We start from the raw sequence: 54,209 nt of genomic DNA on the forward strand, positions 1-54,209 counted from the left end.
CGCAGGTCGGTGAACTCCCATGACGCGCGATCCATCATCGCCAGCGCCAAGCGCGAGCTGAGGATCTCGACCTCGATGGTGTCGTCGTCGACCAGCGCCATGCCGGGATTGGTCCGACCCGGCGGCGGCAAGTCGCCAGGACGCGATGCGGACACGACGCCGCTCACCAACGAGCCACGCAACGCGGAGATGATGCCGCTGATCCAGTTGGGCGCAGCCTTGCGCAGATCTGCCGCGACGTCGCGGCGCTTGTACTGGAGGCTGTGCTCTGCGGTCTGCCCAGCGAGCAGGCGGGCTCCCTCTTCCACCGCATGAACGACAGTCGGCACGCCGCTCAACAGGCGCTCTACGTAAGAGCGCCGAGCCTGGGCGGCCAGGGCCAACGAATCGGCGGCGGTCGCCATGTGACGGTTGGTCGGGGTTTCTCGGTAAGGGATGGCCTTACTCTACACCACCGCCCCTGCATTCGGGTCGTTCGGATCGACGTCCTTCGAGGGTCCGGACTTCATCAGATCCTCGCGCTTCACGCCCAGCCACATCGCGATGGCAGCCGCCACGAACACCGACGAATAGATGCCGAAACAGATGCCGATCGTCAGCGCGATCGCGAAGTAGTGCAGCGTCGGGCCGCCAAAGATCAGCATCGACAGCACCATCATCTGCGTGCTGCCGTGGGTGATGATGGTGCGGCTCATCGTGCTGGTGATCGCATGGTCGATCACCTCATGCGTGTTCATCTTGCGGTATTTTCGGAACGCTTCACGGATCCGGTCGAAGATCACCACCGATTCGTTCACCGAGTAGCCGAGCACCGCCAGCACCGCCGCCAGCACCGAGAGCGAAAACTCCCACTGGAAGAAGGCGAAGAAGCCCAGGATGATCACCACGTCGTGCAGGTTGGCGACGATGGCGGCCACCGAGAACTTCCACTCGAAGCGAAACGCCAGGTAAATCATGATGCCGATCACCACGAAGGCCAGCGCCTTCGCGCCGTCTTCGGCCAGCTCACGCCCCACCTGCGGGCCGACGAACTCGCTGCGCGCGAGCGTCACAGGCTCGACGCCATTGGCTTGGCAGACCGGCTTGTCGATCACCTCGCCTTTGTCAGTCTTCACCGCCTGGTGCGACACCGTGCCCGACTCAGCCTTGCACAGCTCGCCGAACACCTTCTCGACGACATCGCCCGCCTTGCCATCGCCGCGCACCGGCAAGCGGATCAGCACGTTGCGTGTGTTGCCGAAGTTCTGCACCTGCACTTCGCCGGCCTTCAGCCCCTCGACGGTTTGGCGCACCTTGGCAATGTCGGCCGCCTGCGCATAGTGCGCCTCGATCAGCGTGCCGCCGGTGAACTCGATCGACAGGTGCAGGCCACGGGTGATCAGGAAGAACACGGCCAGCAGGAAGGTCACGGCCGAGATGATGTTGAACACCAGCGCATGCCGCATGAACGGGATGTCGCGGTGGATGCGGAAGAACTCCATTGTTCAGGTCCGGTTGCGTTCTTGTTGAGCTCTTGTCGAAGAGCGGTCAGGGGTTCGTCGCCGGTGTCTCGGCCGGCTGGGCCTTGGGCTTCCACACCTGCCCGATCGACACGCTCTTGAGCTTCTTCTGGCGGCCGTACCAGAGGTTCACCAAGCCGCGCGAGAACACGACGGCCGAGAACATCGAGGTCAGGATGCCCAGGCAATGCACCACCGCAAAACCCTTGATCGGGCCAGAGCCGAACGCAAAGAGCGCGATGCCGGCGATCAGCGTGGTGACATTGGAGTCGAGGATCGTCGCGAACGCCCGCTCGTAACCCGTGTTGATCGCCGCCTGCGGCGATGCACCGGCGCGCAGTTCCTCGCGCACCCGCTCGTTGATCAGCACGTTGGCGTCGATGGCCATGCCGAGCGTGAGCGCGATGGCGGCGATGCCCGGCAGCGTCAGCGTGGCTTGCAGCATCGACAGCACCGCCACCAGCAGCAGCAGGTTGAAGCCCAGCGCCAGCGTCGAGAACACGCCGAACAGCAGGTAGTACAGGCACATGAAGACCGCGATCGCCGCGAAGCCCCAGATCACGCTGTGGAAGCCTTTGGCGATGTTGTCGGCACCGAGCGTCGGGCCGATGGTGCTTTCTTCGATGATCTCCATCGGCGCGGCCAGGGAGCCGGCACGCAGCAGCAGGCTCAGGTCGTTGGCGGCCTCGGTGGTGCCCATGCCAGTGATCTGGAAGTCGTTGCCGAACTCGCCCTGGATGCGGGCAACCGTCAGCACTTCGCCCTTGCCCTTTTCAAACAGGATGGCGGCCATGAAGTTGCCGACGTTGTTGCGCGTCATCTCGCGCATCAGCCGGCCGCCCTTGGCGTCGAGGCTGACCGACACGGCCGGCTGGTTGTTCTGGTCGGGGCGCGGCTGGGCGTTGGTCAGCATCTCGCCGGTGGCGACCGCTTCTTTGTAGGTCACGACCGGCGCGCCGCGGCCCACCGTGAAGCGCTCGCGCCCGAACGGCACCGGCCCCACGCCTTCGGTGGCGGCCCGCGCCTCCGCCGACATGTCGACCAGGCGGAATTCGAGGTTGGCGGTGCGGCCGATGATGTCCTTCGCCTTGGCGGTGTCCTGCACGCCCGGCAGCTGGATCACGACGCGGTCGGCGCCTTGTTGCTGGATCACCGGCTCGGCCACGCCGAGCTCGTTGACGCGGTTGTGCAGCGTGGTGATGTTCTGCTTGAGCGCAGCGTCTTGCACCGCACGCGCGGCTTCGGGCTTGAGGGTGCCGATGAGCTTGGTGTCGGTGCCGTCAGGGGCCTGCGTCCACTGCAGATCGGTCATCTGCGACAGCAGATCGGCCGCCGCCTTGAGCGTCTCGGCATCGCGGAAGCGGATGTCGACCGCGTTGCCATCACGGCCGATGCCGGCATGGCGCAGGTTCTTGTCGCGCAGCTGTGAGCGGATGTCGCCGACGATCGACTCCATCTTCTTGCTGAGCGCGGTCTTCATGTCGACCTGCATCAGGAAGTGCACGCCGCCGCGCAGGTCCAGACCCAGGTACATGGGCAACGCGCGCACCGAGGTCAACCACTTGGGCGAGCGCGACACCAGGTTCAGCGCAACGATGTAGCTGGGGTTGGCCGGGTCGGGGTTGAGCGCCTTCGAGAGCGCGTCTTTCGCCTGGAGCTGGGCATCGCCATCGGCAAAGCGGGCCTTCACGCTGTTGCCTTCGAAGACCACGAAATCGGGTTGCAGCTTGGCCGCCGCCAGCACTTCCTTGACCCGCTCGGCGCTGGAGCTGTCGAGCTTGAGCGTGGCCTTGCCACTGCTGACCTGAACCGCCGGCGCCTCGCCGAAGAAGTTGGGCAGCGTGTAGATCAGGCCGACCAGCAAGGCGATCGCCAGGATCGCGTATTTCCACCACGGGTAGCGGTTCATGTCGTGTCTTTCACGGCGCCGGCTCGCGCCAGCTTGTCTCTCAGGTTCTTATTTGAAGGTGCCCTTGGGCAGCACCTGGACCACGGCGCCGCGCTGCACCTGGATCTCGACGTTGTTGGCGATTTCCACGTGCAGGAAGCTGTCGCCGAGCTTGGTGACGCGGCCCAGCACGCCGCCGGCCACCACCACCTCGTCGCCCTTGGCGATGGCGTCGATCATGGCCTTGTGCTCCTTCTGCCGCTTCATCTGCGGGCGGATCATCACGAAGTACAGCACCACGAACATCAGGACGATGGGCAGCATGCCCGTCAGGCCGCCCAGCGGATCGGAGGCGCCGGCCGCGGGGGCAGCTTGTGCGAATGCTTCGGAAATGAACACGTGTGGATCCTCGTTGGGGCAGAAAGCGCGCGAAATGGCGCCCGCCAGAGTGAAAGCTTGGAATTGTATGCCCCTCATCCTGGGCCAGCGATGGGGGCCTGGGCGCTGACCCGGGCGCGGGCAAGAGGTTCCAACGACCCGCGGCTTAATCGTTTTGTGGATAAGGAAAGCAGCTTTAAGTCGTTCCTCAACTACGGGCCGCTGCCGATACTGCGTTCCCGTCACGATTTCCGCATGTCGCCATGAACTTTCAGCAGCTTCGCTCCGTGCGAGAGGCCGTGCGCTGCGGCTTCAACCTGACCGAGGTCTCCAAGGTGCTGCACACCTCGCAACCGGGTGTGAGCCGGCAGATCCGGGAGCTGGAGGAAGAGCTCGGGGTCGACCTCTTCGTGCGCGCCGGCAAGCGCCTCACCTCGCTGACGGCCGTCGGCGAGGTGGTCGCCCCCATCGTCGAGCGCATGCTCAACGACGCCGAGAACCTGAGGCGCGTCGGCGAGGAGTTCACCCAGGCCGTGCATGGCCGTCTGTCCATCGCGGCCACCCACTCGCAGGCGCGCTACGCCCTGCCCGGTGCGGTGCGTGACTTCCGCCAGCGCTACCCGCAGGTCACGCTCAACCTGCACCAGGGTTCGCCCAAGCAGGTGGCCGAGATGCTGATCTCGGGCGAGGCCGACATCGGCATCGCCACCGAAGCCCTGACCCAGTACGACGCGCTCGTCACCCTGCCTTGCTACCGCTGGACGCACAGCGTCATCGTGCCGCCCGGCCACCCGTTGCTGGATAGCGGGCCGCTCACGCTCGAGCGCCTGTCGGAGTTCCCCGTCATCACCTACGGCCCCGGCTACACCGGCCGTCTGCACATCGACGAAGCCTTCCAGGCCTCGGGCCTGGACTTCAACCTCGTGCTGACCGCGATGGACGCCGACGTCATCAAGACCTATGTCGAACTCGGCCTGGGCGTGGGCATCGTCGCCTCGATCGCCTTCGACGAGGACCGCGACCGCAACCTGCGGGCGATCGACGCCCGCCACCTCTTCGCCGTCAACCTGACCAAGCTCGCGGTGCGCCGCGGCAGTTTCCTGCGTGCCTTCGTCTACGACTTCATCGAAACCTTCGCCTCGCCGCTCAAACCCGAGGTGGTCGAAGCAGCAATGCGGGGCGAGCACATCGGCGACCAGTGACGCGCCCGACGGGGTTCACGGCGCGGCAAACCGGTTGATGCCTCCCTGCGTCAACACGTAGAGCGCGCCGTCCAAGCCCACCAGCATGCCCACCGGCGCGCCTGACACGCGCCCGAAGGCGTAGGCCGCATTGCCGTTCGCCAGGTCGACACGGCCGACCACCGACGAGCAGAAGTCGGTAAAGAAGTAGCTCTCGCGGTACGCCGCCAGGAAGTTGCCCGTGCTGGGGTAGAACGCCCCGCCGGTGATCGCGCAGCCATTGAAGAAACCGCCCATGCCGCTCGCACTGCCACCGTCGTGGTCGTAGGCGAAGAGCGGGCTGGTGACGCCAGCCGCATTCGTCGGCCCTTCGGTCGCCGGCCAGCCGTAGTCGGCGCCGGGCGCGCCAAGGTTGATCTCTTCCCAGAGGCCTGCGCCCACGTCGTTGATGTGCATGCGCCCGTCGCTCGCCCGCACCGCAAAGGTGAAGGGGTTGCGCAAGCCCCGCGCCCAGATCGCGCAGCGCAACGTACCGGCGGTCGTGCAGAACGGGTTGTCGCTCGGGATGCTGCCGTCTTCGTTGAAGCGCAGCATCTTGCCGAAGACGAGGTTCAGGTTCGGCGACTGCGAGCTGTCGGCGTTGTCGCCCACCGCGACATAGAGCTTGCCGTCGCGCCCGAAGTGCATCGCGCCCCCGTTGTGGTTGGTCGCGCTCGACAGGTTGGGCAGATCGACCAGCACCGTCTCGCCGCCGACGGCCACGTCACCGTTGGCCGTGAAGCGGCTGATGCGGTTGTTGCGCGCCGAGCCGTTGACGCGCGTGTAGTACACGTAGACGAACCCGTTCGACGCAAAGTTCGGATGCAGGGCCACGCCAATCAACCCCCGCTCGCCGGACGAATCGACGCTCAGGCGCACAAAGGGTGTTGGCAGCAAAGCGCCGTTCCTCACGATGCGCAGGTCGCCTCCTTGCAGCGCCACGAAGAGCCGCCCATCGGGTGCCTGCGTGAACGCGGTCGCGCTCGCGAGCCCGGTGACCCAGTTGTCGGCGCGTGTGAAGCCCGAGGGCTGCGTGCGGCTGCCACCGAACTGCACCGTGACGGTCGACCACGCCGAGAGATTCCCCGCTGCATCGCGGGCCCGCGCGCGCAGCTGGTGCTGGCCCGAGGCATACAGGTTGGTGTCGACACTTGCGCTGTAGGGCGGGCTGGTGTCGGGCGCGCCGGCGGGCTGGCCGTCGACCTGGAACTCGACGCTTGCCACGCCGGTGTTGTCGGTCGCGTTGGCGCTGAGGGTCAGCGTCCCCGTGAGCCCGCTGGCCAGGTTGGCGGGTGAGGTCAACGTGGCCACCGGCGGCTGCGTGTCGTTGCCCGGCGGGCTGATCGTCACGGTGACGGACGCACTGGTGGTGACGGCGCCGTTGTTGTCGGTCGCCCGCGCGGTGAGCGTGCGGGCCCCGGTGGTCGCCGGCGTCCACGACACGCCATAGGGCGCCGACACATCGGTTGCGCCGATCTTCACGCCGTTCTCGAAGAACTCGACGCCGGTCACGCTGCCATCGCTGTCGCTGGCCGTCGCTGCCAACGCGATCGCGACGCCTGTGGTGCCACTGCTGTTCGGCACGGGCGCGGTCAGCGCCACGCTTGGCGGGGTGTTCGCCACCGGTCCGAGGTCGGTGTAGGTTGCGGTGTAGGTGGTGTCGCTGGCGGGTGTCGAGATCGTGTGGGTCGCCGCACCGCCATCGCTCCAGCTCGTGAACTGGTAGCGGCGGCCGTTGGCGTCTTGCGTCGCAGGCGCACCCAGATCGCGCTCGATGCCGACCACGCCGGTGAGGGTGACCGGCGCGCTGATCGGCTGGCCATCGAGTGTGAGCGAGAGGCCGGCTGGCACCGTGGTGATCGTGAGCCGCGCCTTCTGCGGCACGATGTCGCGCGTCACCTCGTGCGTGGCCCCGGCGCTGTCGGTGGCGCGCAGGTGGAAGCGGTAGAAGATGTTGTCGGAGGTCTCGCCTCGTGTCGGGATCGTCACCGTGCCACCGCTGCCAGTCGTCGGCTGCAGGAAGGGGTGGCTGTGGGTGTCGTGGTGCAGGTCGGCCCACCACGTGAGGCGGGCGCCGGCAAGCGCACCGTCTTCGGCATCGGTCGCACTGCCGCTGAAGCTCACCGTCGTGCCGGCGCGGAAGGTGGCGCCCGCCACGGGCGCAGCGATCGTGGCGACCGGCGCCTGATTGCTCGACGTCTGCTGCACTTCGCAGACCTTGCCCACGTACGGCGCAGGGTCCGTGCCGAAGAACGCGTTCGTGCATTGCCCACTCCCGGTGACGCTTCGCTGCACCCAGCGTGTGCCGGCGCCATAACGCACCCAGCGCGTACCGCTCACCGTGAAGCTCTGGCCTTCGCTGGCGATGCGCGTCCAGGCCGAGGCCGGCGGCGGCTCGCCAGTGCCCGTCTGCACCTGGCAGGACTTCTGCACGCCGAAGGCGGGGTCGCTGCCGAAGGTCGCGTTGGAGCAGGTCACCGTGCCGGAGAGCGTGCGCTGCACCCAGCTCGACCCTGCGCCATAGCGCACCACCGAAGCACTGGCCAAGGTGAAGCTGCGGCCTTCGACCGCCACGGTCTGCCACGTATCGCCCGTGGCAGCGACCGTGGTCGTTCGCTCAGGGCCGTCGGGGGCCTGCTCCTCGTGGCCACCACCGCAAGCCGCGATCACGGCGCCGACGAACAAAGCGATCACGGCGCGCAGAGCGCGTGCTGGAACAGTGGTCATGGTGGCTTGTCTCCATCGAAGTGCCCGCGCAGATTTGTTGTTACGCGCTCAGTTCAATGTAGAAGCCCGCGGCGACCTCCCGGTCGGACCGCAACGGAAAGCGGCGTAGGACGCCGCCCCGTTTCAGACCCTGCCACTTGCAGTGTTTCGTCGCCGCAGCCGCTTCTCAGATCATTGCGGCGGGGTCGAATTCCTCGGTCTGCGGGCCCTGGCCCCCGGCGAGGAAACGTGTCACGCGGCGCGGCTTCAGGTAGACCTGGCTGCCGGTCACGAGGCCGAGTGTGTCGCGCAGCGCGGTGTAGTCGGCGCGGGCCATCTCCACGTCGACATAGCTGCCGTCGTCCTGGCGCTTGAACTCGATGCGCGTCTGGGGGCCGACGGTCAGCGCCTGCGAGAGCGTGACGGCGAGCGTGCCTTCGGACGGCGTGGCCACGATCTCGAGTTCGTGCGGGCGCACGTAGCTCACGTCGTTGGGGTCCACATTGCCGCCGGGCGAATGGCCGAAGCGGCCGTGAAAGAGGTTCACGTCGCCGAGGAACTGCAGCACGAAAGGCGTGGCCGGGCGGTCGTAGACCTCGTCCGGCGTGCCGTCCTGTTCGATCTTGCCGAGGTTCATGACGACCACGCGGTCGGCCACTTCCATCGCTTCGTCCTGGTCGTGGGTGACGAAGACGCTGGTCACGTGCATCTCATCGTGCAGGCGGCGCAGCCAGCGGCGCAACTCCTTGCGCACCTTGGCATCGAGCGCGCCGAAAGGCTCGTCGAGCAGCAGCACCTTGGGCTCGACCGCGAGCGCGCGGGCGAGCGCGATGCGCTGGCGTTGGCCGCCCGAGAGCTGGTGCGGGTAACGGTCCGCCAGCCAGTCGAGCTGCACGAGCTTCAGGAGCTCCATCACCTTCTCGCGGATCTTCGATTCGCTCGGCCGCGTGGCCTTGGGCCGCACGCGCAGGCCGAAGGCCACGTTCTCGAAGATGCTCATGTGGCCGAAGAGCGCGTAATGCTGGAACACGAAGCCGACGTTGCGGTCGCGCACGTCGTCATAGGTGGCGTCGGCGCCGTGGAACGACACCGTGCCCGAATCGGGCCGCTCCAGCCCCGCGATGATGCGAAGCAGCGAGGTCTTGCCCGAGCCCGACGGGCCCAGCAGCGCGACGAGCTCGCCCGACGGGATGTCGAGGTTGATGTTGTCGCAGACGACGGTGTTGCCGAAGGCCTTGTTGAGATTTCGGATTTCAATGCTCATTCGCTTCTCCCTTCGGCTTCGCGTTTCTGCGCCTTCACGCGCTGCTCGACCAGGTACTTCAACACCAGCGTCACCAGCGCCAGCCCCGCCAGCAGCGACGCCACCGCGAATGCGGCCGCGAACTGGTATTCGTTGTAGAGGATCTCGATGTGCAGCGGCATGGTGTTGGTCTGCCCGCGGATGTGGCCCGACACCACGCTCACCGCGCCGAACTCGCCCATCGCCCGCGCATTGCACAGGATCACGCCGTAGAGCAGCGCCCACTTCACGTTGGGCAGCGTCACGCGCCAGAAGATCTGCCAGCCCGAGGCGCCGAGCACCCGCGCGGCCTCTTCCTGCTCGACGCCTTGCGCCTGCATCAGCGGGATCAGCTCGCGCGCGATGAACGGGAAGGTGATGAAGACCGTCGCCAGCACGATGCCCGGCAACGCGAAGATGATCTTGAGGTCGTGGTCGCGCAGCCACTCGCCGAACCAGCCCTGCAGGCCGAAGATCAGCACGAAGATCAGGCCCGAGATCACTGGTGAGACCGAGAACGGCAGGTCGATCAGCGTGAGCAGCAGGTCCTTGCCGCGGAAATCGAACTTGGCGATGCACCACGCCGCCGCCACGCCGAACACGAGGTTGAGCGGCACCGAGATGGCCGCGGCCAGCAGGGTGAGCTTGACGGCCGACACCGCATCGGGCTCGGTGATCGCGGCGAGATAGACGTCGACGCCCTTCTTGAAAGCCTCGAAGAACACCGAGACCAGCGGTACGAAGAGGAACAGCGTGAGAAAGAGCAGCGCCACCGCGATCAGGGTGCGCCGCACCCACGCCGGCTCGGCGGTGGCGTCGACGAGCTTGCGGTGGGACACGTGGGTGCCGTCGGAAAGGGGCATTGCACTCATGGTGTCTTCAGCGGCCCTGGCGGCGGCGCGTCCACGCCTGCAGCAGGTTGATGGCCAGGAGCATCACGAAGGCGGCGACCAGCATCACCACCGCGATCGCGGTGGCGCCGGTGTAGTCGTACTGCTCGAGCTTGGTGATGATGAGCAGCGGCGTGATCTCCGAGACCATCGGCATGTTGCCGGCGATGAAGATCACCGAACCGTACTCGCCGAGGGCGCGCGCGAAGGCGAGCGCAAAGCCGGTCAGCAGGGCCGGCGAGACGATGGGGAAGATCACGTGGCGGAAGGTCTGCCAGCGCGAAGCCCCGAGCGTGGCGGCGGCCTCCTCGAGTTCCTTGTGCATGTCTTCCAGCACCGGCTGTAAGGTGCGCACGACGAACGGCAGGCCGATGAAGGTGAGCGCGACGAACACCCCGAGCGGCGTGAAGCTCACCTTGAAGGGCAGGTACTGGCCGATCCAGCCGTTGCCTGAATAGAGCGCGGTGAGGGCGATGCCGGCCACCGCCGTGGGCAAGGCGAACGGCAGGTCGACCAGCGCATCGATCACCCGCTTGAATGGGAAGCTGTAGCGCACCAGCACCCACGCCACGACCAGGCCGAAGATGGCGTTGAGCACCGCCGCCGCAAACGACGCGCCGAAGGTGAGCCGGTACGACGCGACCACGCGAGGCGTGGCCACGGCCTCCCAGAAGGCCGGCCACGTCATGGTGAACGTCTTCAGGAACGCCGCCGACAACGGGATCAGCACGATGAAGCTCAGGTAGAGCACCGTGAAGCCGAGGGCGATGTCGAAGCCGGGCAGCACGGAGTGCCGCCGCAGCAAGGTGCGCGAAAGGAACATGACGCGTGCGGTCTGTGCCGCTCGTTATTTCTTGATGGCCGCGAGGATCTGGTCGTAGATGGCGCCGTCGTCGAAGTGTTCCTTCTGCGCCTTGGTCCAGCCGCCGAAGGCTTCGTCGATGGTGAAGGTGTTGACCTTCGGGAAGTCCTTCGCGTACTTGGCGAGGATCTTGGCCGAGCGCGGGCGGATCTGGTGCTTGGCCGCGATCTCCTGCGCCTCGTCGCTCCACAGGAACTTGAGGTAGGCCTCGGCCTGCTTGCGCGTGCCCTTCTTGTCGACCACCTTGTCGATCAACGCGACCGGGTTCTCGGCCAGGATGCTCCACTTCGGGTAGACCACGTCGAAGTTGTCGCCGAACTCGGCCTTGATGAGGTTGATCTCGCTCTCGAAGGTGCACAGCGCATCGCCGATGTTGCGCTGCGCGAAGGTGGTGGTGGCCGCACGGCCGCCGCCGTCGAACACCGGCACGTTGCCGAAGATCTTCTGCACCGTCTCGCGGGCCTGGGCCGGCGTGGCGCCGCCCTTCATGAGCGCGCCCCAGGCGGCCACATAGGTGTAGCGGCCGTTGCCGGTGATCTTGGGGTTGGGGATGACGACGCTCACGCCCTGCTTGGCGAGGTCGGTCCAGTCCTTGATGCCCTTGGGGTTGCCCTTGCGCACCAGGATCACGGTGGTGGACGTGGTGGGCGCGCTGTTGTCGGGCAGGCGCTTGGCCCAGTCGGCGGGGATCAGCTTGCCGCGGCTGGCGATGGCGTCGATGTCGCTCGACTGGTTCATGGTGACCACGTCGGCCTCGAGCCCGTCGATCACGGCACGCGCCTGCTTGCTCGAGCCGCCGTGCGACTGGTTGACCGACACGTCTTCACCGGTCTGCCCCTTCCACTGCTTGATGAAGGCGGGGTTGATTTCCTTGTAGAGCTCGCGCGCCACGTCGTAGCTGACGTTCAGCAGCGTGGGCCCCGCGGCGAGTGCCCCGGGGGCGACATGGAGCGCAGCGGCCGCCACCGCGAGAGACAGGACCGAGCGGCGGGAGGGAACATGAGGAAAGCGCATGACGAAGGGCTCGCTAAGAAACGGACCGTCGATGCTACGGCCTCGCGAAAACTCGGGAAACGACAAGATTTGAGTTTGCTTATTCGTTGCCCGAGTGAGAGCCCCTGTTGGCGAGTCTTACTTGCTCTTGGTGTAGATCTGGTCAAACACGCCACCGTCGGCGAAATGCGTCTTCTGCGCCTTGGTCCAGCCGCCGAAGAGCTGGTCGACCGTGAAGAGCTTCACAGCCGGGAACTGCTTCGCATACTTGGCGGCCACCTTCTCGTCGATCGGGCGATAGAAGTTCTTGGCCGCGATCTCCTGGCCTTCCGGGGTGTAGAGGTAGTCGAGGTAGGCGGTGGCGACGGCACGGGTGCCCTTCTTGTCGACCACCTTGTCGACCACCGCCACGGGCGGCTCGGCCAGGATGCTCGTCGGCGGGTAGACGATGTCGAACTTGCCGGCCCCGAACTCCTTCAGCGACAGGTGGGCTTCGTTTTCCCAGGCGAGCAGCACGTCGCCCTGGCCGCGCTCGGCGAAGGTCACGGTCGATCCGCGGGCACCGGAGTCGAGCACCGGCACGTTCTGGAACAGCTTGGCGATGTACTCCTTCGCCTTCGCTTCGTTGCCGCCGGGCTGCTGCAGCGCCCAGCCGTAGGCAGCCAGGTAGCCCCAGCGCGCGCCGCCCGAGGTCTTGGGGTTGGCGGTGATGACCGACACGCCCGGTTTCACCAGGTCGCCCCAGTCCTTGATGCCCTTCGGGTTGCCCTTGCGGACGAGGAAGAGGTAGGTCGAGGTGTAAGGGGAGCTGTTGTGCTTCAGGCGCTTCTGCCAGTCAGCGCCGAGCAGCTTGCCGCGCTCGGCGATTTCGTCGATGTCATATGCCAGCGCCAGGGTGACAACATCCGCGTCGATGCCGTCGATCACCGAGCGGGCCTGCTTGCCCGAGCCGCCGTGCGACTGCTTGATGGTCACGTTGTCGCCGGTCTTGGCCTTCCAGTGCTTGGCAAAGGCGGCGTTGTACTCGTGGTACAGCTCGCGGGTCGGGTCGTAGGAGACGTTGAGCAGGGTCACGTCCTTGGCGGTTGCGATGCCGGCCAGGAGGGCCAGCGCCGAGGCGGCGAGCAGGGTGCGGATCGAAGTTTTCATCGTGGGTGCCGGGAGCCGGAATCTGCGGGAATGCGGTGGATGCTAGGGAGCGGCCCCCGATCGGAGAACGAAGAAAACAGCGCTTGCTTGCTCGCGAACCAACTAAGCAGAAATGGCACCAAGCTCATGACGGCCCGCTGCATTGCTGCTGTGTAAAGACGTCAACGACGCCCCGCGCGAGACCGTTCTTCAGGATCGACAACGATGAACCGGGTGCCCCCATGAACCCTGCGCTCCAACCCCCTCTCTCTCGCCCCTCGCGTGTGTCCGCCTGGCCGCTGGCCGTGCTGGCCGCCGCCTCGCTGATGGGCTGCGCCCAGATGCCCACCGGGCCCACGGCCCACGTGATGCCGGGGCCCAACAAGCCTTTCGAGGTGTTCATCGCCGACGACAAGCTCTGCCGCGACTGGGCGCACAGCCGCATCGGCGGCCCCGGCAGCGATGCCGCCGCCCAGCGCTTCGCCGCCGCCACCGCCACCGGCGTGGTGCTCGGCGCCGCCGCCGGTGCGCTGATCGGCGGCTCGCACAGCAGCGCGGGGGTCGGTGCCGCCGTGGGCGGCATGACGGGGGCCGCGGTCGGCTCCGACCAGAGCAACTACGCCGCCGGCAGCGCCCAGCGCCGCTACGACATCGCCTACCAGCAGTGCATGTACGCCAAGGGCAACCAGGTGCCCGGCGTCGGCTACTCTGGCTACCGCACGGCACCGGCGCCGGTGCCCCCCGCACCGCCCCGGCCCCCCGAGGGCATCCAGCCCCCGCCACCCGTGCGCTGAACCGAGGAGCCTGACATGAACGCCCGCCTCGCCCTTCCCCTCCAGGCTTTCACCCTCGCCGCCGCGCTCGCGGCGGGGCTCGCCCCGGCCCTCGCCGAGGCGCACCCTCGCGCCCGTGTCGGCGTGTGGATCGGGGGCCCGTTCTGGTGGCCCGGCTACTGGGGCCCGATGGTGGTGGAGCGCCCGGTGATCGTGCAGCCCCCTGTCGAGCCGCTGGTGGTGCAGCCCGCGCAGCAGGCGCACCTCTGGTACTACTGCCGCGAGGCGCAGATGTACTACCCCTACGTCACCTCCTGCCCATCACCCTGGCAGGAAGTGCCGGCCACCCCCGCGCCCGCGGCTCCGGCGGCGCCGGCGGCGCCGGCACAAGCCGCCGTGCCGGTCCAGCCCGCAGCGCCCGCTCCCGCCGCGGCGGCCTCGCGCACCGCCCCGGCCCCGGTGCCCCCAGCTCCGAACCGCTGACGCCCGGCCCCAGGCGCTGAACCTGGGCGACAACCTGGGCATGCGAGACGCGGAACAATCTGCGTTCCGCGTGGCGCCACGCCACCTCACGCACCTCAGCCCAGGACTCCCCCATGTACACAGACGTCTCCCTGTTCATCGACGGCGAATGGACCGCCGGCACCAGCGGCAAGAGTGAGCCCATCCTCAACCCCGCCACCGGCAAGGCGCTGGCCCGCCTGCACCACGCCGGCATTGCCGAACTCGACCGCGCACTCGCCGCGGCCGACAAGGGCTTCAAGACCTGGCGCGCCGTGTCGCCCTTCGAGCGCTACAAGGTGCTGCGCAAGGCGGCCAACCTGATGCGCGAGCGCGCCGACGAGATCGCCCAGCTGATGACGCTGGAGCAGGGCAAGCCGCTGATGGAAGCCAAGATGGAAGCGATGTCGGCCGGCGACCTGATCGACTGGTTTGCCGAAGAAGCGCGCCGCACCTACGGCCAGATCGTGCCGCCGCGCGCCGAAGGCGTGACCCAGCTCGTCATCAAGGAGCCGGTGGGCCCGGTCGCGGCCTTCACGCCGTGGAACTTCCCGATCAACCAGGCGGTGCGCAAGGTCTCGGCTGCGCTCGCCGCGGGCTGCTCGGTGATCTTGAAGGGGCCGGAAGAAACGCCCGCGAGCTGCGCCGCGCTGATCCGCGCCTATGCCGATGCGGGTGTGCCGGCCGGCGTGATCAACCTCGTGTTCGGTGTGCCGAGCGAGATCTCGGAGTACCTGATCCCGCACCCCGTCATCCGCAAGATCACCTTCACCGGCTCGACGCCGGTGGGCAAGAAGCTCGCCTCGCTCGCCGGCCAGCACATGAAGCGCATCACGATGGAACTGGGCGGCCACGCACCGGCCATCGTGTTCGAGGATGCCGACGTGGCCTCGGCCGCCAAGCAGCTGGCGGGTGCCAAGTTCCGCAACGCGGGCCAGGTGTGCGTGTCGCCCACGCGCTTCCTGGTGCACGAGTCGGTGTACGCGCAGTTCGTCGACGGCTTCGTCGCCACGGCCTCGCAGATCAAGGTCGGCGACGGCCTGCAGAAAGACACCCGCATGGGCCCGCTGGCCAACAGCCGGCGTGTGGAGGCAATGCAGATGTTCGTGGACGACGCGGTGGCCAAGGGCGCCAAGGTGGCAATCGGCGGCAAGCGCGTGCCCGGTGACGGCTACTTCTTCGAGCCGACCGTGCTGACCGACGTGCCGGCCGATGCGCGCATCCTGCACGAAGAGCCCTTCGGCCCCATCGCGCCGATCATGCGCTTCAAGACCTACGACGAGGTGGTGGCCGAGGCCAACCGCCTGCCGTTCGGCCTGGCGGCGTATGCGTTCACCAAGTCGCTCAAAACCGCCACCGCCATCGGGACCGCCATCGAGAGCGGCATGGTGTCGATCAACCACTTCGGCCTCGCCCTGCCCGAGGTGCCCTTCGGCGGCATCAAGGATTCGGGCTACGGCACCGAAGGCGGCAGCGAGGCGATCGACGCCTACCTCAACGCCAAGTTCGTGACGCAGACGGGGCTCTGATCCCGGACGCCGGTGGCGGCCCTATCGCCGCCATCGGTCGCGCGAGGCACAGCCGGCGCTCGTGCCGGTTCAGGTCAACCGCTGACCCGTGACGGCCTGCGCGAGGGCGCCGCGGGCCAGCAGCCGCGTGCTGTCGAGCGTCGGCAGCACACAGTTGTGATCGCCCAGCACCAGCGGCAGTTCGGTGCAACCGAGCACCACCGCATCACACCCCTGCGCCGCCAAGCGCTCGACGATGCGTTGCAGCGCTGCGACCGACACCGGCTTCACGATGCCGGGCACCAGCTCGTCCATGATGATGCGGCCGAGCGCATCGCGGTCGTCATCGGGCGGGCGCACGGCCTCGATGCCGTGGGCTTGCAGCGCCTGCGGGTAGACCTCGCTCTTCACCAGCCAGTGTGTGCCCAGCACACCGACGCGGCGAAAGCCACGCCCGGCCGCGACGCGCGCCACTTCATCGGCGATGTGCAGCCAGGGCCGTGGCGCATTTGGCGCCACGAGCGTGAAGGCCTGGTGGATGGTGTTGTCGGGGCAGATCAGCAGCTCTGCGCCGATGCTGGCCAGCTTGTGCGCCGAAGCGAGCATCAGGTCGGCCACGCCTTGCATGTCGCCGCGGTCGAGGCAGTCGACATAGGCCGCGAGCGAGGGCGTGTGCATCGACACCTCGGGGTGTGCATGCGCCCGGCCCATCAAGGCCGGCGCTTCGGCGCACAAGGTGCGGTAGCAGAGCGAGGCCCCCTCGGCCGAGCAGCCGACGATGCCGATGTGCAAGGGGGTCGTCACAGCGTGAGCTCCAGGAAGCGCAGGCCCGGTTCCAGCGACAGCGCACGTGTCGCAGCCTGCAGTTGTTCGGGGGTCAGGTGCGTCAAGGTGTCGACCTGCCCCGCCACGCTGGTGGCGATGGGCACGCCACCACGGTAGAGCACCTTCGAGCCTGCCACACGCGGCAGGCGCGGGCCGGCGAGCACCGTGCCGAGCAGATTGGCCGGGTCGGAGGCCGAAAGACAGACCAGATGTTCGTCGGGCGGCTGGCGGCGCACCTGCCGCATCGCGGCAATCGCTTCGGGCAAGGCGAACTGCTCGCCGGTGCTGCCGTCGATGAAACGGCCACCACGGATCTCGCCACGCGCTTCGAGCCGCCGGTACACCCGCACCAGCTCGCGCCACGGCGGCAGCCACGCCGCCTCGCGCTCGACGATGCGCCAGGCCACCACGCCATAGCGGCGCAGCAGCGTTCGCGCGACGTGCTCCATCGCTTCGGCTGGCAACGCGGCCTGCGTGGACACCGGCTGGCGCACCAGCGTCCAGCGGCCGGCGTCTTCGATGCTGAAGAGCGGCACGCGCCGCCGCTGGCGCGAGGCTGCGGTCGCACGTTTGCCCGCCGGCACGAGCAGCGCCCGCAAACCGGCGTAGCTGTCGCAGTTCACGCGGCCACGCACCACGAGTTCGCTCAGGGCCTCTTCCAGCTCGGCCTGCAGCAGGCGCGTGCCGTGCGCGATCTCGTCGAAGAAGGAGGCGCCGTGCTCGGCGAGGTAGGCGATGGCACGCTGCGCCCGCGACGAGAGCTGCGCATCGTCTCCCCCCGGGGGTGCCAGGCTCGCCCACAGCGCCGCGCTGCGCCGCGGCAGCAGGAGCACCGGGGTGCTGCGCAACGACGCACCGCCCGCGCGGCTGTCGGCCGCCAGCGGCCGCAGGCGCAGCCACAGCGTGCGGCCGGCGGTGCACAGGTCGTCGAGCCAGGCACTGGCGTAGTCCTTCACGCGTGCAGGCAAGAGTTCCGCCTCCCACAGCGCGGCGGGCGCTTCGAAGCCTTCCAGCTGCGACAGCACCCCGGCGAGCGCCTCGGGCCCGCTCACGCGGCTCTCGGCGCCCACACGCTGCCACTCGAAGAGGAACCGCGCGAAGTCACGCGGCGACACCGGCTCGATCTCGCGCCGCAGGCGCTTGAGCGTGTAGCGGTGAATGCGTGCGAGCAGGTGCCGCTCGCACCATTCGACGTACGGCGTGCCGGGCGTGAAGTGGCCCTGCATCACCGAGCCTTCGGACTGCAAGGCCGACAGCGCAGACTCGACGTCGCTGACCGGCACCGCCAGTTGCTGCGCGAGCGCCTCGGCCCGCACCGGCCCGAGCGCGCTCAGGCGCGAACGCAGCAGCTCCTGCAAGGCCTCTTCGCGCGACGTGGGCGCTGTGTCGTAGCCCGCAGGGGCCTCGATGGGGGGCACCAGCGCCGCCGTCGGGTGCACGGCAAGCACCTGCACCAGACGCTCGGCCGCCACCCACAGCACGCCGCCCTCGGCCTGCAGCGCGGTGGCCCGCTTCGCGTGCGCGAGTGCGGCCAGCCACGCGGCCCACCCCTCGTGCTGCGCGGCCTCGTGCTGCGTGATGAGCCCGAGCCCGTTCAGCACCTCGTGCATCTCGTCGGCATGGCGCGGCTGCGGCCAAGCCTCTTCGCGCACGCTGGCGATCGCCTCGGCATCGAGCTGCCCGAGGTCGCCGGCCTCGGCGGGCGAGTCGCCGTAGCGGCGCGCCTGCACGGCCTGGGTGCGGCGCTCTTCGATGGGCGCATCGTCGAGATACGCATACGGCCGCGCGCTGAGCGCTTCGGCCGCGAGCGGCGATGGCGCCGGCAGGTCGCGCGCCACCACCCTTACCTCGCCCGACTCCATGCGGCGCAAGAGCGCGAGAAAGCCCTTGGCGTCCATCGCGTCGTTCAGGCAGTCGTCGAGCGTCTGTGCGACCAGCGGGTGCTCGGGGATCTCGCGGTCGCCGACGATGTTTTCGCCGCACGCCACCTGGTCGGGGAAGATCGACGCCAGCAGGTCCTCGGAGCGCATGCGCTGCAGCTGCGGCGCCACCTTGCGCCCGCCGGTGAAGCGCGGCAGCGCGAGCGCGTTGGTCGCGTTCCAGCGCCAGCGGGCACCGAAGAGCGGCGCGTCGAGCAGGGCCTGCAGCAGCACGTCGAGCGCGGTGTTGCTGTGCAGGTAGCGCGCCACCTCGTCGAGCGGGAAGCTGTGGCTGGTGGAGAGCGACAGCACGATGGCGTCTTCCGTCGCTGCCGCCTGCAGCTCGAAGTTGAACTGGCGGCAGAAGCGCTTGCGCAGGGCCAGGCCCCACGCGCGGTTGAGCCGGCTGCCGAAGGGTGAATGCACGATGAGCTGCATGCCGCCCGATTCGTCGAAGAAGCGTTCGAGCACGATGCAGTGCTGCGAAGGCAGCTCGCCCAGCACGGCGATGGCCCGCGCGAGGTGGTCGACGAGTTGGCGCGCGGCATCGTCTTCGAGCCGCAGCGTGATGACGAGCCACTGCCGTGCCGCATCGGCCCCCTGCCCGGCGATCATGCGCGCCAGCTCCTCGCGCAGCCGAGACACGCCCGCCGACAGCTCGTCGCTGCGCCCCGGCGCTTCACCGAGCCAGAAGGGGATGTTGGGCGGGGCGCCGTGCGCGTCTTCCACCCGCACGCGGCCCGGCTCGATGCGCAGGATGCGGTAGCTGGTGTTGCCGAGCTGGAAGATGTCGCCGGCCAGGCTCTCGACCGCGAAGTCTTCGTTGACCGTGCCGACCTGCGCCGCCTGCGGCTCCAGCAGCACGGTGTAGTCGCCCGTCTCGGGGATGGTGCCGCCCGAGGTGAGCGCGGTCATGCGCGCACCGCGCCGCTCGCGCAGGCGGTGGTGCACCGCGTCGCGGTGCACATAGGCGCCGCGCTGGCCGTGGCGGGTGGTGTAGCCGTCGGCCAGCATGCGCACCACCTCGTCGAAGCGCTCGCGCGACAGGCCGGCATACGGCCAGGCGCGGCGCACGAGTTCGAAGAGCGCGGTCTCGTCCCACTCCTGGCAGGCGATCTCGGCCACGATCTGCTGGGCCAGCACGTCGAGCGGCGCGGGTGGGATGTGCAACGCATCGAGTTCGCCACGGCGCACGCAGTCGAGCAGCGCGGCGCATTCCACCAGCTCGTCACGCGACTGCGGGAAAAGCCGCGCCTTCGGCACACCGCCCACCGCATGGCCGGACCGACCGGCGCGTTGCAGGAAGCTGGCGATCGAACGCGGCGAGCCAAGCTGGCAGACGAGTTCGACATCGCCGATGTCGAGCCCCAGCTCCAGCGAGGCGGTGGCGACGAGCAACTTGAGTTCGCCGCGCTTCAGGCGCTGCTCGGCGTCGAGCCGCGCTTCTTTCGCAAGGCTGCCGTGGTGCGCGGCCACCGACTCCTTGCCCAGCAGCTCGCCGAGGTGGCGTGCCGCGCGCTCGGCCATGCGGCGGGTGTTGACGAAAACAAGTGTGGTGCGGTGCTCCTGCGCCATCGCAGCCACCTGGCGGTAGACCTGCTCCCACTGGTCGTTCGACATCACCGCGCCGAGCGGCGTGGGCGGCACGGCGAGCGCCAGGTCGCGTTGTTTGGCGTAGCCGATGTCGACGATGTGGCAGTCGGCCACACCCCCGTGCACCGCCGCTGTGCCGACGAGAAAGCGCGCCACCTCCTCGATGGGCTTCTGCGTGGCCGACAGCCCGATGCGGCTCAGGCGCACGCCGCACAGGTGCTGCAATCGTTCCAGCGAGAGCGCGAGGTGGCTGCCGCGCTTGCCGTCGGCAATGGCATGGATCTCGTCGACGATCACCGCACGCACGGTGGAGAGCATCTTGCGGCCCGACACCGAGCCGAGCAGCACGTAGAGCGACTCGGGCGTGGTGACGAGGATGTGCGGCGGGCGCTTCAGGCTCAGCTGCCGCTCCTTCTGCGGCGTGTCGCCGGTGCGCACCGCGGTGCGGATCTCGACCTCGGGCAGGCCAAGCGCCGCGAGTTCGTCGCGGATGCCGGCGAGTGGCGCTTCGAGGTTGAGGCGGATGTCGTTCGACAGCGCCTTGAGCGGCGAGACATAGACCACCACAGTCTCGTCAGGCAGGCCTTCTGGCCGCAGGCCCTGGCGCACCAGCCCGTCGAGCGCCGCGAGGAAGGCCGTCAGCGTCTTGCCCGAGCCGGTGGGCGCCGCCACGAGCGTGTGGCGGCCGGCGCGGATGGCCGGCCAGGCAGCGGCTTGCGCCTCGGTGGGTGCCGGGAAGCGCTTCTCAAACCACTGGGCGACGGCAGGGTGAAAGTCTCGCAGGGGCATGGCCGGGCCAGCATATCGCCCTCGCCTGCCGCGCTGCTGTCATCGACCTCAGGCGGCATGGGGTTTGCCGACACCGGGGATCGCTTGCCTCACAGGAGTTCACGATGCGCAAATCACCGGGGCACCAGAAGGACCCCGACCATCTTGTGCGGGAGCAGCCGCTCGGCCTGTGGATGAAGGTGGAGGTCGATGGTGACGTGATCGCCGATTCCATCGACGTGGTGCAGCTGGTGGAAGACCGCAACCCCGTGCGCTACTACTTCCCGCGTGAGGACGTGGCGATGCACCGGCTGGTGCGGTCCGACACGACCAGCGATTGCCCGTACAAGGGCCGGGCCACGTATTACTCGCTCCAACTCGCCTCAGGCCTGCTGCGCGATGCGGCGTGGAGCTACGAAGCTCCGTACGAGGAGCACCAGGGCCTGCGCGGGCGCGTAGCGTTCTGGGAAGAGAACATCCCCGGCCTGCTCATCGAGCCGAAGCTCTGAGCGGGCTGGTGCGCACAGGCGGACGGGCGCGCGGCCCGTCGCCCGAGCCACGCTTACTTGCTTTGGTTGGCCTTGATGTCCTTCTTCTCGTTCTCGTAGACCATCTTGGCTTCAGCCTTCTCTTCCTTGGCCTGGGCGCGCGCGTGCTTCTTGCAGGCGTGTTCGGCCATGCCGTTGGACGAGACTTCGCAGTCGGCCTTGTTCAGCTCCTTGTTCGCCTCGGCGATCTTCTTGCGCGCCTTGTATTCGCCCTTGGCGGTTTCCTTCGCGTCCTTGCCTTCCTGCGTCAGGACGCTCGGCGCGGTCGCGGGCCCGGCGCTGGGGGAACCGGAGTTCGGCGCGGTGGTGGTGGTCTGCGCCGTGGCGAGGCCACAGCCCAGGGTGGTGGCGACGATGGCGGCGAGTAGTTTCTTGCTCATGGATGTATCTCCTTCAGCGACTGGACACCCAGCCTGCCCACGGTGCGGCAACCTGCATTCCGAAACACGCCTCAGTCGGCACGATGCGGCACGGTCTGAGATGATCTGGGGCAATGTCCGACACGCCCACTTCCTCTGCACCCCTGCTCGTGGTGTGCCTGTGCGCCGATTGGTGCGGAACCTGCCGCGACTACCGCAGCATCTTCGAGGAAGCGGCGCAGGCCTTTTCCTACACCGGGGACACGCGCTTCGCGTGGGTCGACATCGAGGATGAATCCGAACTCGTCGACCCGGTCGAGGTTGAAAACTTTCCCACCTTGCTCGTCAGCGATGCCGATGGCGTGCGCTTCTTCGGCACCGTGTTGCCCCACAAGGACACCCTCTGGCGCCTGCTGCGCAGCGAACGTGAGGGCCGCCGTGGGGCGCCGCACCCCGATGCGGAAGTGCAGGCGCTGGCCCGGCGCCTGTGGTCACGCCCCTGACCGGCGTCTCGGCGGGAAGCGCCACCACGCAGCGGCCACGGCCAGACCAAAGAGCGTGTAGGCGACCGTGAACACCCAGGGCGGTGCCTGCCAAAAGAGTAGCGCCTGCAACCAGTGCTCGATGAAGTTGCCGGCGTAGGTGCTGTCGCGCGCCTGCGAGCGCAGCCACATCTCGAGCGTGGTGAGCGGGCACACGACACCCCACCACGCTTCGGCGACGACCACACCAATGGTCAGCAGATGGGCAAGCCGGAACCACCAGGCATTGACCCACGGCCACGATCGCAGGTTGCCCACGACGACCAGCACCAGGCCGCCCACCACGAAGAGCACGAGGGAGACGTGCAGCACCAGCACGGCGTCGGCGAGCAGCTGGTAGATCTGAGGGTCAGGCATCGTGGGCTTGGGTTCGACCGCGGGTCAGCAGGTCGACGTAGGCGTCTGCTACGAGTTGATGGGGTTGCACACCGAGTGCGGTCATGAGGCGGTGCGCTTCGTCGACACCGGCCGACACGGGTTCGTCCTCGTCCATCACGACTTCGAGTTCGAGGAAATTGCCGAGGCCTTCTACCCGATCGAGGTGCACCCGCGTGCGCCCGACGAGGTACAGCGTGCGCTGCTTGATGACACGGCCGCACTCGCCATGCGCCAGCGTCAGCGCCTGCCGCAGCGCGTCCGGGTCGCTGGTGGGCGCGCGCACGTAGAACGATTCCTTCGGGCCATGCTGGTTGTCTCGCCGATAGAAGATCAACTCGCCCTGCGAGGCGGAGAACGCGCGCAGCTTCAGGCGGCCGGTCTCGCAGCGGAAGAAGGTGTCGTCCTGGAGGATCTCTGTCGGGCCCTCGGCGCCCAGCAGGCCCAAGGCCTCGACGACAGCGTCGAGGCGGGCCATTTGCGCCTTGATCTCGATGTTGCGGGCCATGTCAGTGGGGCGGCTTGGAAATGAAGGCTTGTTTGGCGTGACGGTCAAAACCGGAGGATTCGTAGAAGCGCAGGGTGGCATCGTCCGTCCGGCCCGTCATGAGCATTACCTTGTAGCAGCCCTCCGCCCAGGCGTGGGCCAGGGCGTGCGCGAGCATGGCACGTCCGTGGCCCTGCTGGCGGTGGCCGGCGTGGGTCACCACGTTTTCGATGACGCCGTAGGGGCGACAACCACGGGTGACGTTGGGGATGATCGTCAACGTACAACTCGCCACGAGGGCTCCATCGACACGGCCACCGAAACATTGGAGGCGCGGGTGGGACAGCATCTCCTGCCACACGGATTCCACGATGGGTGGCGAGGGCAAAGGGTCGTCTGCGGAGTGCAGGTGTGCGTAGAGCGCGAGCAACTCGCCCAACTCGCGTGCCTGAAGCCGGCGGATGAGCATCATGAACGCCGAGGTCTGGAGCGCCGCTGAGCTTACTTGCAGCCGGTGCTCGCCAGGAGCCGCGCGGGGTTGTCGCCCTCGACCACACGGACACAAGTCCCGACCGGATACCCTGCATGTGTGCTCTGCACCCGCAGCGAGCGGCCGTCTTCGAGCACGATGAGATGTTCGTAGACCGGCTTGAGGACCGACTCCTGGAACGGCTGGCTCGACATCGCCCGTTCCCGAATTGGCACCTGGGGCCTCGACACCGAGCGCTCCATCGTCGTCGAGACGATCTTGCGTTCCCGCACCTTGCCCAACGCACCTTGCTCAGCGGTGGATTCAGGCGCGTTTGCGCAGGCGGTGAGCAGGGTCAGCGTGGCGAGAAGGAACGTGGCGCGCATGCGAGTGGTTTGAGAAGACGGAGGTCGATCGATCGGATGCTAATGCCACCCGAGAGGGGCTTGCGGACCGAGCCGCCGAATTCCATGCGGGGTGTGGATGTGCGCCACGATCGCGGGCACGGCAGCCTCGCGCACGGAGAGTTCGACGCCGGGCTCCACGACCTGGAGTTCGTCGAGCAGGGTGGACAATGCGGGCGTGTCTGGGTGCAGCAGTTCCAGTGCCACCAGCGAGCAACCCACGTCGTGCAGGCCCCGAGCGGGATGGGTGGCGGCGTGCCACTGGATCAACGCCGGCGCTGCGCCGCCGAACGGCAAATGGCCGTCTTCCGGGATGGTGATGCGCCACTCCAAGGTGCCCCTCGTCTGGGTTTCGGCAGGGCCCATCGGAGCCGAACACCTCTGCAAGCTACCGAGGATGTCGTCGGTGCGGGCCACCCAGCAGGCGAGCCGCGGCGGCGTTTCGGGCGAGATGCGATCCAACTCGAACCATCTTGGGCGCGATGGCGCAGGCGCGGCAGGATTGACCGCGATCACTTCGAGGAACAAGGCGTCGCCCAGGCGCAGCAGCAGGTTGTGCGTGCCCATCCGGGGATGCTCGCCACCTGGTTGTGGCCTTACGCCAAGAGATTCGAACACCAGGTCACTGCCCGCGGCGAGAGTCGGAGCAGTGATGGTGATGTGATCGATGCGACATGCGGGCACGGGACCTCTCGCGCGCTGCGCTACGCCTTGGGCTTGGCCGGGCGGATGAGCGTCTGCTGATACCAGGCCTCGTTCATCTGCGTGAGGAAGGGCGCCGTGATGGGGAAGCCCGACTTGTCACCCGGCACCGCTTCGCTGCCACAGCGCGAGCACATCGCGGTCTGGCCTTCGATGGCCTTGGGGTCGTCGGCGTTGTGCATGTCCAAGCCTGTCCAGCCCACCACTTCCTCGGGCGCAAAGGTCTGCACACAGTTGCAACAGCCGCAGACTTTGCTCCCGAGGACCTGCGACCAATTGTTCGTGGTGTAGCGGTACGCCGCCACAAGAGGATTTTTCATGTCTCGGATCCTGGAGTTCTGCGGTACGCGCCCGTCCCGTGCGCAGGTGCCATAGCGTACCGAAGACTGCCAAGCCGAAGTCGGGCTCGAGATGCAAAAAGGCCCGCACATGGCGGGCCTTCTAGTCTTTTTCTTTTTGCTGAATTTGGTTGCGGGGGCTGGATTTGAACCAACGACCTTTGGGTTATGAGCCCAACGAGCTACCAGACTGCTCCACCCCGCGACTGAGCCAAAGAGTGTAGCACAGGGTGTCGGCGCTGTCACCGCTGAACACATGCCATGCAGAGGAGAAATGCCCCGCCAAGCCCCAAAGAAAAAGGGCCGGTGAAGACCGGCCCTTGCGATGCTATCGGCTTGGCTTATTCAGCCTTGTCTGCACCAGCTTCTTCAGCCGCAGGTTCCGGACGATCGACCAGTTCGACGAACGCCATCGGTGCGTTGTCGCCCACACGGAAACCCATCTTCAGGATGCGCGTGTAGCCACCGGGGCGGGCCTTGTAGCGCGGGCCCAGCTCGTTGAAGAGCTTGGTGACGATGTCGCGATCGCGCGTGCGGTCGAACGCGAGGCGGCGGTTGGCCAGCGTCGGCTCCTTGGCCAGCGTGATCAGCGGCTCGACGACGCGGCGCAGTTCCTTGGCCTTGGGAAGCGTGGTCTTGATCGCCTCGTGCTGCAGCAGCGAGTTGGTCATGTTGCGCAGCATGGCGAGGCGGTGCTCGCTGGTGCGGTTGAGCTTACGAAGTCCGTGACGGTGACGCATGGTGCTTTCCTTTCTTCACTATGAATAGCCGACAGCCGTATCAGGTACTGCCGGGTGCACCGGGCTGTGATCAGCCCTGTTGATTAACGCTTGTCGAGGCCCTGGGGCGGCCAGTTTTCCAGGCGAGCGCCGAGCGTGAGACCACGCGAGGCCAGCACTTCCTTGATTTCGTTGAGCGACTTGCGGCCGAGGTTTGGCGTCTTGAGGAGCTCGGTCTCGGTGCGCTGGATGAGGTCGCCGATGTAGTAGATGTTTTCGGCCTTGAGGCAGTTGGCCGAACGCACGGTGAGTTCGAGCTCGTCGACGGGGCGCAGCAGGATCGGGTCGAACTGCGTGCTGCGCTGGGCCGGCTGGTCGAAGGCGGCGATCTCGCTGCCTTCGAGTTGCGCGAACACCGCGAGCTGCTCGACGAGGATCTTGGCCGAGGCGCGGATCGCTTCTTCCGGCGTGATGGCGCCGTTGGTGGCGATTTCCATCACGAGCTTGTCGAGGTCGGTGCGTTGTTCGACGCGGGCCGATTCGACGGTGTAGCTCACGCGCGAGACGGGCGAGAACGACGCGTCCAGCACGATGCGGCCGATCGACTTGGTCGGCTCGTCGCCATAGCGGCGCAGCGTGCCCGGCACATAGCCACGGCCCTTCTCGACCTTGATCTGCATGTCGAGCTTGCCGCCTTGCGACAGATGGGCGATCACATGCTCGGGATTGATGATCTCGACGTCGTGCGGGGTCTGGATGTCGCCGGCGGTGACCGGGCCTTCGCCTTCCTTGCGCAGGACAAGCGTGACTTCATCGCGGTTGTGCAAGCGGAACACCACGCCCTTGAGGTTCAGCATGATGTGAACCACGTCTTCTTGCACACCGTCGATCGCCGAGTATTCGTGCAGCACGCCGGCGATGGTCACTTCGGTCGGCGCATAACCCACCATCGACGACAGCAGCACGCGGCGCAGCGCGTTGCCCAGCGTGTGACCGTAACCGCGCTCGAACGGCTCGAGCGTGACCTTGGCGCGGTTGCCGCCCAGCGGCTCCACATTGATGGCTTTGGGTTTGAGCAGGTTTGTTTGCATGAGGTCTTTCTTTCAATACCCTCGGCTCGTTACACCGATAAGGCTGAGGGACCAACCGCAGCAGCGGATGCCACCGCGGACGTAGGGAACTCTTAAAACTCGCAATGACCACGAGGGCGCTCGAGGCGCCCTTCGCGGCCACGTCGCACATCAGCGCGAATACAGTTCAACGATCAGCGCTTCCTTGATGTCGGCACCGAACTCATCGCGGTCCGGCGTCTTCTTGAAGACGCCCTCGAGCTTGCTCGCATCGACCTGCACCCAGTTGGGCATGCCTTGCGATTCCGCAAGCTTCAGCGCGTCGGTGATGCGCAGTTGCTTCTTCGACTTCTCGCGCACCGCGACCACGTCGCCGACCTTGACCATGTACGAGGCGATGTTCACCACCTGGCCGTTCACCGTGATCGCCTTGTGCGACACCAGCTGGCGGCCTTCGGCGCGCGTGGAGCCGAAGCCCATGCGGTACACGACGTTGTCGAGGCGCGACTCGAGCAGGGCCAGCAGATTGGCGCCGGTGTTGCCCTTGCGGCGCTCGGCTTCGGCGAAGTAGCGGCGGAACTGGCGCTCCAGGATGCCGTACATGCGCTTGACCTTCTGCTTTTCGCGCAGTTGCAGGCCGAAGTCGGAAGTGCGCGAGCCGGAAGTGCGGCCATGCTGGCCGGGCTTGCTGTCGAACTTGACCTTGTCCCCGATCGGGCGGCGAGCGCTCTTCAGGAACAGATCAGTGCCTTCACGGCGGGCGAGTTTGCCCTTGGGTCCTAGGTAACGTGCCACGTTGCTTCCTTTGTCAATCTGACGCGTGCTTCACGGAGGAGAGGCTCGCGCGAGTCTGGCGGGTTGTTTTATGGGCGCTCAGACGGTGGGCTTAAAGAAACCTTGCGGTTTCAGCAGAACCGCCGGCGAGCACCGTGAGGCGCTGGCCGGCGACGGGAAAACGATGCGAATCCTTAGATGCGACGGCGCTTCTGCGGGCGGCAACCGTTGTGCGGGACCGGCGTCACATCCGAGATGGAGGTGATGCGGATGCCCAGCGAAGCCAGTGCGCGAACCGACGACTCGCGGCCGGGGCCCGGGCCCTTGATGCGCACGTCGAGGTTCTTGATGCCTTGCTCTTGGGCAGCGCGGCCGGCCACTTCCGCGGCCACCTGGGCGGCAAAAGGAGTCGATTTGCGCGAGCCCTTGAAACCCTGGCCACCGCTCGAGGCCCACGACAGGGCGCCGCCTTGGCGGTCGGTGATGGTGATGATCGTGTTGTTGAACGACGCGTGGACGTGCGCGATGCCATCCGCAACGTTCTTGCGGACCTTCTTGCGCACGCGCTGCGCGGCGGTGTTCTGGGGTGCTTTAGCCATATCGACCTTCTCTCTGTGTGCTCGTCAGACTGCTTGTCGTTGCCGAGCAGCGATCACTTCTTGACCAGTGCGCCAGACTTGCGCGGACCCTTGCGGGTGCGGGCGTTCGTCTTGGTGCGCTGACCGCGGACCGGCAGGCCGCGGCGATGACGGAAACCGCGGTAGCAGCCCAGGTCCATCAGGCGCTTGATGTTGATCGACATCTCGCGGCGCAGGTCGCCTTCGATCGTGATCTTGCCGATCTCTTCGCGGATCTTTTCCAGATCGGCGTCGGTCAGGTCCTTGATCTTGCGGTCGAAGGGAACGCCGCTGTTGCTGCAGATCTTCTGCGCGGTCGTGCGGCCAATGCCGTAGATCGCAGTCAGGCCGATCTCGGCGTGCTTGTGCGGCGGAATGTTGATACCAGCAATACGTGCCATGTGCTTCCTCTATTCGCTGTGTGCGGGCAAGCCGGGGCTCAGCCCTGGCGCTGCTTGTGACGCGGATCGGTGCAGATCACGCGCACCACGCCCTTGCGGCGGATGACCTTGCAATTCCGGCACATTGCCTTGACCGATGCTGCAACTTTCATTCTCTTCTCCTAGGCCTTCGTCAGACCGCTTCTCAAATCATCAAACTCGTTCGTCACTTGGCGCGGAACACGATACGTGCCCGCGACAAATCGTAGGGCGTCAGCTCGACCGTCACCTTGTCTCCGGGAAGGATGCGGATGTAGTGCATGCGCATCTTTCCGGAAATGTGGCCCAGCACGATGTGCCCGTTTTCCAGCTTCACACGGAACGTGGCGTTGGGGAGGTTCTCCAGAATCTCACCCTGCATCTGAATGACGTCGTCTTTCGCCATGCCGTGTGTCGTTCAACTCGCCTTGAAACTTGCCTTCTTCAGCAGCGATTCGTACTGCTGACTCATCACGTAACTCTGCACCTGGGCCCAGAAGTCCATCGTGACGACCACGATGATCAGGAGGGAAGTACCGCCGAAGTAGAACGGGACGTTGTACTTCAGCACCAGGAACTCGGGCAGCAGGCACACGGCGGTGATGTAGATCGCGCCGGCTAGCGTGAGGCGGGACAGGATGCGGTCGATGTGCCGTGCGGTCTGCTCACCAGGGCGAATGCCCGGGATGAAGGCACCGCTCTTCTTCAGGTTGTCTGCGGTCTCGCGGCTGTTGAACACCAGGGCCGTGTAGAAAAAGCAGAAGAACACGATGGCTGCAGCAAACAGCATCACGTAGATCGGCTGGCCTGGCGACAGCGCCGCGGCGAGATCCTTCAACCAGCGCAGGCTGTCCCCCGTGGCGAACCACCCCACGATCGTGGCCGGCAGCAGGATGATCGACGACGCGAAGATCGGCGGAATGACGCCCGACATGTTCAGCTTGAGCGGCAGGTGCGACGACTGGCCACCATAGACCTTGTTGCCCACCTGGCGCTTGGCGTAGTTCACCAGGATCTTTCGCTGGCCTCGCTCCACGAAGACCACGACGTAGGTCACCGCACCGATCAGCACGACGATGAACATCGCCACCAGCACGCTCATCGCGCCAGTACGCACCAGTTCCAGCAGACCGCCAATGGCGCTCGGCAAACCTGCCGCAATGCCACCAAAGATCAGGATCGAGATGCCGTTGCCCAGGCCACGCTCGGTGATCTGCTCACCCAGCCACATCAGGAACATCGTGCCGGCCACCAGACTCACCACCGCGGTCATGCGGAAGCCGAAGCCCGGGCTGATCACGAGACCCGGCGACCCTTCAAGCGCGAGCGCAATGCCCAGCGCCTGAAACAGCGCGAGACCCAGGGTGCCATAGCGCGTGTACTGCGTGATCTTGCGGCGACCGGCCTCGCCTTCCTTCTTCAGAGCTTCGAGCGAGGGCACCACGTAGGTCATCAACTGCATGATGATCGACGCGGAGATATACGGCATGATGCCCAGCGCGAACACGGTGAAGCGTTGCAGCGCACCGCCGGAGAAGACGTTCAGCAGGCTGAGAATGCCCCCTTCCTGCGTCTTGAACATCTCCTGCAGCTGAGCCGGGTCGATGCCAGGCACCGGGATGTGCCCCCCGATGCGGTAGACCACGAGCGCGAGCAGCAAGAAGACAAGCCGGCGACGGAGGTCACCAAACTTGCCGCTCTTGGCCAGCTGATTCGCGTTGGTTGCCACTGAGACCGATTCCTTAAGCGAAGTCAGTCAGCTCAGGCGATCGAGCCACCAGCGGCTTCGATCGCAGCCTTCGCGCCAGCGGTGGCGCCAATGCCCTTGAGCGCGACCTTCTTGGTCAGCTCGCCCGACTTGATGACCTTGACCACCTTGGCCAGTTCGCCCACGAGGCCAGCGGCCTTGAGTGCGAGCACGTCGACTTCGGCAGCGCCCAGGCGCTCCAGGTCGGTCAGGCTGATCTCGGCGTTGTACTTGAGCGAGGCCGACTTGAAGCCACGCTTCGGCAGGCGACGCTGCAGCGGCATCTGGCCGCCTTCGAAGCCGACCTTGTGGTAGCCACCCGAACGCGACTTCTGGCCCTTGTGGCCACGGCCGGCGGTCTTGCCCAGACCAGAGCCGATGCCACGGCCGACACGGCGGCGGGCACGCTTCGAACCAGCGGCGGGCTTGATGCTGTTGAGTTCCATGTTCGTTCCTTGCCTCAGATCACCTTCACCAGGTACTGGACCTTGGTGATCATGCCGCGCACGGACGGGGTGTCCTCGAGCGTGGAGGTGCTGTTGAGCTTGCGCAGGCCCAGGCCACGCACGGTGGCGCGGTGCGATTCACGCGTGCCGGCGATGCTGCGCACGAGCTTCACGGTGACGGTCTTCTTGTCTGCTGCTGCCATGATGTTTCTCCGATCCCGGCCGTTCAGCCGAGGATCTCTTCGACCGTCAGGCCGCGTTTGGCGGCGATCTCGGCCGGGGTGCTGATGTTCTTCAGCGCGTCCAGCGTGGCGCGAACCATGTTGTAGGGGTTCGACGAACCGAGGCTCTTGCACACGATGTCGGTCACACCCATCACTTCGAAGACGGCGCGCATCGGGCCGCCGGCGATGATGCCGTCACCGGGCTTGGCCGGAGCCATCAGCACGCGCGAAGCACCGTGTTCGCCGACCACCTTGTGGTGGATCGTGCCGTTCTTGAGCGACACCTTGAACAGGTTGCGGCGAGCCGATTCCATGGCCTTCTGCACCGCGACCGGCACTTCCTTGGCCTTGCCCTTGCCCATGCCGATGCGGCCATCGCCATCACCGACCACGGTCAGCGCCGCGAAGCTCAGCGTGCGGCCGCCCTTCACCACCTTGGTGACGCGGTTCACCGCGATCATCTTTTCCTTCAGGCCGTCGTCATTGCCTTCGGCTTGTGCGCGGGGAGTGAACTTTGCCATTTCAATCTTCCTTAGAACTGCAGGCCGGCTTCACGCGCGGCTTCAGCCAGGGCCTTCACGCGGCCGTGATAAGCGAAACCAGCGCGGTCGAACGCGACCTTCTCGATGCCGGCCGCCTTGGCCTTCTCGGCGATGCGCTTGCCGATCAAGGTGGCGGCATTGACGTTGCCACCCTTGCCGGCGGCGCCGAGTTCCTTGCGGACATCGGCTTCGGCGGTCGAAGCGCTGGCCAGCACCTTGCTGCCGTCGTCGGAGATGACGTTGGCGTAGATGTGCAGGTTGGTACGGAACACCGTCAGGCGGGCCACGCGCTGCACCGCAATGCGGGCGCGGGTCTGGCGGGAGCGGCGGATGCGCTGGTCCTTCTTGGTCAGTGACATGGTCGTCGCTCCTTACTTCTTCTTGGTCTCTTTGATCGTGACCTTCTCGTCCGCATAGCGGATGCCCTTGCCCTTGTACGGCTCAGGCGGGCGGATCGCGCGAACTTCAGCGGCGATCTGGCCCACGACTTGGCGATCAGAACCCTTGATGATGATCTCGGTCTGCGTCGGGCACTCGACCTTGATGCCAGCCGGCATGTCCTTGGCCACAGGGTGCGAGAAACCGATCTGCAGGTTGAGCTTCTGACCGGCGGCCTGGGCACGGAAGCCCACGCCCACCAGGGTCAGCTTGCGCTCGAAACCCTTGCTCACGCCGTTGACCATGTTGTTCACCAGCGCACGCATGGTGCCGGACATGGCATCGGCTTCGACCGAGTCGTTGGCCGGGGCAAAGGTCACCTTGCCGTCAGCGCTCTTCACGGTCACGAGGGAGTTCACCGGACGCACCAGCGTGCCGAGCGAACCCTTGATGCTGATTTGGTCAGCAGTGATCGCGACATCCACACCCTTGGGGATGGCGATCGGCATTTTTCCAACGCGGGACATTGTGTCTTCCCTCTCTTAGGCGACGTAGCAGAGCACTTCGCCGCCGATGCCGGCCTGGCGTGCCTTGCGGTCGGTCATCACGCCCTTCGGCGTGGTGACGATGGCCACACCCAGTCCGTTCTGGACGCTCGGGATGTCGTGGCGGCCCTTGTAGATGCGCAGGCCAGGACGGCTCACGCGCTCGATGTGCTCGATCACGGGACGGCCGGCGTAGTACTTCAGCGCGATCTCCAGCTGCGGCTTGGCCTTGTCGCCGGTGATGGCGAAGCTCTCGATGTAACCCTCGTCCTTCAGGACCTGGGCAATCGCCACCTTCAGCTTGCTGGACGGCAGGGCAACGCTGGTCTTCTCGACCATCTGCGCGTTGCGGATGCGCGTCAGCATGTCGGCGATAGGATCACTCATGCTCATTCGAATATCTCCTGATCGTCGTGCCGATTACCAGCTCGCCTTGATGACACCGGGGATGTCACCCTTGAAGGCCAGTTCGCGGATCTTGTTGCGGGCCAGACCGAACTTGCGGAACGTGCCGCGGGGGCGGCCGGTCAGTTCGCAGCGGTTGCGCTGGCGGGTCGGGTAGGCGTTGCGGGGCAGCTGCTGCAGAGCCAGACGGGCGGCATAGCGCTCCTCGTCGGACTTCTTCGCGTCGTTCGCAGTGGCCTTGAGCTCGTCGTACTTCTTCTTGTACTTGGCGACCAATTGCTCGCGCTTCAGTTCGCGCTGGATGAGGGAAGTTTTAGCCATGGCCGCCTCAGTTCTTGAACGGGAATTTGAAGGCCGACAGCAGTGCCTTGCACTCGTCGTCGCTCTTCGCGGTCGTCGTGATGCTGATGTTCAGACCACGCAGCGCATCCACCTTGTCGTACTCGATCTCAGGGAAGATGATCTGTTCTTTGACGCCGATGTTGTAGTTGCCACGGCCATCGAACGAACGGCCCGAGATGCCGCGGAAGTCGCGCACGCGGGGCAGAGCGATCGTCACGAAGCGGTCCAGGAATTCATACATCTGGACGCCACGCAGGGTGACCATGCAGCCGATGGGCACGCCGTCACGGATCTTGAAGCCGGCGATCGCCTTCTTGCTCTTGGTGACGACAGGCTTCTGGCCGGCAATCTTGGTCAGATCGCCCACAGCGTGTTCCATGACCTTCTTGTCGGACACCGCTTCGCTCACACCCATGTTGAGCGTGATCTTGGTAATGCGGGGCACCTGCATCGGCGACTTGTAGCCGAACTTCTCGATGAGAGCCGGCGCGATCGTGTCGCGATACACCTTCTGCAGGCGGGCGGCGGGGGCGCCAGCTTGGGCGGCTTGGGCTTGTTGCTTGGCCATGTTGATTACGCCTTGATTTCGTCGCCGCTGGAGCGGAAGACACGGACCTTGGTGGTCTTGTTGGTCTTGGCGTCGGCCACCAGCTTGATGCCCACGCGATCGGCCTTGCCGGTAGCGGGATTGAAGATGGCGACGTTGGACTGGTGGATCGACAAGGTCTTGTCGACGACGCCGCCGGTCGTACCCTTCATCGGGTTCGGCTTGACGTGCTTCTTCACCACGTTCACGCCTTCGACCACGATGCGGTCTTCACTTTCGCGCGACAGCACCGTGCCACGCTTGCCCTTGTCGCGGCCGGTCAACACGATGACCTGGTCGCCTTTGCGAATCTTGTTCATTCAGCTTTCTCCAACCGCAGCTCAGAGCACTTCGGGTGCAAGCGAAACGATCTTCATGAAACGCTCGGTACGCAGTTCACGCGTCACCGGGCCGAAGATGCGGGTGCCGATCGGCTCGAGCTTGGCGTTCAGCAGGACGGCGGCGTTGCCATCGAACTTCACCAGCGAACCGTCTTGGCGGCGCACGCCCTTGGCGGTGCGAACGACGACGGCGCTGTAGACCTCACCCTTCTTCACGCGACCACGCGGCGCAGCTTCCTTGATGGAAACCTTGATCACGTCACCGATGCCGGCGTAACGACGCTTGGAGCCGCCGAGCACCTTGATGCACTGGACGGACTTCGCGCCAGTGTTGTCCGCGACATCAAGCCGCGATTGCATTTGAATCATGTTCTGTCCCCAACTTGTCTCGCCGAAGCAAGCAGTCTTGGGCCCGTGTATGGGCGGAGCCGAATCGTTTCGTGATGCGCGACGGCAAAACGGCCGGTTTTCGGCGAAGCTGCGGATTATGCAGTGCGTCAAAAGCCCATGTCAAGCACGGGCGATCCATTTCTTCAACTGGCCTTCAGTTTCTTGGCCTGTTCGAGCAGGGTGTTGGCATCGCTCACCTCGAACTTGCCCGGGGCTTCTACGTTGAGTGTCTTGACCACACCGTCTTGGACCAGCATCGAGTAGCGCTGCGAGCGAACACCCATGCCGCGCGCAGTAAGGTCGAGCGTCAGGCCGGTAGCGTTGGCGAAGGCAGCGCTGCCGTCGGCCATCATGCGTACCTTGCCCGTCGTCTTCTGGTCGCGACCCCAGGCACCCATCACGAAAGCATCGTTGACCGAGACACACCAGATCTCGTCGACACCGACCTTCTTCAGCTCTTCAGCCTGCTTCACGTAGCCCGGCACGTGCTGCGCCGAGCAGGTGGGGGTGTAGGCGCCCGGCAGCGCGAAGATCGCGATCGTCTTGCCGGCCGTCTCGTTCGCGACGTCGAAGGTGTTGGGGCCGATCGAGCAGCCATTGCCTTCGACCTCGATGAATTCCTGCAGTGCGCCTGCGGGGAGCTTGTCGCCAACCTTGAGCATGGTCACCTCCAAAAGATGAAGAACGGTCAGATGAAAAGCAAAACGGCCGGGGCGCCTGGAAGAGGACACACCCGACCGCCTCACGAGAACGTCAGATCAGACTTCTCGCGCCTTCTCGACCAGGCGGGTCACGACCCACGACTTGGTCTTTGAGATCGGACGGCTTTCGGCGATCTCGACGGTGTCACCGAGCTTGTACTCGTTCTTTTCGTCGTGCGCGTGGTACTTGCTCGACTTGGCGACGATCTTGCCGTAGAGCTCATGCTTGGTGCGACGTTCGATAAGGACCGTGACGGTCTTGGAACGCTTGTCGCTGACGACCTTGCCGACCAGCTTGCGCTGGTTCTTGCCCGGGGCGTCGATCTTGATTTCACCGGCGGTGGCAGTCATTTCGCGGCCCCTTTCTTCTTCTCGGCCAGGATGGTCTTGGCACGAGCGATGTCACGGCGGGTGTTGCCCAGCGTCGTGTGGTTGGTCAACTGCTGGGTCGCCTTCTGCATGCGCAGACCGAAGTGGGCCTTCATCAGGTCAGCCACTTCCTTCTCGAGTGCAGCAACGTCCTTGGCGCGGAGTTCAGATGCTTTCATATAACGCTCCGTTCGCGCCTCAGGCGCCCACTTGGCGAGCGACGAACGTGGTGCTCAGCGGCAGCTTGGCCGAAGCCAGCTTGAACGCTTCGCGGGCCAGCTGTTCAGGCACGCCGTTGATTTCGTACAGCACCTTGCCCGGCACGATCTCAGCCACGTAGTACTCGGGGTTGCCCTTGCCGTTGCCCATGCGGACTTCGGCCGGCTTCTGCGAGATCGGCTTGTCGGGGAAGATGCGGATGAAGATGCGACCACCGCGCTTGATGTGGCGCGAGATCGCGCGGCGAGCCGCTTCGATCTGGCGCGCCGTCAGGCGGCCGCGCTCGGTGGCCTTGAGGCCGAAGTCGCCGAACGACACGGCTGCGCCACGCGTGGCGACACCGGTGTTGCGACCCTTTTGTTCCTTGCGGAATTTTCTGCGTGCGGGTTGCAGCATGCTTATTCTCCTTTGGGCTCAGCAGCGCCAGGCGTGGCGGCCTTGCGCACACGCTTGACGGCCGGCGCCTTGGGCGCGTCGGCGGCCGGCGCCGCGGTGGCAGCACCTTCAGCCGGACGACCACCATCGCGGCGCGGGGCACCACGGTCACCACGACCGCCCGGGGCACCAGGGCCACCGGGGCGGGGGCCACGGCGCGGGCGACGATCGTCTTCCTGCACCTCGGGCTTGACCTGGGCCACCTCGCCATTGGCCAGACGATCACCACGGTAGACCCAGCACTTCACGCCGATCACGCCATAAGTGGTGTGAGCTTCGGAGAAGCCGTAGTCGATGTCGGCCTTGAGGGTGTGCAGAGGCACGCGGCCTTCGCGGTACCACTCGCAGCGAGCGATTTCGATGCCGTTCAGGCGGCCCGACGACATCAGCTTGATGCCCTGGGCGCCCAGGCGCATGGCGTTCTGCATCGCGCGCTTCATCGCGCGGCGGAACATGATGCGCTTCTCGAGCTGCTGGGTGATGCTGTCGGCGATCAGTTGGGCATCGATCTCGGGCTTGCGCACTTCTTCGATGTTGACCGCGACGGGCACGCCCAGACGCTTGGTGAGTTCGGCCTTCAGGTTTTCGATGTCCTCGCCCTTCTTGCCGATCACCACGCCCGGACGTGCCGAGAAGATGGTGATGCGCGCATTCTTGGCGGGGCGCTCGATCAGGATGCGCGAGACCGCGGCGCTCTTCAGGCGCGCCTTGAGGTAATCACGAACCTTCAGGTCTTCGGCCAGCATGGTGGCGAAGTTCTGGTTCGACGCATACCAACGCGAGGCCCAGTTGCGCGTGACCGGCAGGCGGAACCCGGTTGGGTGGATTTTTTGTCCCATGGTCTTTGCCTTTAGTTGCCGACGGTGATATAGATGTGCGCGGTCGGCTTGCTGATGCGGTTGCCGCGGCCCTTGGCCCGTGCGGAGAAGCGCTTCAGCGTGGCACCTTGCTCGACGTAGATCGTCTTCACGGTCAGCTCGTCGATGTCGGCGCCATCGTTGTGCTCGGCGTTCGCGATCGCGGACTCGAGGCACTTCTTGATGATGCCGGCAGCCTTCTTGGGGGTGAACGTCAGGATGTTGAGCGCCTGGTCCACCTTCTTGCCGCGGACCATGTCGGCCACCAGCCGACCCTTGTCAGCCGAGAGGCGGACGCCGCGAACGATAGCTTTGGTTTCCATCGTCGTCATCCTTACTTCTTGTTGGCCTTCTTGTCAGCCGGATGGCCCTTGAACGTGCGGGTGAGCGCAAATTCGCCGAGCTTGTGGCCGACCATCTGGTCCGTGACGTACACCGGCACGTGCTGCTTGCCGTTGTGCACGGCGATCGTCACACCGATGAAATCGGGGAGGATCGTCGAGCGGCGCGACCAGGTCTTGATGGGCTTCTTGTCCTTGGTCGCAACAGCCTTCTCGACCTTGGCCTGAAGGTGATGGTCGACGAACGGACCCTTCTTGAGTGAACGAGTCATGTGCCGTTCCCCTTACTTCTTGCGACGCGAGACGATGAACGTCTGCGTGCGCTTGTTGTTGCGAGTGCGGTAGCCCTTGGTCATCGTGTTCCAAGGCGACACCGGCACCTGGCCTTCGCCGGTACGGCCTTCGCCGCCGCCGTGCGGGTGGTCCACCGGGTTCATCGCGACGCCGCGCACGGTCGGGCGGATGCCCTTCCAGCGGATCGCACCGGCCTTGCCGTACTGGCGCAGGCTGTGCTCTTCATTCGAGACTTCACCGATGGTGGCGCGGCAGTCGATGTGGATGCGGCGCACTTCACCCGAACGCAGGCGAACCTGCGCGTAGGTGCCTTCGCGGGCCAGCAGCGTCGTCGACGTGCCGGCCGAACGCGCAATCTGCGCGCCCTTGCCTGGCAGCAGCTCGATGCAGTGAATCACCGAACCCACCGGGATGTTGCGGATGGGCAGCGTGTTGCCAGCCTTGATCGGGGCTTCAGCGCCCGAGATCACGGTGGAGCCCACTTCCAGACCGCGCGGGGCGATGATGTAGCGGCGCTCGCCGTCGGCGTAGCAGACCAGCGCGATGTGTGCCGTGCGGTTCGGGTCGTACTCGATGCGCTCGACCTTCGCCGGGATGCCATCCTTGTTGCGCACGAAGTCGACCACGCGGTAGTGGTGCTTGTGACCACCGCCCTTGTGGCGAATCGTGATGTGGCCGTTGTTGTTGCGGCCCGAGTGCTGGAATTGCGGCTCGACGAGCGACGCTTCCGGCTTGCCCTTGTGCAGGTGCGGATGCACCACTTTCACCACGCCACGGCGGCCAGGCGAAGTCGGTTTGACTTTGATGACGGCCATTACGCGGCCTCCCCGGAGAAGTTGAGCTCTTGGCCTTCCTTCAGCGACACGTAGGCCTTCTTGACATGGTCACGGCGACCGACCGAACGGCCGAAACGCTTGACCTTGCCCTTTTGCACCACGGTCTGAACGGACTCGACCTCGACCTTGAACAGCAGCTCGACAGCGGCCTTGATCTCGGGCTTGGTGGCGTCGCGCAGCACCTTGAACAACACCTGGTTGTTCTTCTCGGCCGCAGCGGTCGCCTTTTCGCTCACGATCGGAGCGACCAGCACCTGGGCCAGGCGGCCTTCGTCGTGCTTGGGCTTTTGGGTTGAGGTGCTCATGCGAACATCTCCTTGAGTTGCTCGATCGCAGCCTTGGTCACGAGCACCTTCTTGTAGTGCACGAGGGCCAGCGGATCGGCGTAGCGCGGCTCGACGACCAGCACGTTGGCCAGGTTGCGCGAAGCGAGCGCCAGGTTGTCGTCGACCTGGTCGGCGATCACCAGCACGCTGGACAGGCCCATGGCCTTCAGCTTGGCGGCGAGTTGCTTGGTCTTGGGCGAATCGACCGAGATCGAGTCAACCACGGCCAGGCGGCCTTCACGAGCCAGCTGCGAGAAGATGGCGGCCATGCCGGCGCGGTACATCTTCTTGTTGACCTTCTGGGTGAAGTTTTCGTTGGGGCTGTTCGGGAAGATGCGACCACCCCCGCGCCACAGCGGCGACGAGGACATACCCGCACGGGCGCGGCCGGTGCCCTTCTGGCGCCACGGCTTCTTGGTCGTGTGCTTCACCTCGGCGCGATCCAGCTGGGCGCGCGTGCCTTGGCGGGCATTGGCCTGGAAGGCCACCACGATCTGGTGCACCAGCGCTTCGTTGTAGTCGCGGGCGAACACGGTGTCGGGCGCGTCGAACTTCGACGTCGCCTGGCCTTGTTCATTCAGGAGCTCGAGCTGCATCAGTTGGCTCCTTTCTTGACCTTCACCTTGACGGCGGGGCTCACGACCACGTGGCCGTTCTTCGAGCCCGGGACGGCGCCACGCACCAGCAGCAGCTGACGGGCTTCGTCCACGCGAACCACGTCGAGGTTCTGCACGGTCTTGGTCACGTCACCGAGGTGACCCGACATCTTCTTGCCCGGGAACACGCGACCCGGGTCCTGCGCCATCGAGATTGAGCCCGGCACGTTGTGCGAACGGCTGTTGCCGTGCGACGCGCGCTGCGAGCCGAAGTTGTGGCGCTTGATGGTGCCGGTGAAGCCCTTGCCGATGGACGTGCCTTGCACGTCCACGAGCTGGCCCACGGCAAAGGTGGTCACCGGGATCTGCGCGCCGGGCTTGAAGCCGGACGCCACATCGGCGGCCACACGGAATTCCTTGAGGATTTCGCCGGCTTCGACGCCCGCTTTCGCGAGGTGGCCAGCTTCAGGCTTGGACACGCGCGAAGCTTTGCGGGTGCCGAACGCCACTTGGATGGCGCTGTAGCCGTCGGTCTCTGCGGTCTTGACCTGGGTGACGCGGTTGTTGGACACGTCGAGCACGGTCACGGGGATGGCGTCGCCATCGTCCGTGAAGATGCGCATCATGCCCACCTTGCGGCCCAGCAAACCGAGACGGTTGCTCAGACTCATAGTGTTCTCCAGCCCCCTCGCCTTGCGGTTCGGAAGCCTTTGTTTCGATACCCGACATCGATTGGCCGGGCTGACTTGTTGGAATGCGCACGGCGCCCAATGGGCGCAGCTGCTTCCGGGAAAGCCTGCGATTGTAGGGCAGAAGCTGAAGTCTCAGCAACAGCCCGCCAAACAGCGTTACTGCAGCTTGATTTCGACGTCCACGCCGGCCGGCAGGTCGAGCTTCATCAGCGCGTCTACGGTCTTGTCGGTCGGGTCGACGATGTCCATCAGGCGCTGGTGCGTGCGGATCTCGAACTGGTCGCGGCTCGTCTTGTTGACGTGCGGCGAACGCAGGATGTCGAAACGCTGCATGCGGGTCGGCAGGGGCACCGGGCCCTTGACGATCGCGCCGGTGCGCTTGGCGGTGTCGACGATCTCCAGTGCAGACTGGTCGATCAGTTTGTAGTCAAACGCCTTGAGGCGAATGCGGATCTTTTGCTTTTGCATGACGAATTCCTGAAAAGAGCAGTGCGGCCGTTGCGGCGGCTCGGGCCGCGGGTGTAATGGCCGGGCGACCTAACGGTCACCCGGTCGTCACGCAGAGGTTTACTCCAGGATCTTGGCAACGACGCCCGAGCCGACGGTGCGGCCGCCTTCGCGGATGGCGAAGCGCAGACCTTCTTCCATGGCGATCGGGGCGATCAGCTTGACGGTGATGCTGACGTTGTCGCCCGGCATGACCATTTCCTTGTCCTTCGGCAGCTCCACCGCGCCGGTCACGTCCGTCGTGCGGAAGTAGAACTGGGGACGGTAGTTGTTGAAGAACGGGGTGTGGCGGCCGCCCTCTTCCTTGCTGAGCACGTAGATCTCGGCAGTGAAGTGGGTGTGCGGCTTGATGGAGCCGGGCTTGCACAGCACTTGGCCGCGCTCGACTTCTTCGCGCTTGGTGCCGCGCAGCAGGATGCCGACGTTGTCGCCTGCCTGACCTTGGTCGAGCAGCTTACGGAACATTTCGACGCCGGTGCAGGTGGTCTTCTGGGTGGCCTTGATGCCGACGATCTCGATTTCTTCGCCGACCTTGATGACACCGCGCTCGACACGGCCGGTCACGACGGTGCCGCGGCCGGAGATGGAGAACACGTCTTCCACGGGCATGAGGAAGGCGCCGTCGATGGCGCGCTCAGGCGTGGGGATGTAGGTGTCCAGGGCTTCGGCGAGCTTCATGATGGCGCCTTCGCCGAGCTCGCCGGTGTCGCCTTCCATGGCGAGCTTGGCCGAACCCTTGACGATGGGGGTGTCGTCGCCGGGGAAGTCGTACTTGCTGAGCAGCTCACGCACTTCCATCTCGACGAGCTCGAGCAGCTCGGCGTCGTCGACCATGTCGCACTTGTTGAGGAAGACGATGATGTACTTCACGCCGACCTGACGGGCCAGCAGGATGTGCTCGCGGGTCTGGGGCATGGGGCCGTCAGCGGCCGAGCACACCAGAATCGCACCGTCCATCTGGGCGGCACCGGTGATCATGTTCTTCACGTAGTCGGCGTGCCCAGGGCAGTCGACGTGCGCGTAGTGACGGTTGGCGGTCTCGTACTCGACGTGGGCGGTGTTGATGGTGATGCCGCGCGCCTTCTCTTCGGGCGCCGCGTCAATCTGGTCGTACGCCTTGGCTTCGCCACCGAACTTCTTCGACAGCACCGTCGTGATCGCCGCCGTCAGCGTCGTCTTGCCATGGTCCACGTGACCAATCGTCCCCACGTTCACGTGCGGCTTGGTCCGTTCAAATTTGCCTTTTGCCATTTCAGTTTCTCCAAATCAAAGAGCAGTCCAGTGTGGTGTTTAAGGTCTCCGGCGGAGGGGTGATCCGCCTGCCACTGGCAGCAGGCGGGGCTCCGACGAAGACCGGCTCGTCTAACTAAATCGATTACTTGGTGCCGCGGGCGGTGATGATCGCGTCGGCCACGTTCTTCGGAGCTTCGCTGTAGTGCTTGAACTCCATCGTGTACGTGGCACGGCCTTGCGACATCGAGCGCAGCGTGGTCGAGTAGCCGAACATTTCCGACAGCGGGACTTCGGCCTTGATGACCTTGCCGCCGCCGGGCATGTCGTCCATGCCCTGCACCATGCCGCGACGGGACGACAGGTCGCCCATCACGTTGCCGGCGTAGTCTTCAGGCGTTTCGACTTCCACAGCCATCATCGGCTCGAGAATGACCGGGCTCGCCTTGCGCATGCCGTCCTTGAAGCCCATCGAGGCGGCCATCTTGAACGCGTTTTCGTTCGAGTCGACTTCGTGGTACGAACCGAAGGTCAGCGTGACCTTCACGTCGACCACCGGGAAGCCGGCCAGCACGCCATTCGGCAGCGTGTCTTCCACACCCTTCTTGACGGCGGGGATGAATTCACGCGGCACCACACCACCCTTGATGGCGTCAACGAACTCGAAGCCCTTGCCAGGCTCTTGCGGCTCGACGGTCAGCACGACGTGGCCGTACTGGCCCTTGCCGCCCGACTGGCGCACGAACTTGCCTTCGACATCGGTCGCGGTCTTGCGGATGGTTTCGCGGTAGGCCACTTGCGGCTTGCCCACGTTGGCTTCCACGCCGAACTCGCGCTTCATGCGGTCGACGATGATTTCCAGGTGGAGCTCGCCCATGCCGGAGATGATGGTCTGGCCCGATTCTTCGTCGGTGCGCAGGCGGAACGACGGGTCTTCTGCCGCCAGGCGACCCAGCGCGATGCCCATCTTTTCCTGGTCGGCCTTGGTCTTAGGCTCGACGGCCTGCGAGATCACCGGCTCCGGGAAGATCATCTTCTCGAGCGTAATGACGTGCTCGGGGTCACACAGCGTCTCGCCGGTCGTGACGTCCTTCAGGCCCACGCAGGCGGCGATGTCACCCGCCAGAATTTCCTTGATTTCTTCACGCTGGTTGGCGTGCATCTGCAGGATCCGGCCGATGCGCTCCTTCTTGCCGCGGATCGGGTTGTAGACCGAGTCGCCCGACTTCAGCACGCCCGAGTACACACGCACGAAGGTGAGCTGGCCGACGTACGGGTCGGTCATCAGCTTGAACGCCAGCGCGGCGAACTTCTCGTTGTCGTCAGCCTTGCGGGTGACGGTCTTTTCATCTTCGTCGGTGCCCGGCACCGGCGGGATGTCGATCGGCGACGGCATGAAGTCGATCACGGCGTCGAGCATGCGCTGCACGCCCTTGTTCTTGAAGGCGGTGCCGCACAGCATGGGCTGGATCTCGGTCGCGATCGTGCGGGTGCGGATGCCCTGCTTGATCTCGGCCTCGCTCAGGTCGCCCGACTCGAGGTACTTGTTCATCAGCTCTTCGCTGGACTCGGCCGCGGCTTCGAGCATGTTCTCGCGCCACTTCTGCGCGTCGGCCTGCAGCTCGGCAGGGATGTCCTTATAGTCGAACTTCATGCCCTGGGAGGCTTCGTCCCAGATGATGGCCTTCATCTTGATGAGGTCCACCACGCCGGTGAAGTTGTCTTCGGCACCGATGGGGATCACGATCGGCACGGGGTTGGCCTTCAGGCGTGCCTTCATCTGGTCGTAGACCTTGTAGAAGTTCGCGCCGGTGCGGTCCATCTTGTTGACGAACGCGAGGCGGGGCACCTTGTACTTGTTGGCCTGGCGCCAGACGGTTTCCGACTGGGGCTGCACGCCACCCACGGCGCAGTACACCATGCAGGCCCCGTCGAGCACGCGCATCGAGCGCTCGACTTCAATGGTGAAGTCCACGTGGCCCGGGGTGTCGATGATGTTGATGCGGTGCTCGGGGTGGTTGAGCTCCATGCCCTTCCAGAAGCAGGTCGTCGCGGCCGACGTGATGGTGATGCCGCGCTCTTGCTCCTGCTCCATCCAGTCCATCGTGGCGGCGCCGTCGTGCACCTCGCCGATCTTGTGGTTCACGCCGGTGTAGAACAGGATGCGCTCGGTGGTCGTCGTCTTGCCGGCGTCGATGTGCGCCGAGATGCCGATGTTGCGATAGCGCTCGATGGGGGTCTTGCGGGCCATGGTGGCACTCCAGAAACTGAAAAGCGCGCCTGGCGGTCACATGACCCAGGCGCGCAGGGGACCAGAACTTAGAAGCGGAAGTGAGAGAACGCCTTGTTGGCTTCTGCCATGCGGTGCACTTCGTCGCGCTTCTTCATCGCGCCGCCGCGGCCTTCGACGGCCTCGAGCAGCTCGTTGGCCAGGCGCTGGGCCATCGACTTCTCACCACGCTTGCGCGCCGACTCCTTCAGCCAGCGCATGGCCAGGGCCACACGGCGCACGGGGCGAACTTCCACGGGAACTTGGTAGTTCGCACCGCCCACGCGGCGTGACTTCACTTCGACCATCGGCTTGATGTTGTTCAGCGCGACCGTGAAGATTTCGAGCGGATCCTTGCCCGACTTCTTCTCGACCTGCTCGAGCGCACCGTAGATGATGCGTTCGGCCACGGCCTTCTTGCCGGATTCCATGATCACGTTCATGAACTTCGACAGGTCGACCGAGTTGAACTTCGGATCGGGGAGGATTTCCCGTTTGGGGACTTCGCGACGACGAGGCATTTCTCTTCCTTTGGCTTCAGTTGGCTTGGCTTTTCAGCTTTGCCGCGGAATCGCACGCTTTGCGACCCCACTTACTCGGCACATCACACGATGTACCGCAATACGACGTGCGCAGCTTGACGCTGGCGCATGACAACTTGGTCTATCAGGCCTTCTTCGGGCGCTTCGCGCCGTACTTCGAACGAGCCTGCTTGCGGTCTTTCACGCCTTGCAAGTCGAGCGAGCCGCGCACGATGTGGTAACGCACACCCGGCAGGTCCTTCACACGGCCGCCGCGCACGAGCACGACGCTGTGCTCCTGCAGGTTGTGGCCTTCACCGCCGATGTACGAGATGACCTCGAAACCGTTGGTCAGGCGCACCTTGGCGACCTTCCGGAGCGCCGAGTTCGGCTTCTTCGGCGTCGTGGTGTACACACGCGTGCAAACGCCGCGGCGCTGCGGGCCGCCCTGCATCGCAGGCGACTTGGACTTCGTGACTTCGGTCTCACGACCTTTGCGCACGAGTTGGTTGATGGTTGGCATTGGTAACTTGTTCCCGTTTGAAGCTACACGGGCGCCCGTCTCTTTCGAGAAAGGCGCCTTGACTCTTATTTCCAGTAGAAGTCGTCGAGCGCTCCACTGGGAGACGAGCCCGAAGCCGTGAGAGATCACGGTGAGCCGCCCGACAAAGAGCGCAGCAAAAACTGCTGAAAAGCCCGCGATTATATTCGTGGCAACCCTCACTCGCAAGCAAGGACTTGGACGCAACTCTCTTGAGGCCCGCAGTGGTGCTCGACACCAACGTGGTGATGGACTGGCTCGTGTTCCGCAACGCGGACGGCCAAGCGCTTTTCGGGGCGATCGAGCGCCGCGAACTACGCTGGGTCGTGACGACGGCGATGCACGACGAACTCCTGCACGTGCTGGGTCGGGGGGTTGCCGCCAGCTACTCACCCGACCTGGAGCGGATCAATGAAAGTTGGTGCCTGCTCTCTGAAACGATTCGAGCGCCTGAACCACAGGGCGAAGCGAGCCGGCTGCGTTGCACCGATGTCGACGATCAGAAGTTCGTTGACTTGGCCGTGGCCGAAGCCCGCTGGCTGATCAGCCGCGACCGGGCGGTGCTCAAACTCGCACGTCGCGCCGGGCGCCTTGGCCTGCAGGTGATCCCCCCCGGGCGTTGGCAGCCAGCATGAAAAAGGGCGGCCGAAGCCGCCCTTTCAGGTCGCAAGGAACATCGCTTATTCGGAAGCTTCGCCGCCGGCAGCCGGAGCGGCCGCAGCAGCCGCTTCGTCCACCGCCGTCATCTCTTCCGCCGCTTCTTCCAGCGCGATCGCACGGCGCTCGGCGTCGTCCAGCTCTTCCTTCACCTTGCGGGCCTCGTGGAAGGCCATGCCGGTGCCGGCCGGGATCAGACGACCGACGATGACGTTTTCCTTCAGGCCACGCAGCTCGTCGCGCTTGCCCATGATGGCCGCCTCGGTCAGCACACGGGTCGTTTCCTGGAAGGAAGCGGCCGAGATGAACGAGTCGGTGGACAGTGAGGCCTTGGTGATGCCCAGCAGCACGTCGGCGTGCGTCGCGATCTGCTTGCCTTCTGCGCGCAGGCGGTCGTTGGTGTCCAGCAACTCCGAACGCTCGACCTGCTCGTTGGCGATGTAGTGGCTGTCGCCCGGGTTGACGATCTGCACGCGGCGCAGCATCTGGCGAACGATCACCTCGATGTGCTTGTCGTTGATCTTCACGCCCTGCAGACGGTAGACGTCCTGCACTTCGTCGACGATGTAGCGCGCCAGCTCCTCGATGCCCAGCAGGCGCAGGATGTCCTGCGGATCGGCCGGGCCGTCGACGATCGACTCGCCCTTGTTCACCACCTGGCCTTCGTGCACGAGGATGTTCTTTTCCTTCGGCACGAGTTCCTCGAACACCTTGCCTTCCGGGTCGGTGATCTGCAGGCGAACCTTGCCCTTGGTCTCCTTGCCGAACGACACGGTGCCGGTGATCTCGGCCAGCGTGCCCTTGTCCTTCGGGGTGCGGGCTTCGAAGAGCTCGGCCACACGCGGCAGACCGCCGGTGATGTCGCGGGTCTTCTGGCCTTCGACCGGGATACGGGCGAGGACTTCACCCGGCGCCAGGTCTTGACCGTCGCGGATCTGGATCAGCGCGCCGACCTGGAAGCCGATCGTCACCGAGTGGTCGGTACCCGGGATCTTCACTTCGGCGCCGGAGACGTCGAGCAGCTTGACCTGCGGGCGCACGACCTTGGTCGAACCACGGCGCTTCGGGTCGATCACGACCAGGGTCGACAGACCCGTGATCTCGTCGACTTGCTTGGCGACCGTCACACCCTCTTCCACGTTCTCGAACTTCGCCTTGCCGGCGAATTCCGTGATGATGGGTCGGGTCAGCGGGTCCCAGTTGGCGAGCACCGTGCCGGCCTTGATGGCCTGGTCGGGCTTGATGTTGAGCACCGCGCCGTACGGCACCTTGTGGCGCTCACGCTCGCGGCCGTGCTGGTCGGAGATGATGATTTCGCCGGAACGCGAGATCACCACCAGATCGCCCTTGCCGTTGGTCACGTAGCGCATGGTGGCGTTGAAGCCGACGTTGCCGTCGGACTTCGCGTCCACGCTCGAGGCCACCGCCGCACGCGACGCCGCACCACCGATGTGGAAGGTGCGCATCGTCAGCTGCGTGCCGGGTTCGCCGATCGACTGGGCAGCGATCACACCGACGGCTTCGCCGCGGTTGACCACGCCACCACGGCCGAGGTCGCGGCCGTAGCACTTGGCGCAGAGGCCGAAGCGCGTGTCGCAGGTCAGCGCGGTGCGGACCTTGATCTCGTCCACACCCGCCGCTTCCAGCTCGTCCAGCGTGTCTTCGTCCAGCATGCGGCCCGGCTCGACCAGCTGAGCGCCGGTTTCCGGGTGCTGCACTTCGATCGCGGTCACGCGGCCAAGCACACGGTCGCGCAGCGATTCGATGACTTCACCGCCTTCGACCAGCGCACGCATGTTCATGCCGTTCTGCGTGCCGCAGTCGTCTTCGGTGACCACCAGATCCTGCGTCACGTCGACGAGACGGCGGGTCAGGTAGCCCGAGTTCGCGGTCTTCAGCGCCGTGTCCGCGAGGCCCTTACGAGCGCCGTGGGTGGAGATGAAGTACTGCAACACGTTCAGGCCTTCACGGAAGTTCGCCGTGATGGGCGTCTCGATGATCGAGCCGTCAGGCTTGGCCATCAGGCCGCGCATGCCGGCCAGCTGGCGGATCTGCGCGGCAGAGCCACGAGCACCCGAGTCGGCCATCATGTAGATGGAGTTGAACGACTCCTGATCCACCTGCTTGCCGTGGCGGTCGGTGGTCTTCTGCTTCGACAGCTGCGACATCATGACCTTGCCGACTTCGTCGCCGGTCTTGCCCCAGATGTCGACCACCTTGTTGTAGCGCTCGCCAGCGGTCACGAGACCCGAGACGTACTGCTGCTCGATCTCCTTCACTTCCTTCTCGGCGCGCTCGATCAGCGTGTGCTTTTCCTTCGGCACCAGCATGTCGTCGATCGCGATCGAGATGCCGGCGCGCGTGGCCAGGCGGAAGCCCGACTGCAGCAGCTTGTCGGCGAAGACGACCGTTTCCTTCAAGCCGCACTTGCGGAACGAGGTGTTGATCAGGCGCGAGATTTCCTTCTTCTTCAGCGCCTTGTTGATGTTCGAGAACGGCAGGCCCTTGGGCAGGATCTCGCTCAACAGAGCACGGCCGACGGTGGTGTCGACGAGCTTGGTCTCGGGCGTGAACTCGCCCGTGGCCTTGTTCTTGACCCACTCGGTCAGGCGCACGCTGATCTTGGCGGTGATCTCAACCTGGCCGTTGTCGAGGGCACGCTGCACTTCGACCACGTCGGAGAAGATGATGCCTTCGCCCTTGCCGTTGATGCGCTCGCGGGTGGCGTAGTACAGGCCCAGCACCACGTCTTGCGACGGCACGATCGACGGTTCGCCGTTGGCCGGGAACAGCACGTTGTTGGAGGCCAGCATCAGCGTGCGGGCTTCCATCTGCGCTTCGATCGACAGCGGAACGTGGACGGCCATCTGGTCGCCGTCGAAGTCGGCGTTGAACGCCGCGCAGACGAGCGGGTGCAGCTGGATCGCCTTGCCTTCGATCAGCACCGGCTCAAAGGCTTGAATGCCCAGGCGGTGCAGCGTCGGCGCGCGGTTCAGCATCACCGGGTGTTCCTTGATGACTTCTTCAAGGATGTCCCACACAACCGGCGTGCCGCTCTCAACTTCCTTCTTCGCCGCCTTGATGGTGGTGGCGATGCCCATGGCTTCCAGGCGCGAGAAGATGAAGGGCTTGAAGAGCTCGAGCGCCATCAGCTTCGGCAGGCCGCACTGGTGCAGCTTGAGCGTCGGGCCGACCACGATGACCGAACGGCCGGAATAGTCGACGCGCTTGCCCAGCAAGTTCTGGCGGAAGCGACCCGACTTGCCCTTGATCATGTCGGCCAGCGACTTGAGGGCGCGCTTGTTGGCACCGGTCATGGCCTTGCCGCGACGGCCGTTGTCGAGCAGCGAGTCGACCGCTTCTTGCAGCATCCGCTTTTCGTTGCGGACGATGATCTCCGGGGCCTTCAGCTCCAAGAGACGCGCGAGGCGGTTGTTGCGGTTGATGACACGACGGTAGAGGTCGTTCAGGTCGGAGGTGGCGAAACGGCCGCCATCCAGCGGCACCAGCGGACGCAGGTCCGGCGGCAGCACGGGCAGCACGTTCATCACCATCCACTGCGGCTTGATGCCCGACTTCTTGAAGGCTTCCATCACCTTGAGGCGCTTGGAATTCTTCTTGACCTTGAGCTCGGAGCCGGTCATGTCGCCACGCAGCTTCTCGATCTCGGTGTCGAGGTCCATCTCGGCGAGCAGGCGCTGCACGCCTTCCGCGCCCATCAGGGCCACGAACTCGTCGCCGAATTCGGTGCGCTTCGCGTCGTAATCGTCTTCCGACATGATGCTGAACTTCTTCAGCGGGGTCATGCCGGGGTCGACGACCACATAGGCTTCGAAGTACAGCACGCGCTCGATGTCGCGCAGCGTCATGTCGAGCACGAGGCCCAGACGCGACGGCAGCGACTTCAGGAACCAGATGTGCGCGCACGGTGCGGCCAGGTCGATGTGACCCATGCGGTCACGGCGGACCTTGGTCTGGGTGACTTCGACGCCGCACTTCTCGCAGATCACGCCGCGGTGCTTCAGGCGCTTGTACTTGCCGCACAGGCACTCGTAGTCCTTAATCGGCCCAAAGATCTTGGCGCAGAAGAGACCGTCACGTTCCGGCTTGAAAGTCCGGTAGTTGATCGTCTCGGGCTTCTTCACCTCGCCGAACGACCACGACCGAATCTTCTCGGGCGAGGCCAGGCCGATCTTGATGGCATCGAAATGCTCATCAGGGGTGAATTGACGGAAGAGATCCAGCAAACCCTTCATATATCTCTCCTATTCCTTTAGTTACGCTCGAGTTCCATGTCGATCCCGAGCGAACGGATCTCCTTGACCAGCACGTTGAACGATTCCGGCATGCCGGCCTCGATCGCATGCTCGCCCTTGACGATGGACTCGTACACCTTGGTACGGCCATTCACGTCGTCGGACTTCACGGTCAGCATCTCCTGCAGCACGTAGCTGGCGCCGTAGGCTTCCAGTGCCCACACTTCCATTTCGCCGAAGCGCTGGCCGCCGAACTGCGCCTTGCCGCCCAGCGGCTGCTGGGTGACGAGCGAGTACGGGCCGGTGGAGCGGGCGTGCATCTTGTCGTCGACCAGGTGGTGCAGCTTCAGCACGTGCATGTAGCCGACGGTGACCGGGCGCTCGAAGCTCTCGCCGGTGCGGCCGTCGTACAGCGTGGCCTGCGTGCGGGTGTCGGTCAGGCCCTTGGCCTTCGCGATGTCGTCCGGGTAGGCGAGCTTCAGCATGCCGCGGATTTCCACTTCGGTCGCACCGTCAAACACCGGCGTCGCGAAGGGCACGCCCTTGCTGAGGTTCTGCGCCATCTCAATGATGTCGCCGTCGCTCAGGTGGTCGAGCTTCTCGGTCTTGCCGCCCGACTTGTTGTACAGCTCGTCGAGGAACTTGCGCAGCTCGGCGACCTTGGCCTGCTGTTGCAGCATGTCGCCCAAGCGCTGGCCGATGCCCTTGCCGGCCCAGCCCAGGTGCACTTCAAGGACCTGACCCACGTTCATCCGCGAGGGCACGCCCAGCGGGTTGAGCACAATGTCGCACGGCGTGCCGTCGGCCATGTAGGGCATGTCTTCGACCGGGGTGATCTTCGAGACCACGCCCTTGTTGCCGTGACGGCCGGCCATCTTGTCGCCAGGCTGCAGGCGGCGCTTGACGGCGAGGTACACCTTCACCATCTTCAGCACGCCGGCCGGCAGCTCGTCGCCTTGCGTCAGCTTCTTGCGCTTCTCTTCGAAGGCGAGGTCGAAGCTGTGGCGGGTCTGCTCGAGCGAGTTCTTGATCGACTCGAGCTGGTTGGCCAGGTCTTCGTCCGCCGGGCGGATGTCGAACCAGTGGTACTTCTCGACGGTCGCGAGGTAGTCCTTGGTGATGCTGGTGCCCTTGGCGATCTTCTGCGGGCCACCGTTGGCGACCTTGCCGACCAGGAGCTTCTCGATCCGGTCAAAGGCGTCGGCTTCCACGATGCGCAGTTGGTCGTTCAGGTCGAGGCGGTAGCGCTTCAGCTCGTCGTCGATGATCTGCTGGGCGCGCTTGTCGCGCTGGATGCCTTCACGGGTGAAGACCTGCACGTCGATGACGGTGCCACTCGTGCCTTGGTCGACACGCAGCGAGGTGTCCTTCACGTCGGACGCCTTCTCGCCGAAGATGGCGCGCAAGAGCTTTTCTTCCGGCGTCAGCGTGGTCTCGCCCTTCGGCGTGACCTTGCCGACCAGCGTGTCGCCCGGGTTCACCTCGGCACCCACGTAGACGATGCCCGACTCGTCGAGGCGAGCCAGTTGCTGCTCCGACAGGTTGGGGATGTCGCGCGTGATTTCTTCGGCGCCCAGCTTGGTGTCACGCGCCATGACCACCAGTTCCTCGATGTGGATCGAGGTGTAGCGGTCGTCGGCGACGACACGTTCGCTGATGAGGATCGAGTCCTCGAAGTTGTAGCCGTTCCAGGGCATGAACGCGACCAGCATGTTCTGGCCGAGGGCCAGTTCGCCGATGTCGGTGGAGGCACCGTCGGCGATGATGTCTTCGGCCGACACCACATCGCCGCGCTTCACGATCGGGCGCTGGTGGATGTTGGTGTTCTGGTTGGAACGCTGGTACTTGATCAGGTTGTAGATGTCGACGCCGACTTCACCGGCCACGGTTTCCGTGTCGTTGACGCGGATCACGATGCGGTTGGTGTCGACGTAGTCCACCACGCCACCGCGGCGGGCGGCCACGACCGTGCCCGAGTCCTTCGCGGCAACACGTTCGACGCCGGTACCGACGAAGGCCTTCTCGGGGCGCAGCACCGGCACCGCCTGACGCTGCATGTTGGCGCCCATCAGCGCGCGGTTCGCGTCGTCGTGCTCCAGGAAGGGCACGAGCGAGGCCGCCACCGACACGATCTGCGTCGGCGCCACGTCCATGTACTGGATGCGTTCCGGCGAGGTCAGGATGGATTCGCCGTTGTCACGTGCCGAGACCAGCTCGTCGATCAGCTTGCCTTCGCCATCGAGCGTGGCGTTGGCCTGGGCGATCACGTACTTGCCTTCTTCGATAGCCGACAGGTAGTCGATCTGGTTGGTCACCTTGCCATCGGCTACGCGGCGGTACGGCGTCTCGAGGAAGCCGTATTCGTTCAGCTGCGCGTAGAGAGCCAGCGAGTTGATCAGGCCGATGTTCGGGCCTTCCGGCGTTTCGATCGGGCAGACGCGGCCGTAGTGGGTCACGTGCACGTCACGCACTTCGAAGCCGGCACGCTCGCGGGTCAGACCGCCCGGGCCCAGGGCCGAGACACGACGCTTGTGCGTGATCTCGGAGAGCGGGTTGGTCTGGTCCATGAACTGCGACAGCTGGGACGCACCGAAGAACTCCTTCAGCGCCGCAGAGATCGGCTTGGAGTTGATCAGGTCGTGCGGCATCAGGGCTTCGGTCTCAGCCTGGCCCAGACGCTCCTTCACGGCCTTCTCGATACGGGCGAGGCCCGAGCGGTACTGGTTTTCGGCCAGTTCGCCCACGCAGCGCACGCGGCGGTTGCCCAGGTGGTCGATGTCGTCGACCTGGCCACGGCCGTTGCGCAGCTCGACCAGGATCTTCACCACGTCGAGGATGTCGTCGTTGCTGAGCGTCATCGGGCCTTCGGCCGAATCACGCATCACGCGGGCATTGAACTTCATGCGGCCCACGCGCGACAGGTCGTACGTGTCGGCGTTGTAGAAGAGCCGGTTGAAGAGGGCCTCGACGGCGTCTTCCGTCGGCGGCTCGCCGGGGCGCATCATGCGGTAGATGGCGACGCGCGCGGCCAACTGGTCGGCGGTTTCGTCCGCCGCCAGCGTCTGGCTGATGTAGGCGCCTTCGTCCAGCTCGTTGGTGTAGAGGGCTTGCAGCTCCTTCACGCCAGCGGCGCGCAGCTTCTTCAGCAGCGCTTCGGTCAGCTCGTCGTTGGCCTTGGCGATGATCTCGCCGGTGTCGGCGTCGACCATGTTGCGGGCCAGCACGCGGCCCACGAGGTAGTCCTCAGGCACGCTGATGAACTGGGTCTCGGTCTGCTCGAGGGTGCGGGTGTGGCGCGCGGTGATGCGCTTGTCCTTCTCGACCACGACATTGCCGTTCTTGTCGGTGATGTCGAAGCGGGCGATTTCGCCGCGCAGACGGTCGGCCACGAATTCGAGCTGCGCGCCCGAGTCCATCAGGCGGAAGTTGTCGAAGACGAAGAAGTTGGCCAGGATCGATTCCGGGTTCAGGCCGATGGCCTTCAGCAGGATCGTGACCGGCATCTTGCGGCGGCGGTCGACGCGGAAGTACAGGATGTCCTTCGGGTCGAATTCGAAGTCGAGCCACGAACCACGGTACGGAATGATGCGAGCCGAGAACAGCAGTTTGCCGCTCGAATGCGTCTTGCCCTTGTCGTGCTCGAAGAACACGCCCGGCGAACGGTGCAGCTGAGACACGATCACGCGCTCGGTGCCGTTGACGATGAACGAGCCGTAGTCCGTCATGAGCGGCACTTCGCCCATGTAGACCTCTTGTTCCTTGATTTCCTTGACCGTCTTGGCCTGCGCGGCTTCACGGTCATAGATGATCATCTGCAACTTGGCGCGCACGGCGGCGGCATAGGTGAGGCCGCGCTGCTGGCATTCACGCGTGTCGAACGCGGGCTTGGCCATGTTGTATTCGATGAACTTCATCTCCACAAACCCGTTGTGCGACACGATCGGGAAGGCGGAGAGGAAAGCCGCTTGCAGACCTTCTGGTTTGCGTTTCTGCGGTGGGACGTCCTTCTGCAGGAAGGCAACGTAAGACTCCTTCTGCATCGTGAGCAGATAGGGGACGT

At 65.3% G+C, this 54,209-nt stretch carries 62 protein-coding genes and 1 tRNA gene (2 of these 63 running past the window's edge); 7 read left to right on the plus strand and 56 right to left on the minus strand.

Annotation, left to right across the window (positions count from 1 at the left end):
• The 4 genes in view from RXV79_RS23485 to yajC are tightly spaced (at most 48 nt apart) and all read right to left on the minus strand, a layout consistent with a single transcriptional unit that may run on beyond the window.
• Positions 1-404 carry the start of a DUF1631 family protein gene (locus RXV79_RS23485; protein WP_316700510.1) on the minus strand. The gene continues 1,906 nt to the left of window position 1, outside the view, so only the first 404 of its 2,310 coding nucleotides appear in the window; the start codon lies at positions 402-404; the stop codon falls past the left edge of the window.
• A gap of 42 nt (positions 405-446) precedes the next feature.
• Positions 447-1,481 carry a protein translocase subunit SecF gene (gene secF / locus RXV79_RS23490; protein ID WP_316700512.1) on the minus strand — a complete coding sequence of 345 codons (1,035 nt, stop codon included), beginning with the start codon at positions 1,479-1,481 and terminating at the stop codon, positions 447-449.
• Between the two features lie 46 nt (positions 1,482-1,527).
• Complete coding sequence (gene secD / locus RXV79_RS23495) at positions 1,528-3,408, minus strand: protein translocase subunit SecD (protein WP_316700513.1); 1,881 nt, start codon at positions 3,406-3,408, stop codon at positions 1,528-1,530.
• A gap of 48 nt (positions 3,409-3,456) precedes the next feature.
• The gene (gene yajC / locus RXV79_RS23500) at positions 3,457-3,786 is read right to left on the minus strand and encodes a preprotein translocase subunit YajC (RefSeq protein ID WP_296726527.1); all 330 of its coding nucleotides are present in this window, start codon (positions 3,784-3,786) and stop codon (positions 3,457-3,459) included.
• A 242-nt stretch (positions 3,787-4,028) separates the two neighbouring features.
• Between yajC and RXV79_RS23505 the strand changes: the two genes are divergently transcribed.
• The gene (locus tag RXV79_RS23505) at positions 4,029-4,967 is read left to right on the plus strand and encodes a CysB family HTH-type transcriptional regulator (RefSeq protein ID WP_316700515.1); all 939 of its coding nucleotides are present in this window, start codon (positions 4,029-4,031) and stop codon (positions 4,965-4,967) included.
• Positions 4,968-4,982: 15 nt separating this feature from the next.
• Here the strand turns inward: RXV79_RS23505 and RXV79_RS23510 are convergent, their stop codons facing one another.
• From RXV79_RS23510 to RXV79_RS23535, 6 genes are all read right to left on the minus strand, one after another.
• Entirely contained in the window at positions 4,983-7,712 is a 2,730-nt protein-coding gene (locus RXV79_RS23510; protein ID WP_316700516.1) for a PQQ-dependent sugar dehydrogenase, read from the minus strand.
• A 166-nt stretch (positions 7,713-7,878) separates the two neighbouring features.
• Positions 7,879-8,955, minus strand: a complete 1,077-nt coding sequence (locus RXV79_RS23515; RefSeq protein WP_316700517.1) for a sulfate/molybdate ABC transporter ATP-binding protein — start codon at positions 8,953-8,955, stop codon at positions 7,879-7,881.
• Entirely contained in the window at positions 8,952-9,836 is an 885-nt protein-coding gene (cysW, locus tag RXV79_RS23520) for a sulfate ABC transporter permease subunit CysW (RefSeq protein WP_413816710.1), read from the minus strand. The genes RXV79_RS23515 and cysW overlap by 4 nt, the downstream gene beginning before the upstream one ends.
• A gap of 16 nt (positions 9,837-9,852) precedes the next feature.
• Complete coding sequence (cysT, locus tag RXV79_RS23525; RefSeq protein ID WP_316700520.1) at positions 9,853-10,686, minus strand: sulfate ABC transporter permease subunit CysT; 834 nt, start codon at positions 10,684-10,686, stop codon at positions 9,853-9,855.
• Between the two features lie 24 nt (positions 10,687-10,710).
• Positions 10,711-11,739 (minus strand): sulfate ABC transporter substrate-binding protein, encoded by a 1,029-nt coding sequence (locus tag RXV79_RS23530; RefSeq protein ID WP_316700522.1) that lies wholly within the window; start codon positions 11,737-11,739, stop codon positions 10,711-10,713.
• Between the two features lie 117 nt (positions 11,740-11,856).
• Positions 11,857-12,867, minus strand: coding sequence for a sulfate ABC transporter substrate-binding protein (locus RXV79_RS23535; protein WP_316700523.1), 1,011 nt, complete (start codon positions 12,865-12,867; stop codon positions 11,857-11,859).
• A gap of 221 nt (positions 12,868-13,088) precedes the next feature.
• Here RXV79_RS23535 and RXV79_RS23540 point away from each other — a divergent pair, with 221 nt between their 5' ends.
• The 3 genes from RXV79_RS23540 to RXV79_RS23550 all read left to right on the plus strand — a co-directional run bounded on the left by RXV79_RS23540 (position 13,089) and on the right by RXV79_RS23550 (position 15,649).
• On the plus strand, positions 13,089-13,640 hold the full coding sequence (locus tag RXV79_RS23540; protein WP_316700524.1) for a hypothetical protein: 552 nt from the start codon (positions 13,089-13,091) through the stop codon (positions 13,638-13,640).
• A gap of 15 nt (positions 13,641-13,655) precedes the next feature.
• Entirely contained in the window at positions 13,656-14,102 is a 447-nt protein-coding gene (locus RXV79_RS23545) for a hypothetical protein (protein WP_316700525.1), read from the plus strand.
• Between the two features lie 113 nt (positions 14,103-14,215).
• Positions 14,216-15,649 (plus strand): NAD-dependent succinate-semialdehyde dehydrogenase, encoded by a 1,434-nt coding sequence (locus tag RXV79_RS23550; protein ID WP_316700526.1) that lies wholly within the window; start codon positions 14,216-14,218, stop codon positions 15,647-15,649.
• A gap of 69 nt (positions 15,650-15,718) precedes the next feature.
• Here RXV79_RS23550 and RXV79_RS23555 read toward each other — a convergent pair whose 3' ends face one another.
• Complete coding sequence (locus tag RXV79_RS23555) at positions 15,719-16,432, minus strand: aspartate/glutamate racemase family protein (protein ID WP_316700528.1); 714 nt, start codon at positions 16,430-16,432, stop codon at positions 15,719-15,721.
• Positions 16,429-20,754, minus strand: coding sequence for a DEAD/DEAH box helicase (locus RXV79_RS23560; protein ID WP_316700530.1), 4,326 nt, complete (start codon positions 20,752-20,754; stop codon positions 16,429-16,431). Before RXV79_RS23560 ends, RXV79_RS23555 begins: the two co-directional genes overlap by 4 nt.
• A gap of 104 nt (positions 20,755-20,858) precedes the next feature.
• Here RXV79_RS23560 and RXV79_RS23565 point away from each other — a divergent pair, with 104 nt between their 5' ends.
• A complete protein-coding gene (locus tag RXV79_RS23565) occupies positions 20,859-21,242 on the plus strand; it encodes a DUF427 domain-containing protein (protein WP_316700531.1) in 384 nt (127 codons plus the stop codon).
• A gap of 53 nt (positions 21,243-21,295) precedes the next feature.
• Here the strand turns inward: RXV79_RS23565 and RXV79_RS23570 are convergent, their stop codons facing one another.
• The gene (locus RXV79_RS23570) at positions 21,296-21,661 is read right to left on the minus strand and encodes a hypothetical protein (RefSeq protein WP_316700532.1); all 366 of its coding nucleotides are present in this window, start codon (positions 21,659-21,661) and stop codon (positions 21,296-21,298) included.
• A gap of 113 nt (positions 21,662-21,774) precedes the next feature.
• Between RXV79_RS23570 and RXV79_RS23575 the strand changes: the two genes are divergently transcribed.
• Positions 21,775-22,143 carry a thioredoxin family protein gene (locus tag RXV79_RS23575; RefSeq protein WP_316700533.1) on the plus strand — a complete coding sequence of 123 codons (369 nt, stop codon included), beginning with the start codon at positions 21,775-21,777 and terminating at the stop codon, positions 22,141-22,143.
• Here the strand turns inward: RXV79_RS23575 and RXV79_RS23580 are convergent.
• The 41 genes from RXV79_RS23580 to rpsL form a co-directional block, all read right to left on the minus strand.
• The gene (locus RXV79_RS23580) at positions 22,132-22,539 is read right to left on the minus strand and encodes a DUF2784 domain-containing protein (protein WP_316700534.1); all 408 of its coding nucleotides are present in this window, start codon (positions 22,537-22,539) and stop codon (positions 22,132-22,134) included. The two genes, RXV79_RS23575 and RXV79_RS23580, sit on opposite strands and share 12 nt — an antisense overlap.
• Complete coding sequence (locus tag RXV79_RS23585; RefSeq protein ID WP_316700536.1) at positions 22,532-23,065, minus strand: class IV adenylate cyclase; 534 nt, start codon at positions 23,063-23,065, stop codon at positions 22,532-22,534. The genes RXV79_RS23580 and RXV79_RS23585 overlap by 8 nt, the downstream gene beginning before the upstream one ends.
• Position 23,066: 1 nt before the next feature.
• Entirely contained in the window at positions 23,067-23,516 is a 450-nt protein-coding gene (locus tag RXV79_RS23590; protein WP_316700537.1) for a GNAT family N-acetyltransferase, read from the minus strand.
• Positions 23,517-23,545: 29 nt separating this feature from the next.
• A complete protein-coding gene (locus RXV79_RS23595) occupies positions 23,546-23,899 on the minus strand; it encodes a hypothetical protein (protein ID WP_316700538.1) in 354 nt (117 codons plus the stop codon).
• A gap of 39 nt (positions 23,900-23,938) precedes the next feature.
• Positions 23,939-24,601, minus strand: a complete 663-nt coding sequence (locus tag RXV79_RS23600; RefSeq protein WP_316700540.1) for a VOC family protein — start codon at positions 24,599-24,601, stop codon at positions 23,939-23,941.
• A 20-nt stretch (positions 24,602-24,621) separates the two neighbouring features.
• Positions 24,622-24,939 carry a hypothetical protein gene (locus tag RXV79_RS23605; RefSeq protein ID WP_316700541.1) on the minus strand — a complete coding sequence of 106 codons (318 nt, stop codon included), beginning with the start codon at positions 24,937-24,939 and terminating at the stop codon, positions 24,622-24,624.
• A gap of 146 nt (positions 24,940-25,085) precedes the next feature.
• A tRNA-Met gene (locus tag RXV79_RS23610) sits at positions 25,086-25,162 on the minus strand.
• A 136-nt stretch (positions 25,163-25,298) separates the two neighbouring features.
• Entirely contained in the window at positions 25,299-25,697 is a 399-nt protein-coding gene (rplQ, locus tag RXV79_RS23615) for a 50S ribosomal protein L17 (RefSeq protein WP_296726471.1), read from the minus strand.
• Positions 25,698-25,780: 83 nt separating this feature from the next.
• Positions 25,781-26,767, minus strand: coding sequence for a DNA-directed RNA polymerase subunit alpha (locus RXV79_RS23620; protein WP_316700542.1), 987 nt, complete (start codon positions 26,765-26,767; stop codon positions 25,781-25,783).
• Positions 26,768-26,917: 150 nt separating this feature from the next.
• Positions 26,918-27,541, minus strand: coding sequence for a 30S ribosomal protein S4 (gene rpsD, locus RXV79_RS23625; protein WP_316700544.1), 624 nt, complete (start codon positions 27,539-27,541; stop codon positions 26,918-26,920).
• 173 nt (positions 27,542-27,714) lie between these two features.
• Positions 27,715-28,119 (minus strand): 30S ribosomal protein S11, encoded by a 405-nt coding sequence (gene rpsK / locus RXV79_RS23630; protein ID WP_201810385.1) that lies wholly within the window; start codon positions 28,117-28,119, stop codon positions 27,715-27,717.
• A 53-nt stretch (positions 28,120-28,172) separates the two neighbouring features.
• Positions 28,173-28,538: a 30S ribosomal protein S13 gene (rpsM, locus tag RXV79_RS23635; RefSeq protein ID WP_316700549.1), complete on the minus strand. Its 366-nt coding sequence runs from the start codon at positions 28,536-28,538 to the stop codon at positions 28,173-28,175.
• 38 nt (positions 28,539-28,576) lie between these two features.
• The gene (gene rpmJ, locus RXV79_RS23640; protein WP_201810376.1) at positions 28,577-28,690 is read right to left on the minus strand and encodes a 50S ribosomal protein L36; all 114 of its coding nucleotides are present in this window, start codon (positions 28,688-28,690) and stop codon (positions 28,577-28,579) included.
• A 53-nt stretch (positions 28,691-28,743) separates the two neighbouring features.
• Positions 28,744-28,962: a translation initiation factor IF-1 gene (gene infA / locus RXV79_RS23645; protein ID WP_025495304.1), complete on the minus strand. Its 219-nt coding sequence runs from the start codon at positions 28,960-28,962 to the stop codon at positions 28,744-28,746.
• A 12-nt stretch (positions 28,963-28,974) separates the two neighbouring features.
• On the minus strand, positions 28,975-30,285 hold the full coding sequence (gene secY, locus RXV79_RS23650; RefSeq protein ID WP_296726445.1) for a preprotein translocase subunit SecY: 1,311 nt from the start codon (positions 30,283-30,285) through the stop codon (positions 28,975-28,977).
• 32 nt (positions 30,286-30,317) lie between these two features.
• Positions 30,318-30,749, minus strand: coding sequence for a 50S ribosomal protein L15 (gene rplO, locus RXV79_RS23655; protein WP_316700552.1), 432 nt, complete (start codon positions 30,747-30,749; stop codon positions 30,318-30,320).
• Positions 30,750-30,763: 14 nt separating this feature from the next.
• Complete coding sequence (gene rpmD / locus RXV79_RS23660; protein WP_257826433.1) at positions 30,764-30,952, minus strand: 50S ribosomal protein L30; 189 nt, start codon at positions 30,950-30,952, stop codon at positions 30,764-30,766.
• Positions 30,953-30,975: 23 nt separating this feature from the next.
• On the minus strand, positions 30,976-31,494 hold the full coding sequence (gene rpsE, locus RXV79_RS23665; RefSeq protein WP_296726435.1) for a 30S ribosomal protein S5: 519 nt from the start codon (positions 31,492-31,494) through the stop codon (positions 30,976-30,978).
• Positions 31,495-31,505: 11 nt separating this feature from the next.
• Positions 31,506-31,874 carry a 50S ribosomal protein L18 gene (gene rplR, locus RXV79_RS23670; RefSeq protein ID WP_257826435.1) on the minus strand — a complete coding sequence of 123 codons (369 nt, stop codon included), beginning with the start codon at positions 31,872-31,874 and terminating at the stop codon, positions 31,506-31,508.
• Positions 31,875-31,886: 12 nt separating this feature from the next.
• Entirely contained in the window at positions 31,887-32,420 is a 534-nt protein-coding gene (gene rplF / locus RXV79_RS23675) for a 50S ribosomal protein L6 (protein ID WP_316700554.1), read from the minus strand.
• 15 nt (positions 32,421-32,435) lie between these two features.
• Positions 32,436-32,831, minus strand: coding sequence for a 30S ribosomal protein S8 (gene rpsH, locus RXV79_RS23680; RefSeq protein WP_201810360.1), 396 nt, complete (start codon positions 32,829-32,831; stop codon positions 32,436-32,438).
• A gap of 27 nt (positions 32,832-32,858) precedes the next feature.
• A complete protein-coding gene (rpsN, locus tag RXV79_RS23685; RefSeq protein ID WP_257826437.1) occupies positions 32,859-33,164 on the minus strand; it encodes a 30S ribosomal protein S14 in 306 nt (101 codons plus the stop codon).
• A 7-nt stretch (positions 33,165-33,171) separates the two neighbouring features.
• On the minus strand, positions 33,172-33,753 hold the full coding sequence (gene rplE, locus RXV79_RS23690) for a 50S ribosomal protein L5 (RefSeq protein WP_316700556.1): 582 nt from the start codon (positions 33,751-33,753) through the stop codon (positions 33,172-33,174).
• 5 nt (positions 33,754-33,758) lie between these two features.
• The gene (gene rplX, locus RXV79_RS23695) at positions 33,759-34,091 is read right to left on the minus strand and encodes a 50S ribosomal protein L24 (RefSeq protein WP_257826440.1); all 333 of its coding nucleotides are present in this window, start codon (positions 34,089-34,091) and stop codon (positions 33,759-33,761) included.
• A 21-nt stretch (positions 34,092-34,112) separates the two neighbouring features.
• Positions 34,113-34,481, minus strand: a complete 369-nt coding sequence (gene rplN / locus RXV79_RS23700; protein WP_201810338.1) for a 50S ribosomal protein L14 — start codon at positions 34,479-34,481, stop codon at positions 34,113-34,115.
• A gap of 164 nt (positions 34,482-34,645) precedes the next feature.
• Positions 34,646-35,164 (minus strand): peroxiredoxin, encoded by a 519-nt coding sequence (locus RXV79_RS23705; protein WP_316700558.1) that lies wholly within the window; start codon positions 35,162-35,164, stop codon positions 34,646-34,648.
• Positions 35,165-35,260: 96 nt separating this feature from the next.
• Positions 35,261-35,554: a 30S ribosomal protein S17 gene (gene rpsQ / locus RXV79_RS23710; RefSeq protein ID WP_201810334.1), complete on the minus strand. Its 294-nt coding sequence runs from the start codon at positions 35,552-35,554 to the stop codon at positions 35,261-35,263.
• Entirely contained in the window at positions 35,551-35,751 is a 201-nt protein-coding gene (gene rpmC, locus RXV79_RS23715) for a 50S ribosomal protein L29 (protein ID WP_201810332.1), read from the minus strand. The genes rpsQ and rpmC overlap by 4 nt, the downstream gene beginning before the upstream one ends.
• A gap of 19 nt (positions 35,752-35,770) precedes the next feature.
• Positions 35,771-36,187, minus strand: coding sequence for a 50S ribosomal protein L16 (gene rplP, locus RXV79_RS23720; protein WP_201810328.1), 417 nt, complete (start codon positions 36,185-36,187; stop codon positions 35,771-35,773).
• A gap of 2 nt (positions 36,188-36,189) precedes the next feature.
• Positions 36,190-37,065, minus strand: a complete 876-nt coding sequence (rpsC, locus tag RXV79_RS23725) for a 30S ribosomal protein S3 (protein WP_316700559.1) — start codon at positions 37,063-37,065, stop codon at positions 36,190-36,192.
• Positions 37,066-37,076: 11 nt separating this feature from the next.
• Positions 37,077-37,406, minus strand: coding sequence for a 50S ribosomal protein L22 (rplV, locus tag RXV79_RS23730; protein WP_201810322.1), 330 nt, complete (start codon positions 37,404-37,406; stop codon positions 37,077-37,079).
• Positions 37,407-37,417: 11 nt separating this feature from the next.
• Positions 37,418-37,696 carry a 30S ribosomal protein S19 gene (rpsS, locus tag RXV79_RS23735; RefSeq protein ID WP_257826450.1) on the minus strand — a complete coding sequence of 93 codons (279 nt, stop codon included), beginning with the start codon at positions 37,694-37,696 and terminating at the stop codon, positions 37,418-37,420.
• Between the two features lie 12 nt (positions 37,697-37,708).
• On the minus strand, positions 37,709-38,533 hold the full coding sequence (rplB, locus tag RXV79_RS23740; protein WP_296726401.1) for a 50S ribosomal protein L2: 825 nt from the start codon (positions 38,531-38,533) through the stop codon (positions 37,709-37,711).
• A complete protein-coding gene (rplW, locus tag RXV79_RS23745; RefSeq protein WP_296726400.1) occupies positions 38,533-38,859 on the minus strand; it encodes a 50S ribosomal protein L23 in 327 nt (108 codons plus the stop codon). The genes rplB and rplW overlap by 1 nt, the downstream gene beginning before the upstream one ends.
• On the minus strand, positions 38,856-39,476 hold the full coding sequence (rplD, locus tag RXV79_RS23750; protein WP_316700561.1) for a 50S ribosomal protein L4: 621 nt from the start codon (positions 39,474-39,476) through the stop codon (positions 38,856-38,858). Before rplD ends, rplW begins: the two co-directional genes overlap by 4 nt.
• Entirely contained in the window at positions 39,476-40,147 is a 672-nt protein-coding gene (gene rplC / locus RXV79_RS23755) for a 50S ribosomal protein L3 (protein WP_257826453.1), read from the minus strand. The genes rplD and rplC overlap by 1 nt, the downstream gene beginning before the upstream one ends.
• A gap of 177 nt (positions 40,148-40,324) precedes the next feature.
• Positions 40,325-40,636, minus strand: a complete 312-nt coding sequence (gene rpsJ / locus RXV79_RS23760) for a 30S ribosomal protein S10 (RefSeq protein ID WP_019561663.1) — start codon at positions 40,634-40,636, stop codon at positions 40,325-40,327.
• Between the two features lie 99 nt (positions 40,637-40,735).
• The gene (gene tuf / locus RXV79_RS23765) at positions 40,736-41,926 is read right to left on the minus strand and encodes an elongation factor Tu (RefSeq protein WP_316700562.1); all 1,191 of its coding nucleotides are present in this window, start codon (positions 41,924-41,926) and stop codon (positions 40,736-40,738) included.
• A gap of 124 nt (positions 41,927-42,050) precedes the next feature.
• A complete protein-coding gene (gene fusA, locus RXV79_RS23770) occupies positions 42,051-44,156 on the minus strand; it encodes an elongation factor G (protein ID WP_316700564.1) in 2,106 nt (701 codons plus the stop codon).
• 68 nt (positions 44,157-44,224) lie between these two features.
• Positions 44,225-44,695, minus strand: coding sequence for a 30S ribosomal protein S7 (rpsG, locus tag RXV79_RS23775; protein WP_257826456.1), 471 nt, complete (start codon positions 44,693-44,695; stop codon positions 44,225-44,227).
• Between the two features lie 145 nt (positions 44,696-44,840).
• Positions 44,841-45,218: a 30S ribosomal protein S12 gene (gene rpsL / locus RXV79_RS23780; protein WP_316700565.1), complete on the minus strand. Its 378-nt coding sequence runs from the start codon at positions 45,216-45,218 to the stop codon at positions 44,841-44,843.
• Positions 45,219-45,460: 242 nt separating this feature from the next.
• Between rpsL and RXV79_RS23785 the strand changes: the two genes are divergently transcribed.
• A complete protein-coding gene (locus tag RXV79_RS23785; RefSeq protein ID WP_316700566.1) occupies positions 45,461-45,871 on the plus strand; it encodes a putative toxin-antitoxin system toxin component, PIN family in 411 nt (136 codons plus the stop codon).
• Between the two features lie 45 nt (positions 45,872-45,916).
• Here RXV79_RS23785 and rpoC read toward each other — a convergent pair whose 3' ends face one another.
• Together rpoC and rpoB are read right to left on the minus strand one after the other, a co-directional pair.
• Positions 45,917-50,149 (minus strand): DNA-directed RNA polymerase subunit beta', encoded by a 4,233-nt coding sequence (gene rpoC, locus RXV79_RS23790; RefSeq protein ID WP_316700567.1) that lies wholly within the window; start codon positions 50,147-50,149, stop codon positions 45,917-45,919.
• Between the two features lie 17 nt (positions 50,150-50,166).
• On the minus strand, positions 50,167-54,209 hold the 3' portion of the coding sequence (rpoB, locus tag RXV79_RS23795; protein WP_316700568.1) for a DNA-directed RNA polymerase subunit beta. Its footprint extends 82 nt past the window's final position; only the last 4,043 of its 4,125 coding nucleotides appear in the window; its start codon lies beyond the right edge, outside the window; its stop codon occupies positions 50,167-50,169.

It is taken from the genome of Piscinibacter gummiphilus (assembly GCF_032681285.1).
Taxonomy (GTDB): Bacteria; Pseudomonadota; Gammaproteobacteria; order Burkholderiales; family Burkholderiaceae_C; genus Rhizobacter; species Rhizobacter gummiphilus_A.

Bases quoted from the DNA above. Each gene is read 5' to 3' on its own strand.
- secD (WP_316700513.1), bottom strand. From the start codon at position 3,408: ATGAACCGCTACCCGTGGTGGAAATACGCGATCCTGGCGATCGCCTTG.
- rpsJ (WP_019561663.1), bottom strand. From the start codon at position 40,636: ATGCAAAAGCAAAAGATCCGCATTCGCCTCAAGGCGTTTGACTACAAA.
- RXV79_RS23560 (WP_316700530.1), bottom strand. From the start codon at position 20,754: ATGCCCCTGCGAGACTTTCACCCTGCCGTCGCCCAGTGGTTTGAGAAG.
- rpmJ (WP_201810376.1), bottom strand. From the start codon at position 28,690: ATGAAAGTTGCAGCATCGGTCAAGGCAATGTGCCGGAATTGCAAGGTC.
- rpmD (WP_257826433.1), bottom strand. From the start codon at position 30,952: ATGGCAGCAGCAGACAAGAAGACCGTCACCGTGAAGCTCGTGCGCAGC.
- RXV79_RS23590 (WP_316700537.1), bottom strand. From the start codon at position 23,516: ATGATGCTCATCCGCCGGCTTCAGGCACGCGAGTTGGGCGAGTTGCTC.
- RXV79_RS23595 (WP_316700538.1), bottom strand. From the start codon at position 23,899: ATGCGCGCCACGTTCCTTCTCGCCACGCTGACCCTGCTCACCGCCTGC.
- RXV79_RS23580 (WP_316700534.1), bottom strand. From the start codon at position 22,539: ATGCCTGACCCTCAGATCTACCAGCTGCTCGCCGACGCCGTGCTGGTG.
- rpsE (WP_296726435.1), bottom strand. From the start codon at position 31,494: ATGGCAAAGTTCACTCCCCGCGCACAAGCCGAAGGCAATGACGACGGC.
- cysW (WP_413816710.1), bottom strand. From the start codon at position 9,836: ATGCCCCTTTCCGACGGCACCCACGTGTCCCACCGCAAGCTCGTCGAC.
- rplN (WP_201810338.1), bottom strand. From the start codon at position 34,481: ATGATTCAAATGCAATCGCGGCTTGATGTCGCGGACAACACTGGCGCG.
- RXV79_RS23585 (WP_316700536.1), bottom strand. From the start codon at position 23,065: ATGGCCCGCAACATCGAGATCAAGGCGCAAATGGCCCGCCTCGACGCT.
- rplX (WP_257826440.1), bottom strand. From the start codon at position 34,091: ATGAACAAGATTCGCAAAGGCGACCAGGTCATCGTGTTGACCGGCCGC.
- rpoC (WP_316700567.1), bottom strand. From the start codon at position 50,149: ATGAAGGGTTTGCTGGATCTCTTCCGTCAATTCACCCCTGATGAGCAT.
- rpsC (WP_316700559.1), bottom strand. From the start codon at position 37,065: ATGGGACAAAAAATCCACCCAACCGGGTTCCGCCTGCCGGTCACGCGC.
- RXV79_RS23515 (WP_316700517.1), bottom strand. From the start codon at position 8,955: ATGAGCATTGAAATCCGAAATCTCAACAAGGCCTTCGGCAACACCGTC.
- rpsG (WP_257826456.1), bottom strand. From the start codon at position 44,695: ATGCCTCGTCGTCGCGAAGTCCCCAAACGGGAAATCCTCCCCGATCCG.
- RXV79_RS23535 (WP_316700523.1), bottom strand. From the start codon at position 12,867: ATGAAAACTTCGATCCGCACCCTGCTCGCCGCCTCGGCGCTGGCCCTC.
- RXV79_RS23570 (WP_316700532.1), bottom strand. From the start codon at position 21,661: ATGAGCAAGAAACTACTCGCCGCCATCGTCGCCACCACCCTGGGCTGT.
- rpsL (WP_316700565.1), bottom strand. From the start codon at position 45,218: ATGCCAACCATCAACCAACTCGTGCGCAAAGGTCGTGAGACCGAAGTC.
- rpsK (WP_201810385.1), bottom strand. From the start codon at position 28,119: ATGGCTAAAGCACCCCAGAACACCGCCGCGCAGCGCGTGCGCAAGAAG.
- tuf (WP_316700562.1), bottom strand. From the start codon at position 41,926: ATGGCAAAAGGCAAATTTGAACGGACCAAGCCGCACGTGAACGTGGGG.
- fusA (WP_316700564.1), bottom strand. From the start codon at position 44,156: ATGGCCCGCAAGACCCCCATCGAGCGCTATCGCAACATCGGCATCTCG.
- rpsN (WP_257826437.1), bottom strand. From the start codon at position 33,164: ATGGCTAAAACTTCCCTCATCCAGCGCGAACTGAAGCGCGAGCAATTG.
- rpsH (WP_201810360.1), bottom strand. From the start codon at position 32,831: ATGAGCATGAGTGATCCTATCGCCGACATGCTGACGCGCATCCGCAAC.
- rplP (WP_201810328.1), bottom strand. From the start codon at position 36,187: ATGCTGCAACCCGCACGCAGAAAATTCCGCAAGGAACAAAAGGGTCGC.
- rplV (WP_201810322.1), bottom strand. From the start codon at position 37,406: ATGGAAACCAAAGCTATCGTTCGCGGCGTCCGCCTCTCGGCTGACAAG.
- RXV79_RS23565 (WP_316700531.1), top strand. From the start codon at position 20,859: ATGCGCAAATCACCGGGGCACCAGAAGGACCCCGACCATCTTGTGCGG.
- RXV79_RS23620 (WP_316700542.1), bottom strand. From the start codon at position 26,767: ATGCAAACAAACCTGCTCAAACCCAAAGCCATCAATGTGGAGCCGCTG.
- RXV79_RS23575 (WP_316700533.1), top strand. From the start codon at position 21,775: ATGTCCGACACGCCCACTTCCTCTGCACCCCTGCTCGTGGTGTGCCTG.
- rplO (WP_316700552.1), bottom strand. From the start codon at position 30,749: ATGGAACTCAACAGCATCAAGCCCGCCGCTGGTTCGAAGCGTGCCCGC.
- rplR (WP_257826435.1), bottom strand. From the start codon at position 31,874: ATGTCACTGACCAAGAAGGACCAGCGCATCCGCCGCTCCCGCCAGACC.
- rplB (WP_296726401.1), bottom strand. From the start codon at position 38,533: ATGGCCGTCATCAAAGTCAAACCGACTTCGCCTGGCCGCCGTGGCGTG.
- RXV79_RS23505 (WP_316700515.1), top strand. From the start codon at position 4,029: ATGAACTTTCAGCAGCTTCGCTCCGTGCGAGAGGCCGTGCGCTGCGGC.
- rplF (WP_316700554.1), bottom strand. From the start codon at position 32,420: ATGTCCCGCGTTGGAAAAATGCCGATCGCCATCCCCAAGGGTGTGGAT.
- RXV79_RS23605 (WP_316700541.1), bottom strand. From the start codon at position 24,939: ATGAAAAATCCTCTTGTGGCGGCGTACCGCTACACCACGAACAATTGG.
- RXV79_RS23705 (WP_316700558.1), bottom strand. From the start codon at position 35,164: ATGCTCAAGGTTGGCGACAAGCTCCCCGCAGGCGCACTGCAGGAATTC.
- rpsQ (WP_201810334.1), bottom strand. From the start codon at position 35,554: ATGACTGCCACCGCCGGTGAAATCAAGATCGACGCCCCGGGCAAGAAC.
- RXV79_RS23530 (WP_316700522.1), bottom strand. From the start codon at position 11,739: ATGCGCTTTCCTCATGTTCCCTCCCGCCGCTCGGTCCTGTCTCTCGCG.
- cysT (WP_316700520.1), bottom strand. From the start codon at position 10,686: ATGTTCCTTTCGCGCACCTTGCTGCGGCGGCACTCCGTGCTGCCCGGC.
- rplD (WP_316700561.1), bottom strand. From the start codon at position 39,476: ATGCAGCTCGAGCTCCTGAATGAACAAGGCCAGGCGACGTCGAAGTTC.
- rpsM (WP_316700549.1), bottom strand. From the start codon at position 28,538: ATGGCACGTATTGCTGGTATCAACATTCCGCCGCACAAGCACGCCGAG.
- rplW (WP_296726400.1), bottom strand. From the start codon at position 38,859: ATGAGCACCTCAACCCAAAAGCCCAAGCACGACGAAGGCCGCCTGGCC.
- rplC (WP_257826453.1), bottom strand. From the start codon at position 40,147: ATGAGTCTGAGCAACCGTCTCGGTTTGCTGGGCCGCAAGGTGGGCATG.
- infA (WP_025495304.1), bottom strand. From the start codon at position 28,962: ATGGCGAAAGACGACGTCATTCAGATGCAGGGTGAGATTCTGGAGAAC.
- rplE (WP_316700556.1), bottom strand. From the start codon at position 33,753: ATGGCCAAGCAACAAGCCCAAGCCGCCCAAGCTGGCGCCCCCGCCGCC.
- secF (WP_316700512.1), bottom strand. From the start codon at position 1,481: ATGGAGTTCTTCCGCATCCACCGCGACATCCCGTTCATGCGGCATGCG.
- RXV79_RS23540 (WP_316700524.1), top strand. From the start codon at position 13,089: ATGAACCCTGCGCTCCAACCCCCTCTCTCTCGCCCCTCGCGTGTGTCC.
- RXV79_RS23545 (WP_316700525.1), top strand. From the start codon at position 13,656: ATGAACGCCCGCCTCGCCCTTCCCCTCCAGGCTTTCACCCTCGCCGCC.
- RXV79_RS23550 (WP_316700526.1), top strand. From the start codon at position 14,216: ATGTACACAGACGTCTCCCTGTTCATCGACGGCGAATGGACCGCCGGC.
- rplQ (WP_296726471.1), bottom strand. From the start codon at position 25,697: ATGCGTCACCGTCACGGACTTCGTAAGCTCAACCGCACCAGCGAGCAC.
- rpmC (WP_201810332.1), bottom strand. From the start codon at position 35,751: ATGAAAGCATCTGAACTCCGCGCCAAGGACGTTGCTGCACTCGAGAAG.
- rpsS (WP_257826450.1), bottom strand. From the start codon at position 37,696: ATGACTCGTTCACTCAAGAAGGGTCCGTTCGTCGACCATCACCTTCAG.
- RXV79_RS23510 (WP_316700516.1), bottom strand. From the start codon at position 7,712: ATGACCACTGTTCCAGCACGCGCTCTGCGCGCCGTGATCGCTTTGTTC.